General features: G+C 59.4%; 47 protein-coding genes, 1 tRNA gene, 2 rRNA genes and 4 pseudogenes. 16 read left to right on the forward strand and 38 right to left on the reverse strand.

The features are described from left to right. Positions 1-133: 133 nt before the first annotated feature. Both AAEZ03_RS16350 and AAEZ03_RS16355 read right to left on the reverse strand, forming a co-directional pair. Entirely contained in the window at positions 134-691 is a 558-nt protein-coding gene (locus AAEZ03_RS16350; RefSeq protein ID WP_048390485.1) for a mechanosensitive ion channel family protein, read from the reverse strand. Then, complete coding sequence (locus tag AAEZ03_RS16355; protein ID WP_048366904.1) at positions 691-2,601, reverse strand: ATP-binding cassette domain-containing protein; 1,911 nt, start codon at positions 2,599-2,601, stop codon at positions 691-693. The genes AAEZ03_RS16350 and AAEZ03_RS16355 overlap by 1 nt, the downstream gene beginning before the upstream one ends. A gap of 50 nt (positions 2,602-2,651) precedes the next feature. On the opposite strand from AAEZ03_RS16355, the gene AAEZ03_RS16360 reads away from it, so the two are divergent. Next, positions 2,652-3,116 (forward strand): TIGR02444 family protein, encoded by a 465-nt coding sequence (locus AAEZ03_RS16360; RefSeq protein WP_153391407.1) that lies wholly within the window; start codon positions 2,652-2,654, stop codon positions 3,114-3,116. Here AAEZ03_RS16360 and AAEZ03_RS16365 read toward each other — a convergent pair. Beyond that, positions 3,113-4,114: an AlgP family protein gene (locus tag AAEZ03_RS16365; RefSeq protein ID WP_350580013.1), complete on the reverse strand. Its 1,002-nt coding sequence runs from the start codon at positions 4,112-4,114 to the stop codon at positions 3,113-3,115. The two genes, AAEZ03_RS16360 and AAEZ03_RS16365, sit on opposite strands and share 4 nt — an antisense overlap. Positions 4,115-4,450: 336 nt before the next feature. Here AAEZ03_RS16365 and AAEZ03_RS16370 point away from each other — a divergent pair, with 336 nt between their 5' ends. Continuing rightward, positions 4,451-5,026 (forward strand): FKBP-type peptidyl-prolyl cis-trans isomerase, encoded by a 576-nt coding sequence (locus AAEZ03_RS16370; protein WP_502947930.1) that lies wholly within the window; start codon positions 4,451-4,453, stop codon positions 5,024-5,026. Positions 5,027-5,115: 89 nt separating this feature from the next. Here AAEZ03_RS16370 and rsd read toward each other — a convergent pair whose 3' ends face one another. The 8 genes and pseudogenes from rsd to AAEZ03_RS16410 form a co-directional block, all read right to left on the reverse strand. Further along, entirely contained in the window at positions 5,116-5,586 is a 471-nt protein-coding gene (gene rsd, locus AAEZ03_RS16375) for a sigma D regulator (RefSeq protein WP_123750962.1), read from the reverse strand. Between the two features lie 177 nt (positions 5,587-5,763). Beyond that, entirely contained in the window at positions 5,764-6,303 is a 540-nt protein-coding gene (locus AAEZ03_RS16380) for a disulfide bond formation protein B (RefSeq protein ID WP_278939335.1), read from the reverse strand. A 226-nt stretch (positions 6,304-6,529) separates the two neighbouring features. After that, positions 6,530-7,756, reverse strand: coding sequence for a heme biosynthesis protein HemY (locus AAEZ03_RS16385; protein ID WP_350580020.1), 1,227 nt, complete (start codon positions 7,754-7,756; stop codon positions 6,530-6,532). Next, on the reverse strand, positions 7,753-8,880 hold the full coding sequence (locus AAEZ03_RS16390; protein WP_048390500.1) for a uroporphyrinogen-III C-methyltransferase: 1,128 nt from the start codon (positions 8,878-8,880) through the stop codon (positions 7,753-7,755). Before AAEZ03_RS16390 ends, AAEZ03_RS16385 begins: the two co-directional genes overlap by 4 nt. Positions 8,881-8,896: 16 nt before the next feature. Further along, positions 8,897-9,664, reverse strand: a complete 768-nt coding sequence (locus tag AAEZ03_RS16395) for a uroporphyrinogen-III synthase (RefSeq protein WP_350580023.1) — start codon at positions 9,662-9,664, stop codon at positions 8,897-8,899. Then, positions 9,661-10,602 carry a hydroxymethylbilane synthase gene (gene hemC, locus AAEZ03_RS16400; protein ID WP_048390501.1) on the reverse strand — a complete coding sequence of 314 codons (942 nt, stop codon included), beginning with the start codon at positions 10,600-10,602 and terminating at the stop codon, positions 9,661-9,663. The genes AAEZ03_RS16395 and hemC overlap by 4 nt, the downstream gene beginning before the upstream one ends. Before the next feature lie 238 nt (positions 10,603-10,840). Beyond that, the gene (locus AAEZ03_RS16405) at positions 10,841-11,587 is read right to left on the reverse strand and encodes a LytR/AlgR family response regulator transcription factor (RefSeq protein ID WP_123750957.1); all 747 of its coding nucleotides are present in this window, start codon (positions 11,585-11,587) and stop codon (positions 10,841-10,843) included. Then, a pseudogene (locus AAEZ03_RS16410) lies at positions 11,584-11,706 on the reverse strand (sensor histidine kinase); the annotation flags it as partial. The pseudogene AAEZ03_RS16410 and the gene AAEZ03_RS16405, both read right to left, overlap by 4 nt. A 265-nt stretch (positions 11,707-11,971) precedes the next feature. On the opposite strand from AAEZ03_RS16410, the gene argH reads away from it, so the two are divergent. Beyond that, positions 11,972-13,366, forward strand: a complete 1,395-nt coding sequence (gene argH / locus AAEZ03_RS16415; protein WP_048366915.1) for an argininosuccinate lyase — start codon at positions 11,972-11,974, stop codon at positions 13,364-13,366. 80 nt (positions 13,367-13,446) lie between these two features. Here argH and AAEZ03_RS16420 read toward each other — a convergent pair whose 3' ends face one another. After that, the gene (locus tag AAEZ03_RS16420; RefSeq protein WP_048366916.1) at positions 13,447-14,106 is read right to left on the reverse strand and encodes a glutathione S-transferase family protein; all 660 of its coding nucleotides are present in this window, start codon (positions 14,104-14,106) and stop codon (positions 13,447-13,449) included. Positions 14,107-14,231: 125 nt separating this feature from the next. On the opposite strand from AAEZ03_RS16420, the gene AAEZ03_RS16425 reads away from it, so the two are divergent. Beyond that, complete coding sequence (locus AAEZ03_RS16425) at positions 14,232-14,516, forward strand: hypothetical protein (protein WP_048366917.1); 285 nt, start codon at positions 14,232-14,234, stop codon at positions 14,514-14,516. Between the two features lie 8 nt (positions 14,517-14,524). On the opposite strand, the gene dibA is transcribed toward AAEZ03_RS16425, so the two are convergent. After that, complete coding sequence (dibA, locus tag AAEZ03_RS16430) at positions 14,525-16,447, reverse strand: phosphodiesterase DibA (RefSeq protein ID WP_350580029.1); 1,923 nt, start codon at positions 16,445-16,447, stop codon at positions 14,525-14,527. A 149-nt stretch (positions 16,448-16,596) separates the two neighbouring features. On the opposite strand from dibA, the gene desA reads away from it, so the two are divergent. After that, on the forward strand, positions 16,597-17,781 hold the full coding sequence (gene desA, locus AAEZ03_RS16435; protein ID WP_350580075.1) for a delta-9 fatty acid desaturase DesA: 1,185 nt from the start codon (positions 16,597-16,599) through the stop codon (positions 17,779-17,781). Between the two features lie 128 nt (positions 17,782-17,909). On the opposite strand, the gene AAEZ03_RS16440 is transcribed toward desA, so the two are convergent. The 3 genes from AAEZ03_RS16440 to gabD all read right to left on the reverse strand — a co-directional run bounded on the left by AAEZ03_RS16440 (position 17,910) and on the right by gabD (position 22,182). After that, on the reverse strand, positions 17,910-19,136 hold the full coding sequence (locus AAEZ03_RS16440; RefSeq protein WP_350580032.1) for an HDOD domain-containing protein: 1,227 nt from the start codon (positions 19,134-19,136) through the stop codon (positions 17,910-17,912). A gap of 143 nt (positions 19,137-19,279) precedes the next feature. Further along, on the reverse strand, positions 19,280-20,563 hold the full coding sequence (gene gabT / locus AAEZ03_RS16445) for a 4-aminobutyrate--2-oxoglutarate transaminase (RefSeq protein ID WP_048366921.1): 1,284 nt from the start codon (positions 20,561-20,563) through the stop codon (positions 19,280-19,282). A gap of 176 nt (positions 20,564-20,739) precedes the next feature. Beyond that, positions 20,740-22,182: an NADP-dependent succinate-semialdehyde dehydrogenase gene (gene gabD / locus AAEZ03_RS16450; RefSeq protein ID WP_048366922.1), complete on the reverse strand. Its 1,443-nt coding sequence runs from the start codon at positions 22,180-22,182 to the stop codon at positions 20,740-20,742. Positions 22,183-22,530: 348 nt separating this feature from the next. Here gabD and AAEZ03_RS16455 point away from each other — a divergent pair. Next, positions 22,531-22,607: transfer RNA gene (locus AAEZ03_RS16455), tRNA-Arg, on the forward strand. Positions 22,608-22,900: 293 nt separating this feature from the next. Next, positions 22,901-23,374: a helix-turn-helix domain-containing protein gene (locus tag AAEZ03_RS16460; protein ID WP_350580036.1), complete on the forward strand. Its 474-nt coding sequence runs from the start codon at positions 22,901-22,903 to the stop codon at positions 23,372-23,374. 85 nt (positions 23,375-23,459) lie between these two features. On the opposite strand, the gene AAEZ03_RS16465 is transcribed toward AAEZ03_RS16460, so the two are convergent. Both AAEZ03_RS16465 and AAEZ03_RS16470 read right to left on the reverse strand, forming a co-directional pair. After that, complete coding sequence (locus AAEZ03_RS16465) at positions 23,460-24,485, reverse strand: 5'-nucleotidase (RefSeq protein ID WP_278939864.1); 1,026 nt, start codon at positions 24,483-24,485, stop codon at positions 23,460-23,462. Positions 24,486-24,631: 146 nt separating this feature from the next. Further along, complete coding sequence (locus AAEZ03_RS16470; protein ID WP_048390979.1) at positions 24,632-24,895, reverse strand: DUF3077 domain-containing protein; 264 nt, start codon at positions 24,893-24,895, stop codon at positions 24,632-24,634. A 440-nt stretch (positions 24,896-25,335) separates the two neighbouring features. Here AAEZ03_RS16470 and AAEZ03_RS16475 point away from each other — a divergent pair. Continuing rightward, positions 25,336-26,550 (forward strand): annotated as a pseudogene (locus AAEZ03_RS16475) (colicin E3/pyocin S6 family cytotoxin). Next, positions 26,547-26,777, forward strand: a complete 231-nt coding sequence (locus tag AAEZ03_RS16480) for a DUF7683 domain-containing protein (protein ID WP_350580040.1) — start codon at positions 26,547-26,549, stop codon at positions 26,775-26,777. Before AAEZ03_RS16475 ends, AAEZ03_RS16480 begins: the two are co-directional and overlap by 4 nt. A gap of 81 nt (positions 26,778-26,858) precedes the next feature. Here the strand turns inward: AAEZ03_RS16480 and AAEZ03_RS16485 are convergent, their stop codons facing one another. Then, the gene (locus AAEZ03_RS16485) at positions 26,859-27,122 is read right to left on the reverse strand and encodes a DUF3077 domain-containing protein (RefSeq protein ID WP_048390979.1); all 264 of its coding nucleotides are present in this window, start codon (positions 27,120-27,122) and stop codon (positions 26,859-26,861) included. A gap of 437 nt (positions 27,123-27,559) precedes the next feature. On the opposite strand from AAEZ03_RS16485, the pseudogene AAEZ03_RS16490 reads away from it, so the two are divergent. Continuing rightward, positions 27,560-27,691 (forward strand): annotated as a pseudogene (locus AAEZ03_RS16490) (colicin E3/pyocin S6 family cytotoxin); the annotation flags it as partial. Continuing rightward, positions 27,688-27,912, forward strand: a complete 225-nt coding sequence (locus AAEZ03_RS16495) for a DUF7683 domain-containing protein (protein ID WP_350580043.1) — start codon at positions 27,688-27,690, stop codon at positions 27,910-27,912. The pseudogene AAEZ03_RS16490 and the gene AAEZ03_RS16495, both read left to right, overlap by 4 nt. Positions 27,913-27,995: 83 nt before the next feature. On the opposite strand, the gene AAEZ03_RS16500 is transcribed toward AAEZ03_RS16495, so the two are convergent. From AAEZ03_RS16500 to AAEZ03_RS16520, 5 genes are all read right to left on the reverse strand, one after another. Then, positions 27,996-28,967 (reverse strand): 5-oxoprolinase subunit C family protein, encoded by a 972-nt coding sequence (locus AAEZ03_RS16500; protein ID WP_123750946.1) that lies wholly within the window; start codon positions 28,965-28,967, stop codon positions 27,996-27,998. Next, positions 28,964-29,836 carry a 5-oxoprolinase subunit B family protein gene (locus tag AAEZ03_RS16505; RefSeq protein WP_350580046.1) on the reverse strand — a complete coding sequence of 291 codons (873 nt, stop codon included), beginning with the start codon at positions 29,834-29,836 and terminating at the stop codon, positions 28,964-28,966. Before AAEZ03_RS16505 ends, AAEZ03_RS16500 begins: the two co-directional genes overlap by 4 nt. Further along, entirely contained in the window at positions 29,833-31,206 is a 1,374-nt protein-coding gene (locus AAEZ03_RS16510) for an acetyl-CoA carboxylase biotin carboxylase subunit (RefSeq protein WP_350580078.1), read from the reverse strand. The genes AAEZ03_RS16505 and AAEZ03_RS16510 overlap by 4 nt, the downstream gene beginning before the upstream one ends. Before the next feature lie 10 nt (positions 31,207-31,216). Beyond that, a complete protein-coding gene (locus AAEZ03_RS16515) occupies positions 31,217-31,462 on the reverse strand; it encodes an acetyl-CoA carboxylase (RefSeq protein WP_048366929.1) in 246 nt (81 codons plus the stop codon). Between the two features lie 88 nt (positions 31,463-31,550). Then, positions 31,551-32,309, reverse strand: a complete 759-nt coding sequence (locus tag AAEZ03_RS16520; RefSeq protein WP_350580049.1) for a 5-oxoprolinase subunit PxpA — start codon at positions 32,307-32,309, stop codon at positions 31,551-31,553. A gap of 124 nt (positions 32,310-32,433) precedes the next feature. Between AAEZ03_RS16520 and AAEZ03_RS16525 the strand changes: the two genes are divergently transcribed. Then, positions 32,434-33,351, forward strand: a complete 918-nt coding sequence (locus AAEZ03_RS16525) for a LysR family transcriptional regulator (RefSeq protein WP_262126075.1) — start codon at positions 32,434-32,436, stop codon at positions 33,349-33,351. A 76-nt stretch (positions 33,352-33,427) separates the two neighbouring features. Here the strand turns inward: AAEZ03_RS16525 and AAEZ03_RS16530 are convergent, their stop codons facing one another. From AAEZ03_RS16530 to AAEZ03_RS16540, 3 genes are all read right to left on the reverse strand, one after another. Beyond that, positions 33,428-36,124 (reverse strand): TonB-dependent receptor, encoded by a 2,697-nt coding sequence (locus AAEZ03_RS16530; protein ID WP_262126074.1) that lies wholly within the window; start codon positions 36,122-36,124, stop codon positions 33,428-33,430. 100 nt (positions 36,125-36,224) lie between these two features. Next, positions 36,225-37,220: a FecR family protein gene (locus AAEZ03_RS16535; RefSeq protein ID WP_350580080.1), complete on the reverse strand. Its 996-nt coding sequence runs from the start codon at positions 37,218-37,220 to the stop codon at positions 36,225-36,227. A 90-nt stretch (positions 37,221-37,310) separates the two neighbouring features. Beyond that, on the reverse strand, positions 37,311-37,817 hold the full coding sequence (locus AAEZ03_RS16540; protein WP_153333731.1) for an RNA polymerase sigma factor: 507 nt from the start codon (positions 37,815-37,817) through the stop codon (positions 37,311-37,313). Between the two features lie 203 nt (positions 37,818-38,020). Between AAEZ03_RS16540 and AAEZ03_RS16545 the strand changes: the two genes are divergently transcribed. The 3 genes from AAEZ03_RS16545 to AAEZ03_RS16555 all read left to right on the forward strand — a co-directional run bounded on the left by AAEZ03_RS16545 (position 38,021) and on the right by AAEZ03_RS16555 (position 42,074). After that, positions 38,021-38,569, forward strand: coding sequence for an RNA polymerase sigma factor (locus AAEZ03_RS16545; protein WP_350580054.1), 549 nt, complete (start codon positions 38,021-38,023; stop codon positions 38,567-38,569). 10 nt (positions 38,570-38,579) lie between these two features. Continuing rightward, positions 38,580-39,506: a FecR family protein gene (locus AAEZ03_RS16550; protein WP_123750941.1), complete on the forward strand. Its 927-nt coding sequence runs from the start codon at positions 38,580-38,582 to the stop codon at positions 39,504-39,506. Positions 39,507-39,620: 114 nt separating this feature from the next. Further along, a complete protein-coding gene (locus tag AAEZ03_RS16555; RefSeq protein WP_350580057.1) occupies positions 39,621-42,074 on the forward strand; it encodes a TonB-dependent receptor in 2,454 nt (817 codons plus the stop codon). A gap of 56 nt (positions 42,075-42,130) precedes the next feature. On the opposite strand, the gene AAEZ03_RS16560 is transcribed toward AAEZ03_RS16555, so the two are convergent. From AAEZ03_RS16560 to AAEZ03_RS16590, 7 genes are all read right to left on the reverse strand, one after another. Beyond that, positions 42,131-43,612, reverse strand: a complete 1,482-nt coding sequence (locus tag AAEZ03_RS16560) for a YdgA family protein (RefSeq protein ID WP_350580060.1) — start codon at positions 43,610-43,612, stop codon at positions 42,131-42,133. A 308-nt stretch (positions 43,613-43,920) separates the two neighbouring features. Next, entirely contained in the window at positions 43,921-45,366 is a 1,446-nt protein-coding gene (locus AAEZ03_RS16565; protein ID WP_350580063.1) for an efflux transporter outer membrane subunit, read from the reverse strand. Then, complete coding sequence (locus AAEZ03_RS16570; protein WP_048390953.1) at positions 45,363-46,265, reverse strand: efflux RND transporter periplasmic adaptor subunit; 903 nt, start codon at positions 46,263-46,265, stop codon at positions 45,363-45,365. The genes AAEZ03_RS16565 and AAEZ03_RS16570 overlap by 4 nt, the downstream gene beginning before the upstream one ends. Then, positions 46,262-46,471: a DUF1656 domain-containing protein gene (locus AAEZ03_RS16575; protein WP_048366939.1), complete on the reverse strand. Its 210-nt coding sequence runs from the start codon at positions 46,469-46,471 to the stop codon at positions 46,262-46,264. Before AAEZ03_RS16575 ends, AAEZ03_RS16570 begins: the two co-directional genes overlap by 4 nt. After that, the gene (locus tag AAEZ03_RS16580) at positions 46,468-48,558 is read right to left on the reverse strand and encodes an FUSC family protein (RefSeq protein WP_153326104.1); all 2,091 of its coding nucleotides are present in this window, start codon (positions 48,556-48,558) and stop codon (positions 46,468-46,470) included. The genes AAEZ03_RS16575 and AAEZ03_RS16580 overlap by 4 nt, the downstream gene beginning before the upstream one ends. Further along, the gene (locus tag AAEZ03_RS16585; RefSeq protein WP_048366941.1) at positions 48,555-48,986 is read right to left on the reverse strand and encodes a MarR family winged helix-turn-helix transcriptional regulator; all 432 of its coding nucleotides are present in this window, start codon (positions 48,984-48,986) and stop codon (positions 48,555-48,557) included. Before AAEZ03_RS16585 ends, AAEZ03_RS16580 begins: the two co-directional genes overlap by 4 nt. Positions 48,987-49,086: 100 nt before the next feature. Further along, positions 49,087-50,709 carry a glycosyltransferase family 39 protein gene (locus AAEZ03_RS16590; RefSeq protein ID WP_350580069.1) on the reverse strand — a complete coding sequence of 541 codons (1,623 nt, stop codon included), beginning with the start codon at positions 50,707-50,709 and terminating at the stop codon, positions 49,087-49,089. Between the two features lie 287 nt (positions 50,710-50,996). Here AAEZ03_RS16590 and AAEZ03_RS16595 point away from each other — a divergent pair, with 287 nt between their 5' ends. Then, positions 50,997-51,695, forward strand: coding sequence for a GntR family transcriptional regulator (locus tag AAEZ03_RS16595; RefSeq protein WP_350580071.1), 699 nt, complete (start codon positions 50,997-50,999; stop codon positions 51,693-51,695). 47 nt (positions 51,696-51,742) lie between these two features. Here AAEZ03_RS16595 and AAEZ03_RS29270 read toward each other — a convergent pair whose 3' ends face one another. From AAEZ03_RS29270 to rrf (AAEZ03_RS16610), 4 genes and pseudogenes are all read right to left on the reverse strand, one after another. Continuing rightward, the gene (locus AAEZ03_RS29270; RefSeq protein ID WP_463923898.1) at positions 51,743-52,528 is read right to left on the reverse strand and encodes a methyl-accepting chemotaxis protein; all 786 of its coding nucleotides are present in this window, start codon (positions 52,526-52,528) and stop codon (positions 51,743-51,745) included. A gap of 69 nt (positions 52,529-52,597) precedes the next feature. After that, a pseudogene (locus AAEZ03_RS29275) lies at positions 52,598-53,623 on the reverse strand (HAMP domain-containing protein); the annotation flags it as partial. Between the two features lie 271 nt (positions 53,624-53,894). Then, positions 53,895-54,010: ribosomal RNA gene (gene rrf, locus AAEZ03_RS16605) — 5S ribosomal RNA — on the reverse strand. 106 nt (positions 54,011-54,116) lie between these two features. Then, positions 54,117-54,232 (reverse strand): 5S ribosomal RNA (gene rrf, locus AAEZ03_RS16610). Positions 54,233-54,260 lie beyond the last annotated feature (28 nt).

A 54,260-nucleotide genomic window follows, 5' to 3' on the forward strand; every position in this document is an offset into this window, starting at 1 on the left:
TTAAGCTAATGCGCGGGCTGAAAATTAACCAGATGTTTTTGCGGATATTACGTGTAGGAGCGAGCTTGTCTCGCGATCTTTTTTAAGATCAAAAGATCGCGAGGCAAGCTCGCTCCTACAGAGGGAAGGGTGTTTACAGATCGCCTTCGCGCCAGCGGCGCACGGAGCGCTGGAAGAACAGGCTGTTGGGGACTTGCACCATGCTGCTGCCACTGCCGGCTTCGGCAGGCTCAACCAGGGTGGTGTACAGCAGGTTGATGGCCACGACGCGTCCTTTGACCCCCGGCTTGTCGAGGGTGTCTAGCAACTCCACCACGTCGCCAATGCGAAACGGCCCCACGGTGAAGATCAACACCGCGCACAGCAAGTTGGACAACACGCTCCACATGGCGAAGAAGGCAATCGCCGCCACCGCCACAAAGCCTGACAGCGCGGTCCACAACACCGTGGCCGAAACGCCCAGCCGCTCGAGGACGAAGATCACCGCGCTGCCCATGATGAACCAGCGCAACCCGCCTCGCAGCGGCAACAGCAACTGCGACGGCAAAGGGTAACGCTCGCCCAGACGGGTCAGAAAACGCGCAACCACGCGTTGCAGGAAGTACCCCGCCAGCAGGATCAGCAAGATCTGCACGCCGATCCATAGGGGCGCGATCAACTCGGCCGGTACGGGTAAGTTGAGCGACTCCATCAGGACAGGGCTTCCAGTTCGGCTTGCAAGGTCTCAAGCACTTCCAGGGCTTCCATCCAGCGTTCTTCGAGCTGGCCTTCGAGCACTTTGAGCTTGGCCTGATCGGCCAGCAACTCACGCAGTTCGTCTTTGCGCGCGGCCTCGTAGACGCCGCTGTCACCGAGGCTGGTCTCGATCCGGGCGAGCTTTTCAGTGACTTTGCCCAACTCGCTTTCGAGCTTGTCGGCTTCACGCTTGTGCGGTGCCAGTTGCTGGCGCAACGCAGCCGCCGCCTGACGTTGAGCCTTTTTATCGGTCTTGTCCGGGTTGATTACGGTGTTGCTCACCGGCGCATTGCGCAGGCGGTAATCAGCCAGCCAACGGGCGTAGTCGTCGAGGTCGCCGTCGAACTCCTGGACTTTGCCATCGGCCACCAGCAAGAACTCGTCGGTGGTGCTTTTGAGCAAGTGACGATCGTGAGACACCACCAGCACCGCACCACTGAACTCTTGCAAGGCCATGGTCAGGGCCAGGCGCATTTCCAGATCAAGGTGGTTGGTCGGTTCGTCGAGCAGCAACAGGTTCGGGCGTTCCCACGCGATCAGCGCGAGGGCCAGACGGGCTTTTTCACCGCCCGAGAAGTTCAACACCGGCTCGTCGATGCGCGCCCCGCGGAAGTCGAACCCGCCGAGGAAATCACGCAACACTTGCTCACGCTCGGTTGGCGCCAGACGCTGCAAGTGCAGCAACGGGCTGGCCTTGGAGTCCAGTGAGTCGAGTTGATGCTGGGCAAAGTAACCGACCGACAGGTTTTCGCCACGGGCCAGACGCCCCGCCAGCGGAACCAGCTCACCCGCCAGGTTTTTGATCAGGGTCGACTTACCGGCACCGTTCGGGCCGAGCAAACCGATGCGGGCACCCGGCACCAGTTGCAGCTTGACCTTCTCAAGGATGGTTTTGTCGCCGTACCCCAGGCGCGCGTCCGACAAGTCGAGCAACGGGCTGGAGAGTTTGACCGCTTCACGGAACACGAAGTTGAACGGTGAGTCGACGTGGGCCGCGCTCAGTTCTTCCATGCGCTCAAGGGCCTTGATCCGGCTCTGCGCCTGACGGGCCTTGGTGGCCTGGGCCTTGAAACGGGCAATGTAGCTTTCCATGTGCGCACGTTGCGCCTGCTGCTTCTCGTAGGCCTGCTGTTGCTGGGCCAGACGCTCGGCGCGGGCACGTTCAAAGGCGCTGTAACCCCCGCGATAGAGGGTGATTTTGCGCTGTTCGACGTGTGCAATGTTATCGACCACGGCGTCGAGGAAATCCCGGTCGTGGGAGATCAACAACATAGTGCCGGGGTAGCTTTTGAGGAAGTCTTCGAGCCACAGAATGGCGTCGAGGTCCAAGTGGTTGGTCGGTTCGTCGAGCAACAACAGGTCGGACGGGCACATCAGGGCCTGGGCCAGGTTAAGGCGCATCCGCCAGCCGCCGGAGAAGTCGGCGACCGGGCGGTCCATTTGTTCGTTGGTAAACCCCAGCCCGGCGAGCATTTTGCGCGCCCTGGCATCGGCGGTGTAACCGTCGGCGCTGTCCAGTTCGGCATGCCAGCGCGCCTGCGCGGCACCGTCCTGGGCGGCCTCAGCCTGGGCAAGATTGGCTTGCACCTCGCGCAAGCGCTGGTCGCCATCGAGCACGTAGTCGATCGCAATGCGATCGAGGGTGTCGATTTCTTGCCGCATGTGGGCAATCCGCCAGTCGGCCGGTAGCAGACAATCCCCGGAATCAGGCGTCAACTCACCCAGCAGCAAGGCGAACAAAGTGGATTTACCGGCGCCATTGGCGCCGACCAAACCGGCTTTGTGGCCGGCGTGCAGGGTCAGCTCGGCGTCTTCTAGCAGACGCTGAGGGCCACGCTGTAAAGTCAGGTTCTGAAGTCGGATCATAATGGCCGCGGAGTCTACCAGCTTCCCTCTCAACTGGCGCGAATTGCACTATGCAGACCGATCTGTGGAATTACTGTTTGAAGGTCTATGCCCTGCCCGGCATTGAACACGCCTGTTTAAGCCTGCAACGTCAGGGCCTGGATGTGTGCCTGCTGCTGTGCGCAGCCTGGCTGGAACACCGGCGTATCGCCTGTGATGAGGCGCGTTTTGAGTGCTTGCGGGCCTGCGCCGAGCCTTGGCAACGCGACGTCGTGCAGCCCTTGCGCCAATTACGCACGCAATGGCGCGAAGCGGCCACGCACGATGACGAATTGTCTGCGTTACGCGGGCTGATCAAAGGCTTGGAGCTGGAGGCAGAACGGACGTTATTACGACGTCTGGAGACGGCAACCCTGGGCTGGTTACCTGCGCAATCGCAAGACGACTGCGACTGGCTGCAAAGACTGGTCAGCGGGGTTGAACACCCTGATCACGGCGCGCTGCAAACGCTGCGCGCCGCAATCAACCACGCTTAAGAAGCGCTGGTAGGGGTTGTCGCCGGCGTTGCGGGTGTCGCCGCAGCGGGTGCAGCGGCCGGTGTTGGCGCTGCGGTTGCGGTGGCTGCGGTGGTTGCAGGCGCAGTCGCAGGTTTTGCCGCAGGCTTGGCGGCTGGCTTGGCGGCAGCTGGCTTTCTCACGGCTGGCTTGGCAGCGGGTTTGGCCGCAGGTTTAACCGCTGGCTTGGCAGGTGCCTTGGCCGCTGTGGAAGCCGGTTTGGCCGCTGCAGCTTTAGCCGCTGGTTTAGCAGCAGCAGGTTTTGCTGCGGGCTTGGCCGCCGGGGTTCTGGCCGCTGGCTTGGCGGCTGCGGATGCAGGGGCTTTGGCAGCAGCAGGTTTAGCGGCGACTGGCTTGGCGGCAGGTTTTGCAGCAGCGGTACGGGTTGTCGCCGGCTTGGCGGCTGGCGCTTTAGCAGCGGCCGGTTTGGCGGCAGGGGCTTTGGCGGCGGGTTTTGCCGCAGCGGTTTTAGCCGCAGGCTTGGCCGCTGCTGGCGCTTTAGCAGCAGGTTTAGCAGGCGCCTTGGCGGCAACCGGTGCTTTGGCCGCAGGCTTTTTAGCGCTGGCACCAGGTTTGGCGGTGCGAGCCGTCAGGGCCTTGCCAACGGCCTCTTTAACCCGGCCAATGCCTTGGGCCAACTTGAGGCTTTCTTGAGCATCACGCTTGAGCTGCTGGATATAAGCGCGCGTTTCGGTTTGACGGTCTTTGAGTGAGTCCAGCAGTTGCTCAAGTTCTTTCACGGAAGACTTGGCTTTGGCTTGTGCCTTGGACTTGCCAGCGTGAGCGGCTTCTTGCAGTTTTTCACGCGCCTTGTGCAGTTTTTCCTGAGCTTTGCCACGTTGTTTTTCAAGCTTGGCGAGCAACTTCTCAGCATCAGCCAGCGCTTGGGAACAGGCGCTTTCCAAATGCTCAAGCAGGCTGCCTGAGAGTTGTTGGAGCAAGTGCAACGGCGTATTAACAGACTTCTTGTTGGCCGACATGGTTTACCTCCTGGCTGAAGTGAGTGCGGCTCATACTAGACCTCTGTAAGAACCGCCGCTAGATCATGTTGACACTAACCATAGCAGCGGGTTGCATAGCGCCGGAAAACTTGTGCCAGATCACTTTTTAGCGGCCTGTTCAGATAAATTTTTTGGCCACTTCTGCGTTTATTTAAGCCCCCGATATTTCCCCCAAACAATCGTGCTCGCACAGGCATAATCGCTGGCACTGAAGACCGGAGACTGCCCATGTCGCGTGCCCTTTTATTGACCTTGTTGTGCGTTGCCTGTTCGGCCCATGCGGCCCCGGCGCAAAGCCCGCAAGCCGCGCACGACCTGGCCTACAGCTTGGGCGCTAGCCTTGGCGAGCGTTTGCGCGAAGACGTGCCGCAGCTACAGATCCAGGCCTTGATCGACGGCTTGCGCAGCGCTTATGAAGGCAAGCCGTTAGCACTGAGTGATGAACGAATCGAGCAGATATTGACGGCGCACCAGGCGCAAATCGATGCCGAGCCTGCGCAACCGCAGAGCGAAGTGGCACTGAATGCCGAGCGTGAATTTTTATTAAAAGAAAAACAAAAAGCAGGCGTCCGCGAGTTGGGCAACGGCATTTTGGCGACTGAACTCAAGGCAGGCGCAGGGGCAAAACCTGATGCTCAGGGTTCGGTGTACGTGAACTATGTGGGGCGTTTGCCGGACGGTACGGTTTTCGATCAGAGCACGCAGCCACAGTGGTTGCGCCTGGACAGCGTGATCAATGGGTGGCGCTTGGCGCTGGCGCAGATGCCAACCGGTTCGACATGGCGGCTGGTAATACCGTCCAATCAGGCGTACGGGGCTGAAGGCGCAGGGGATTTGATCGCACCTTACACACCGCTGGTGTTTGAAATCAAATTGCTGAAGGTGCAATAAGACAACTATCTGTAGGAGCGAGCTTGCTCGCGATCTTTTGACCTTATAAAGATCGCGAGCAAGCTCGCTCCTACACAATGTTGTGGGTTTTAGGCTTGGGCAGCTTCTTTCTGTTTGTGCGCGCTGTGCAGCACTTCGATCAAGCAGTCTTCAAGCTCAAAACGCTCATCGAGCAAGGCGCCGAGTGTTTTGAATTCGCTGGCGAGTTTATCGCAATCCGGGCGATGCGCTTTGCCGTCGCAGTGGTCGTTAAAGGCCAATGCTGCTTCGGTAATAACGTTGATTCGGGGGTAGATGGTCTCTGCCAAAGCAAGCCCGCGTTCATCATTGAACGCTTTCGCTTCCTCGTTGAGCTGCTCATAAATTTCGAAGTGGCCTGCAGAAACGTAATCAACCAGCAGTTGGCAGAACTCTTTTTGAGGCCCGCGCTTGGGGTTGCGCTGCTGATCAATGACAGCCGCATACGCGCTCACAAGCTTACTGCGCTCATGCAACCAGCGGTCTACCAACTGGTGAACACCGTTGAAGCGTTCCTGAGCACTCTTACATCTTTCGAGCATGATGATCTCTCTTCCCTAGTGGGCCCATGCCACCCGACTGAGCCGGGCCTGTGTGGACCAAAACCTGTGCAGATACACCGGCAATGGGCGACATAACTCCAACAATGCGTGCGGGCCAGATTATGCCCGCCAAGCAACTGCTTCAAGGTACGCACGAGAGAAAGTTCATACAAGCGTTTAATACGAAGTGCTACTTCTGGTCGCAGGACCGGGCTTTTTACGCGGTAAGAAATAGCGCACCCACTGGAACAGACTCAGCGCCGCCAAACCTGCAAACGCCAGCATGCTCAGCTCGGGGATGCTCAGGTCAAAGAGTGTCCACTGGATATGCGCGCAGGCTTCGGTCCCGCGGTAGACCGACGTAAACAGATCGCCCAGTGACAGGTTGTTCCACAGGTGCGCCAAATCTGGCTGACAAATCATCAACTGCTGCGCCGGTAATCGCTGATAAAGCACTTGGCAGGTGGCACTGGCCAAACCCGCCAAAGCCAGCAGCATGGCCACCATTGAGTAAGCCAGTACGCCGACAGCACGCGGCGCATGGACAAAGGCGATCAGGTTGACCGCACAAAAAGCCAGTAACAGATAGCGTTGCACCAGGCAGAGCAAACAGGGGCTCAGCCCGGGCCCGTACTCCAGATACAGAGAGGCGCCCAGCACCGCAGCACTGGCAACCAACGCCAAAAGGAATATGAAACGTGAGCAGGCCAACAACATGGCTTTTCCGTAACAAAATAGACAGGCGGGTACGGTAGAGGAAAGCCAATAGCCCTTTCAAGGCCAGCCAATACGGATACTTCCGTAAGCTTGTAGGGAATCACCAACAACTGCTGAAAGGCTTTAGTGCAGATAGCGTACGAAATTTCTTGTCGCGCCTAAAAAGCGGTTCCCCCCTGTGATAACGGCCGATGACAGTTTCCACAGGGGGTGTTTACAAAACGCTCTATTGCGGTAAAGGCAGCGCCAGCAAACGTTCATCCAGCAAGTTCAGGCCTTCCTGAAACAACTGATTGCTGCGCGCCGTGTCACCCAATTGGGCAAGGAGCCGTGCAAGCTCTGCGCAGGTTTCTGGGTTGCGCTCAAGCTTGAGGCTGCTTTCGAAGTAGTCCCGCGCCTTGCCCCACAGGCTGTTCTGCAAGCACAGGCGGCCCAGGGTCAGCAGCAAGCTGGCGTCCGCCGGGTGCGCCTTGAGCCAGCCTTCTGCGGTCTGCAATTGCTTGACCGGGTCGCTGCCCCGCAGCAAGCCATACAGGCGCACCAAGTGGCTGTCGTACGTGCGCTTGAGCGCACCGCGCACCACTTCTTCGGCCTCTGACTGTGCCCCCAGGCGGCGCAATTGCTCGGCATAAGCCAGTACCAGGGCGGGCTCCTGACGCTGCGCCGAGGTCAGTTGCTGCCAGGCCAGGGTCAACGATTGCAGCCCTGCCTCGCCCCCCGTGTCGCGTTGCGCCGCCAGGCCAAGGTTTTGCCCCCAGGCGCGGCGTTCAAGCTCAGCCAGTTCCTGGGCAGGCAAGACTTTGTCTTTACGCAGCTCGGGCAGCAGGCGGATCAGCGCTGACCAGTCGCCGCGCTGCTGGTGCAGGCGCTGAAGTTGACGCAGCACCTGCACGTTATGCGGATGGCGTTCGTGCATGGCTTGCAAGGTGTTGAGGGCGCCTTCGGTGTCGGCGCGATCAACTTGCAGTTGCGCATGGTTGAGGGCAATCGCCAGTTCGGCTTGGGGCTGACGCTCAAGGGCACGCTCAAGCAGGCTGTCGCTTTCTTCGTAACGGCCCTGCTCGTTGGCCGCACGCGCGGCACCGAGGTAGAACAGCAACGGTTGGCGCTCGGCTTCTGCGGCGCGGGTCAGGTGTTTTTGCGCGCTGGCCCAGCGGCCCTCGGCCAAGTCCATCTGGCCTTGTTCGATCGCCAGTTGAATGCGACGGCTGCGGTTACGCCGTGACCACGGGTTGACCAGGCCAGTCGAGACGCTGAACAGCTCAACCAACAGCTTGATGCCCCAGATCACCAGCCACAGGATCACCAGCACAGCCAGAGACGCCCACAAGCTGGATTCGTAGCGGAAGTTTTTGTAAGCCACCAGCACGTAGCCTGCGTCCTCGGAGATTGCCAGACCGACGCACGCAGCGGCCGCAATCAACAAGAACACAATCACATACAGACGCTTCATGGGCGGGCCTCCTCGGCCGGTTTGGCAGCCGCACGACCCGGTTCGTCAGCCTCAACATGCCGACGCTCAAGGTAGGCCTGCATCGCACTCAGGGTGCCCGCCAGGTCCGGCGTCTTGACCGTGACCGGCTGCTTGCTCAGCTCAACCACTTGCTCCAGCATTTTTTTGCTTTGCGCATTGTCCTGGTTGAAGTTGCCTTTGAGCACCTCTTGCGCCTGCGCCAAGGCCTGGGTGTAGACCGAGGCCTGACCGTTAAGCGCAGCCCACTGCGCTTGCTCCAGCGCCAGGCTCAAGGCCAGACGGACTTGGGTCAGGCTTTGCCCTGCCAGCAACGGCCGCACGTTTTTGTCGGCATTGAAGTCGATACGGATGTAATGGGAGATTTCATCCCACCATTGCTCCCAACGGCTTGCCCCGTCGCCATCGGCGGTCAGGCCCAGCAGTGAATCACCCGAGTCCTTGAACTCGGGCGCCAGCGCGGTGAGTTGTGACACTTGATCACGCAAGGCTGCCAACTGCAGGAACACACCCGTGCGGTCTGGCTGTTCGACGCTGCGCAAGGCAGCGAGGCTCTTGGCCAGTTGCTCGCGGGCAGCGAACGAACCCGGATCATTCTGCTCGCGCAAAATGTCATCGGCGCCCTGCACCAGCGCCTGGGCGCTGCTGATGTCTTGCAGCGCTGACAAGCGCAGGCTGGCCAGACGCAACAAGTGCTCGGCCTCGGCTAGGCGCCAGTCTTTGCGGCTCGCCCCCAGCACGGTCTCAAGGCGTTGATTCAAGCGTTGCTGATCGCCTTGCAGTTGCACCACCAACTGACGCTGGTTATCCAGGTCGTTGGCCGAAGGCAACTGGTTGAGCCGCGTCAGCAGTTGCTGCTCGCTTTGTTTGATCGACAGCGTTTGTGCGCCCAGCGCCTGCACTTCTGCCAGCTGCTCGGCAGTGCTGGCTTCCAGATGGCGCATCTGCCACACCGCCCAACCGCCGACCGCGATGCCGGCAGCGCCGAGCAAAAGCGCGAAGGCGGCCAGACCATTGCCCCGGCGCTCAGGCTTGATGACAGGTTTTTCAACCGGCGCTTCTGGCGCGGGCTGCACGTGTTCTTTTGGCAAGACTGTTTCGCTCACGTATCCATCCTTTGCGTTAGAAAGCAGGTACGGGATGTGCCCGTAGCGCCGCCAGCAAAGCCGCAGCGCTCGCGCCACGGCAATCCACAACGTTTTTTGCCCCGGCATCGCGCGCAATCTGCGCAACGCGAGGGCTTGGAACAAACAATGTCATACCGCTCAGTTGGGGCCAGGCATCACCTGCCAACTGCTGCAAATGTTCAAATCCCTGTCCACTGCTGACCACCAGCGCGTTCAGGCGTTCCGCTTTTATGCGTTGAAGCAGTGTGTGAGCCGGGTAAGACGGCAGCGTTCGGCGATACAGTTCAAGGTAATCGACCTGCGCGCCCAGCTGGCGCAGACGCTCGGCGAGCATTTCGCGCCCGCCCTCGCCGCGCACGATCAGCACCTTGGGCTCGCTGCACGTCACCGCTTGGGTAAACGCGGGCAACGCCAGCAAGGCCTCGCTGTCATCTGCGGATAAAGGGTAGCTAACATCCAGGCCATGCTCGGCGAGAATCTGCGCAGTGGCAGCACCCACACTGAACCACGGCTGCTCAGGCGCTTGCGGCCAATACTGGCTGACCCACTGCACGCCCAGGCGCGCAGCGGGCTTGCTGACCACAATGACTGCGCAATAACGGTCCAGGTGGGCGACCATCTCGCGCTGGCTTTGAGTCAATGCCAGCGGCTCGATGGCCAGTAGCGGCAAGCGGCTGCTGAACACACCGACAGTGGCCAGCTCGTTCGCGAGTGCAGCCGACTCCTCAGCGGGTCGGGTCAGCAGCAGGCGCCAGCCTGTCACTCGTGACCCGCCTCGCCGTAGACTGCTTTAAGGATCTCACCGGCGCCTTGGGCCAGCAGGTCTTCAGCGACCTGCACACCCAACGCTGTCGCGTCACTGTGCGGAGCACGTGCTTCGGCGCTCAGCAATGTGCCACCGGCGGGCTCACCGACCAGGCCGCGCAGCCAGATCTGCTCGCCTTCCAGCACCGCATAGCAGGCGATGGGTACTTGGCAGCCGCCATTGAGGTGTTTGTTGAGCGCGCGTTCTGCGGTCACACGCACTGCCGTGTCGGCATGGTGCAGCGGCGCCAGCAACGCGTGAATTTCGTGGTCAGCGCTGCGGCATTCAATGCCCACGGCGCCCTGGCCACCGGCTGGCAGGCTGTCTTCGACACTGATCGCCGAGGTGATGCGGTCTTCAAAGCCCAAGCGGATCAGGCCCGCAGCAGCGAGGATGATGGCGTCGTATTCACCAGCGTCGAGCTTGGCCAGACGCGTGTTGACGTTGCCGCGTAGAAAGCGGATTTCGAGGTCTGGCCGACGGGTCAGCAACTGAGCCTGACGGCGCAGGCTCGACGTGCCGACCACACTGCCGGCCGGCAAGGCTTCGAGGCTGGCAAAGGTATTGGAGACAAAAGCGTCGCGCGGGTCTTCGCGCTCGCAAATGCAGAACAGACCGAGGCCTTCAGGGAAGTCCATCGGCACGTCCTTCATGGAGTGCACGGCGATGTCAGCTTCGTTTTCGAGCAGGGCGGTTTCCAGCTCTTTGACGAACAAACCCTTGCCGCCGATTTTCGACAGCGGCGAGTCCAGCAGCTTGTCGCCACGGCTGACCATCGGCACCAGCGTCACCACAAGACCTGGGTGAGCCTGCTCTAAACGGGCTTTGACGTATTCGGCCTGCCACAGAGCCAGGGCGCTTTTACGGGTAGCGATGCGGATTTCGCGAGAGGACATGGATCAATCCGTACTGAAAAGATACGGCTGATAATAACAGCTCAGCCAAAACAGCTTTGACTTGTATCAGAAAGTACGTGGCCGATTAAGCCAGGAGCAGGCCATCCGTTATAGGAGGGCGAATAAATACCGCGTGGGAGCGGGCTTGCTCGCGATGGCATCGACCCTATGATTCAGGCATACCGCGCCGCCTGAATCGCGAGCAAGCCCGCTCCCACCACAATGACCATTTGCCGTGTCAGAGCTGCTGCATCATTTTGCGCACGCCCGCCACGTGGCGGCGGCTCACAATCAGCGCATCGCCATTAAGCCCCTTGAGGAACAGCTGAAAGTGCCCCAGCGGGGTACGTTGCAGGCGTTCGATACGGTCACGCGCTACCAGCGCGTTACGGTGGATGCGCACAAAGCGTTCACCGAATTCGTCTTCAAGGGCTTTGAGCGGCTCATCGAGCAACACTTCGCCGCCCTCGTGACGCAAGGTCACGTATTTATGGTCAGCGATGAAATAAATCACTTTGTCGATAGGGATGAGTTCAATGCCTTTTCGGGTTCTGGCACTGATGTGGCTGCGCGGCCCGCTGCCCGTTTGCGCGGCAGGCCGAGTCAGGGCCGCCAGTTGCACACGGTTAGGCCGGTGCGCGTCTTTTAAGGCCGCAGTAAGGGCCTCGGCGCTGACCGGCTTGAGCACGTAGCTCACACCGCTGTCTTGCAGGGCCTGAATGGAGAACTCGTCAGGCGCAACGCAAAACACCACGGCGGGTGGCAATTCGCGCTCGCATAATTTGGCAGCGACCTGCAAACCGTCGAGGCCCGGCATCTGGATGTCGAGAAGAACGACATCGGGCTTCAGGCTTTCGATCAGGCTCAGAGCCTCTTCGCCATGAGTAGCGGCGGGCTCCAGCGGCGTATAACCCCCAACAGCATTGAGCAAACGGCTCAAGTGCTCTCGGGCCAAGGTTTCGTCATCAACGATCAGGACATTCATATAGCGCTGTATTCCTGCGTGAGTCTCGCACAAGGATAGCGTAGACAGGTGAAGTGACGGCTGTCACAGCGATCCACGCTAAGACTAGCGTGAAGGCCAAAAAGTGCCGCAAGTCGCACAGCAAAATTCACCTGTGTCTGTTGCTCGATTTAATACCGGATGCGTCCAACAAGCTACAAAGACCTGCAAAGACTGCTCCATACGACCAACTGTAGACGGTTGCCAAGACGAATGGGGCCAATCTATACAATTCGTTTCGGTATTTTGTTTATACCTCAAATCCGTTAAAACCTGCCGACCTGCGTCAACGCCTTGAATGGCAACCCTGTTATGATCCGCAGTAACTTTTTATGTACTCCCCCTCAGCCGATTACGAGCGAATCCATGAGCACCGACAAGACCAATCAGTCCTGGGGCGGCCGCTTCAGTGAACCCGTCGACGCCTTCGTTGCGCGCTTCACTGCCTCGGTCACTTTCGACCAGCGCCTTTATCGCCACGACATCATGGGCTCCGTGGCCCACGCCACCATGCTGGCCAAGGTCGGTGTGCTGACCGATGCAGAGCGCGACAGCATCATCGACGGTTTGAAAACCATCCAGAGCGAAATCGAGGCCGGCACTTTTGACTGGCGCGTCGACCTGGAAGACGTGCACATGAACATCGAAGCGCGCCTGACAGACCGCATCGGCGTGACCGGTAAAAAGCTGCACACCGGGCGCAGCCGTAATGACCAGGTCGCCACCGATATTCGCCTGTGGCTGCGTGATGAAATCGACCTCATCTTGGCTGAAATCACACGCCTGCAAAAAGGCCTGCTGGAGCAAGCCGAGCGCGAAGCCGAGACCATCATGCCGGGCTTTACGCACCTGCAAACCGCTCAGCCGGTGACCTTCGGGCATCACATGCTGGCCTGGTTCGAGATGCTCAGCCGCGACTACGAGCGCCTGGTCGACTGCCGCAAACGCACCAACCGCATGCCGCTGGGCAGCGCCGCACTGGCGGGCACCACCTACCCGATCGACCGTGAGCTGACCGCGCAACTGCTGGGCTTTGACGCCGTGGGCGGCAACTCGCTGGACAACGTCTCGGATCGCGATTTCGCCATCGAATTCTGCGCCGCCGCGAGCATTGCGATGATGCACCTGTCGCGCTTCTCCGAAGAGCTGGTGCTGTGGACCAGCGCGCAGTTCCAGTTCATTGATCTGCCTGACCGCTTCTGCACCGGCAGCTCGATCATGCCGCAAAAGAAAAACCCCGACGTGCCAGAGCTGGTACGTGGCAAAAGCGGTCGCGTGTTCGGTGCCCTGATGGGCCTGCTGACCCTGATGAAAGGCCAGCCATTGGCCTACAACAAGGACAACCAGGAAGACAAAGAGCCGCTGTTCGATGCCGCCGATACCCTGCGTGACTCGTTGCGTGCGTTTGCCGACATGATCCCGGCGATCAAGCCCAAGCACGCGATCATGCGTGAAGCGGCGCTGCGCGGTTTCTCGACAGCAACTGACCTGGCTGACTACCTGGTGCGCCGTGGCCTGCCGTTCCGTGACTGCCACGAAATCGTTGGCCATGCCGTGAAATACGGCGTGGAAACCGGCAAAGACCTGGCCGAAATGAGCCTGGAAGAACTGCGCCAGTTCAGCGATCAGATTGATGACGACGTGTTTGCCGTGTTGACCCTGGAAGGTTCGGTCAATGCCCGTAATCACATCGGCGGCACAGCGCCCGCCCAGGTGAAAGCGGCAGTGGTTCGCGGCAAGGCCTTGCTGGCCAGCCGTTAAACACAGCGCTTGTAGGAGCGAGCTTGTCTCGCGATCTTTTTAAGGTCAAAAGATCGCGAGGCAAGCTCGCTCCTACAGATTTACTTCTTGCTGCTAATCCACGCCAAAAACTGCGGCATGGCTGCGTCTTTGTCTGCCGCGATGCGTTTAACGTGCGGGTTTTGCTCAAGGTGCTCCAGCAGCGCCTTGGCGCCTGGCAGTTCGGCCAGCAGGTCCAGGCCGAAGACTTTCTTGCCCACGCCACAGGCCAGGGTGACGCTGTACAGGAAGTAAATGTCTGCCACGCTCAGGGTGTCGCCCGCAACATAGGGTGCAAATGTTGCGTGACGCGACAGCGACGCAATGCCGTGCAGCAACTCAGCCTTGGCTTTGGTCTTGATCGCCTCAGGGACTTGCGTGCCGAAGAACGCTTCGGCGTAGCACGCACGGGCGGGCAACTCGATGTACAACTCGATTTCTTTGGCGATGGCCAGCACGTGGGCGCGCTCAAAGGGATCGGTCGGCAGCAGTTTGGGGCCCGGCTGGGTCTGTTCGATGTAGTCGAGGATCACGCTGGTTTCGTTGACGTAGCCCTGCTCGACGCCCAATACCGGCACTTTGCCGCAAGGGCTGACTACCAGCGCCTCTGGGGTTTTGCCAGCAAAAAACGCGACCTCTTCAAACGGCAGGCCCTTTTCCAGCAGCGCCAGCTTGACCATGTTGTAGTAGTTACTGACAGCGAATCCATAAAGCTTGAGCATCACAAAGCCTCCAGGCCATGTTGGGGTTGGCAGCAGCTGTTATAGAGCTTCGCCGCTAAGCTGACCAGCAGCATCATTGCGCTGAATACCGCTAAACTGCCGGCCTTACCTTAAGGAGCCTGCCCATGAGCGAGCCAACTGATATCGACAACGACGAAGAAGAATTCGCCGAATCCACCCTGACCCAGGCGATTGAAAACCAGATCGAAAGCGACAACCCGCCCGCAGCCAAGGCCACTTTCAATAAGCTGACCCTGGTCGGTTACGAGCGCGAAGAGATTTTGAACTTGATGGCCCACGTACTGGCCATCGAGATCGACGCGATGCTCGACGAGGATCGCGCCTTCAACACCGAGTGGTACGAGACAGCCCTTCGCGCACTGCCTGAGCTGCCACCCGAGAAAGCCTGAGGCAGCGCTCAGGTGCGAATGGCGGGCGCCCGCTGCCAATCCAGTTCGCTGGCAGGCACCGGGCGGCCAAACCAGTAGCCCTGGCCCAGATCGCACTTGAAGTCGAGCAGGAACTGCGCCTGCTCGATGTGCTCGATGCCTTCGGCGTGCACCTGTAAGCCCATGCTTTGGGACAGGGCAATGACCGCGCGCACAATCGCCACGTCGTCATTGTCTTCCGGCAAGCCTGCGACAAAACCCTGATCAATTTTGAGTTTTTGCACAGGCAATTGCTTGAGGCGCAGCAGCGATGAAAAGCCGGTGCCAAAGTCATCAATGGCCAGGCGCAACCCCAGCGCCCGCAGACGGTGCATCTGCTCCAGCGCCCCTTGTGAATCTTCCATCACCGCGCTTTCAGTGACTTCCAGCTCCAGCAAGGCCGGGTCCAGGCCGCTGTCGGTCAACACGGTGGACACCAGCGTGTAGAGCTCCGGACGGGCAAACAGGCGGCTGGAGATATTCACCGCCACGAACGACAAATGCACACCTGCCGATTGCCACTGGCACATCTGCCAACAGGCTTGTTCCAGCACCCAGGCGTCAATTTCGGCTATCAGGCCGGTGCGTTCAGCGATAGGGATAAACTCCCCCGGAGGCACCAGCCCCCGCAGCGGGTGCTCCCAGCGCACCAAGGCTTCCACCCCGATCAGGCGGCTGGTTTTCAGGTCATGCACCGGCTGGTAATACACCCGCAACTCTTGCTGCTCGAGCGCCCGGCGCAAGTCGCTGGCCACCTCGATCCGGTTAAGGGCGTGCACGGTCAGTTCTTCGGTGTACAGCGCGTAGCCTTCGCGGCCCGCACTTTTGGCCTTGAACAGCGCCGAGTCGGCATTGCGCAGCAGTTGCTCGGCGTTCAGCGCATCGCCGGGGAACACACTGATGCCCACGCTGGCGCTCACAAACAGTTGATGGCTGGTGACCTCAAACGCTGCTTTCATGGCCTCCAGCACTTGCTGCGCCAGCACCTCGGCGCGGCTCGCATTTGAGCAATTTTCGATCAGCACGGCGAACTCGTCGCCGCCCAGCCGGGCCACCGTATAGCCTTTGCCGAACACGCGCTGTAAACGCCCGCTGACCGCCTTGAGCAACAGGTCGCCGACGTTATGCCCAAGGCTGTCGTTAATAATTTTGAAATGATCAAGGTCGATCATCAGCAGCGCGCAGCCTGTCTTGTGGCGCTGCGCAGAGGTCAAGGCCTGCTCGGTACGGTCGGTGAATAGCAAACGATTGGGCAGGTCAGTGAGCGGGTCATGGTGGACCAGCCGCGCCAGGTCCGTCTGGGATTTTTTAATAGCCGAAATGTCGGTGAACACCGCGACATAGTGGGTGAGCTGGCCTTTTTCGTCAGTGATGGCCCGCACGGTTTGCCACTGCGGGTAGATTTCACCGTTTTTGCGCCGGTTCCAGATCTCGCCGTGCCAGTCGCCGGTTTCTTGCAAGGACTTGAAAACACCCTGGTAAAACTCAAGGTCATGGTGACCGGACTTGAACATGTTGGGCCGTTTACCCAGCACTTCTTCGACCGTATATCCGGTGATTTCAACCAGCGCCCGATTCACATGCACAATTGCACCCGTACGGTCAGTGACCAGCACCCCTTCACGGGTGCAGTCAAACACCGCTGCCGCTTGGCGCAGACGCTCGCGATCCTCGCGTTGGCGCTTCAAGCTGGCGCTCCCGCCGAGATAACCCAACAGTTGGGAGCGGGCAACAAAGATCAGAACGGCGCTGACAAACACCCACACATAGCCATTGATGAGCTGCCAGTGCGCCAACTGCGCCGAGTCGTCCAAAAAACTGCTCAATAAATGATCAGTTATTTGCAGCCAGGCTACCGATAACAACCCGTAAAGCAGGGCTGCACGCAGGGCATTGCGAGAAGAAACCGACATGAGAAAGTTATAACGCCTACAAAAAAATGGGAATTATAGAGTAAGAAACATCCAGCCACTCTTATCTCAAAGGGCGACTGGTTTTAAATGGCTGCATGGTGATAATGCGTGTTGCAATTTATTTCATCTTCCCGAGGGCCAAACAGCCTATGTGGTACAACGGTTTTCTTGACTTGTCAGCCTGGCAACTGGTTGCAGTCACCCTGTTGATGACCCACGTGACCATTATCGGTGTCACGGTTTATCTTCACCGCTACTCAGCTCACCGCTCACTTGAACTCAACGGTGGCCTGAAACACTTCTTCCGCTTCTGGCTGTGGCTGACCACCGCGCAGAACACCCGCGAGTGGACGGCCATCCACCGCAAACACCACGCCAAATGTGAAACCGCCGATGACCCGCACAGCCCGGTCGTCAAAGGGTTATCGACCGTTTTGCGAAAAGGTGCAGAGCTGTATCGCGAAGAAGCACAGAATCCTGAAACGCTACGCATTTACGGCAAAAACTGCCCTGAAGACTGGATCGAGCGCAATCTTTATTCGCGTTACAAGCTGCTGGGCGTAGCCCTGATGCTGGTGATTGATTTGCTGCTGTTCGGCGCCATCGGTCTGACCATCTGGGCCGTGCAGATGATGTGGATCCCGGTGTGGGCCGCGGGCGTGGTCAACGGTTTGGGCCATGCGGTCGGTTATCGCAACTTTGAGTGCCGCGATGCTGCGACCAATCTGGTGCCGTGGGGCATCCTCATTGGTGGCGAAGAGCTGCACAACAACCATCACACCTATCCCAACTCGGCCAAGCTGTCGGTCAAGAAGTGGGAGTTCGACCTGGGGTGGGCGTGGATCAAAGTGTTCAGCTTTTTGCGTCTTGCCAAGGTTCAGCGGGTTGCGCCTATTGCCCACCGGGTCGAAGGCAAAGGCAACCTGGATATGGACACCGCGATGGCGATCCTCAACAACCGGTTCCAGATCATGGCGCAGTACCGCAAGCTGGTGATCGCACCGCTGGTGCAGCAAGAGCTGGCCAAGGTCGATCACTCGGTTCGCCACCAGTTCCGCCGGGCCAAGCGCCTGCTGTCGCGTGAAACCAGCCTGCTGGAAGAGCGCCATCACCAGCGTATCGAAACCCTGCTGGAGCACAGCCAATCGCTCAAAGTGATCTATGAAAAGCGTCTGGCGCTGCAACAGATCTGGATCAAGACCAGCACCAATGGTCACGACATGCTGGCGGCGATCAAGGAGTGGGTCCATGAGGCGGAAGCCAGCGGGATTCATTCGTTGCGTGAATTTGCCAAACAGCTGAAAACCTACTCGCTGCGCCCTGCGGCGGTTTAAGAGCGACTAACGCTGTAGTCGCTGACGAAGCATGAGGCTGCGATGGGTTGCGAAGCGACCCAAAACAGCGGTCCTGCGGCCCGCCTCGCAGCCTTCGTGCCTCGTCAGCGCCTACAGAGTTGCAAGGGTTAGACGGTGCTTTGCACCTTGCTCATCAGGCGCGACAGTTCTGCCGTGCCTACCCGCAGCAAACGCGCAGTCTTGCTGCCGGCCAGCGCATCCCGACCTTCTTCTGATTCCAGCACCGCCAACTGCCCGGCCAGGTTCATGACCAGCGCCTCACGCGAGTACACCCCGCCTCCCAGGTGATACACCGCCGCGATCAACTCGCGCAGTTCCAGCGGCAAACGCCAGCGTGTGCGCAACGCTGAGCCGTAGGCGGCCCCGAACTCGGCCAGGGACTCGTCAATCACCTGCGTGTCCAGCTCGCCCCCCGCCTGCTGCCATTCCTGCAAACAGCGCAGCACCGCCAGATCACCCAGGCGGTACAGCAAACCCGCGCAGTAGCAGCGCTGCTGATCGAGGCTGAGCATGCCTGCCAAGGTCCGACCGTACTCTGCCGCGCGCAACGACACCGCCCACTGGTGCTCGGCGTAATCGGCCAGACGCGGGTCGTTCAGTTGCGCGCTGTGCTTGAGCGTCAGCCCTTGCACCAGGTTCATGCTTTGCGCCGGGCCCAGCCGCTGCAAGGCGTGGGTCAGCGTCTGAGCGGGCCGCGCAAGGTGCTGCGCAGCGCTATTGGCCGCGGCAATCAGCACGGCGGTAATTTGCGGGTCTTTGCACACTTCATCTTCGAGCGCCGCCAGGTTGAGGCCGTCAGGGCTGAGGCTGCGCTTGACCGCTGCCCGCGCATCGATCCATAGCGGCGCGCCATCCGAGGACGCCCGGCGCTGTGTCAGAAAACGTTTAAGGGTCATGCCGGGCGCCAGTGACGGCACGTCACACAGCACCTCTTGCCCCGCGCTCAGTAACAGCCCCTGCAGACGCTTGGTCAGACCGCTCAGGTCCAGTGGTTTAGTCAGGTAGGCGGTGGGCGCCAACGGCAAGGCTTCGCGTACGCTGGCGCTGTCATTGCGGCTGCTGACTAAAATAAACGGCAAGGCCGGGCTGCGACGACGTTGGCGCACACTGCGCAACACATCCAGCCCGCTGACACCGGGCAGGTCCCGGTCTGAAATCACCAGGTCATAACTTTTTTGGCTCAGCAGCAAGAGTGCCTGCTGCCCTTCACCGCACACATCCAACTGCGCGTCACACCGAACACTCAGCACCACTTGCTTGAGTAGATCCCGGGACCACGGATCGGCCTCGGCAATCAATACGCTCGGTACAACGGATAAATCTACAACGGCCATTCAATCTGCTCCCAGCGCAATGCCTGCACCTTAGACAAAGGCAACGCGTGGATACAGAAAAATCACATGTCTGAATCGCTTAAACCAAAAAAAACCGCCGAAGCGGTTTTTTTTGTCTATCGAGTCACACCTTCACGGCGGGCTTACGCCAGCTCAGCGAAGCACTCTTCGATAATGGCCAGGCCTTTGTCCAGCAGTTCGTCTGGAGCGGTCAACGGCACCAGAACACGCAGAACGTTGCCGTACGGGCCGCACGACAGCAGGATCAGACCTTTCTCACGCGCTTTAGCGACGACTTGAGCCACGGCTGCTGCGTTTGGCTTGTGTGCGTCGCCGCCTTCGAACAGCTCGACCGCGATCATGGCGCCCAGCGCACGAACGTCGCCGATCACCGGGTACTTGGCCTGGATAGCCTTGAGGCCAGACACCAGATGCTCGCCCACTGCCTTGGAGCGGTCCAGCAGGTGCTCTTCTTCAAACACCTCCAGCACCGCCAGTGCCGCCGCACATGCGATCGGGCTACCGGCGTAGGTGCCGCCCAGGCCGCCTGGAGCGATAGCGTCCATCAGCTCGGCCTTGCCGCACACGCCCGCCAGCGGGAAGCCGCCAGCGATGGATTTAGCGAAGGTGGTCAGGTCAGCCGCAACACCCATTTGTTCCATGGCGAAGAAGGTGCCGGTACGACCCGCGCCTGTTTGTACTTCGTCAGCGATCAGCAGGATGCCGTGCTTGTCGCACAGTTCACGCAGGCGAGCCATGAACGCTTTCGGCGCCACGTAGAAACCACCTTCGCCCTGAACTGGCTCGATGATGATGGCAGCGATGTCTTTAGGCTCGGCATCGTTTTTGAAGATGCGTTCGATGCTGGCGATGGAGTCGTCAACGCTGATGCCATGCAGCTCGCACGGGTACAGAGCGCGGAAGATACCGCCTGGCATCAGGCCCATGCCGGCCGAGTAAGGCACGACTTTACCGGTCAGGCCCAGGGTCATCATGGTACGGCCGTGGTAAGCGCCGGTGAACGCGATCACGCCAGCACGGCCAGTGGCTGCGCGGGCAACCTTGATGGCGTTTTCAACGGCTTCCGAACCGGTGGTCACCAGCAGGGTCTTCTTGTCGAAGTTGCCTGGGACCTTGGCGTTGATTTTTTCGCACAGCTCTACGTACGGCTCGTAAGCCAGTACCTGGAAGCAAGTGTGGGTCAGCTTGGTCAGTTGCTCTTGCACGGCGGCAATGATTTTCGGGTGCAGGTGACCGGTGTTCAGTACCGCGATACCGCCCGCGAAGTCGATGAACTCACGACCTTCAACGTCGGTTACGGTCGCGTTTTTTGCCGACTCGGCAAAAATCGGGTGGATCTGGCCAACGCCGCGAGGGACAGCGGCTTCACGGCGTTTCATCAAAGATGCGTTGGTCTTGTTGCTCATGGTGTTCCTCATTCGCCGTTTATCTAACGGCGTGGTTCAAGGCTGACGCGCCTGGGTAGCACCGATGCCAGCATGCGATGATCGACTGGCATGGCGCGCCCGGCCACAAAAATTAACAGTTTGAAACACAGAGGGAGCATCGCTCTCGTGCCCCTTCTGCTGAACCACCCGCCGAGTTAAATACTCAGGCAGAGATATTTGATTTCCAGGTAGTCTTCGATGCCGTACTTGGAGCCTTCACGGCCCAGGCCCGACGCCTTGATGCCGCCAAAAGGCGCGACTTCGTTGGAAATGAGACCGGTGTTAACGCCGACCATGCCGTATTCCAGTGCTTCTGCAACACGGAAAACGCGGCTCATGTCACGCGCATAGAAGTACGACGCCAGACCGAACTCGGTGTCGTTGGCCATCTCGATCACTTCGGCTTCGTCTTTAAAACGGAACAGCGGTGCCAGCGGGCCGAAGGTTTCTTCTTTGGCCACGGCAGCGTTTTTCGGCACGTTGACCAGAATGGTCGGCTCGAAGAAGCTGCCTTCCAGGCTGTTGCCGCCTGCCAGCAGGGTTGCGCCTTTGCTCAGTGCATCCGCGATGTGTTCTTTGACTTTGGCCACTGCCTTGTCATCGATCAGCGGGCCGGTGGTGGTGCCTTCTTCCAGACCGTTACCGATTTTGAGCTTGGCCACAGCCGCTTTGAGTTTTTCAGCGAACGCGTCGTACACGCCATCCTGAATGTACAGGCGGTTGGCACACACGCAGGTCTGGCCGTTGTTGCGGTACTTGGAGATGATCGCGCCTTCGACGGCCTTATCCAGGTCAGCGTCGTCAAACACGATGAACGGCGCGTTGCCGCCCAGTTCCAGAGATACTTTTTTGATGTCCTTGGCGCATTCGGCCATCAGTTGACGACCGATTTCGGTCGAACCGGTGAAGGACAGCTTGCGCACGATCGGGTTGCTGGTCAGCTCGCCGCCGATGTCGCCAGCGCTGCCTGTCACAACGCTCAACACGCCTTTTGGAATGCCGGCACGGTGCGCCAGCTCAACCAGTGCCAACGCGGAGAACGGGGTTTGCGAAGCGGGCTTGATCACCATGGTGCAACCTGCGGCCAGTGCCGGGCCTGCTTTACGGGTGATCATGGCGGCCGGGAAGTTCCACGGCGTAATGGCAGCGGTCACACCGATCGGTTGTTTGATCACGATCAGGCGTTTGTCAGGCTGGTGGCCTGGAATCACGTCGCCATAGACGCGCTTGGCTTCTTCAGCGAACCACTCGATGAACGAAGCGGCGTAAGCGATTTCACCCTTGGCTTCGGCCAGTGGCTTGCCTTGCTCCAGGGTCATCAAACGGCCCAGGTCGTCCTGGTTTTCAATCAACAGCTCAAACCAGCGACGCAGTTTGCCTGCACGCTCTTTAGCGGTCAGTGCACGCCAGGCTGGCAACGCCTTGTCTGCGGCTTCAATCGCACGACGGGTTTCAGCCGCGCCCATTTTTGGCACGGAACCGATGATTTCGCCCGTGGCCGGGTTGTTAACCTTGATCGTCTGACCACCGTCCGCATCGACCCAAGCGCCATCGATATAGGCTTGTTGGCGGAACAGTTGTGCGTCTTTGAGCTGCATGTTGGCTTTCCTTAACAGCACCGCACAGAGGCGGGGCGAATTATTGATAGAAGAAAGGCGCCATAGAAGGCTGCCGTCAGGAAGTCATTCACTGCCAAAGTACTTAAAGGCCGCACAAAGAATAAGCCGTGCGATTCAGCACTCAGACAAGAGCGTTTGAAATCTCAAACGAATCCTAGGGTCAACAGGGGTAAAGGACAATAGGCTGTTCGAAAAAAAGAACAAACGGCCCGATTTCACCCTTTTCTCACCTAGTCCTCATTAATACCCCATAACGCACAAAGAAACACCCGACGAATCAGCGGCATGGACGGGCGACACGCAGATGAGTATCATGGCGCCCGCGTTGCACCAGTAGCTCAGCTGGATAGAGTACTGCCCTCCGAAGGCAGGGGTCGTGGGTTCGAATCCCGCCTGGTGCGCCATATAGCAATCTAGACCTGTCTCAGACAGTCTACGAATCCCTTCAAGAAGCCCGCCCTGTGCGGGCTTTCTTGTTTCTGCCTGTCGCAAAATCCAGGCGTAGAAAACAAGCCCTCCTGTCACTCACCAACGTATCTCAGACCTGAGAGCACACGAATAACCCTTTCCAAACGGCCAGCGCAGCCGGGTCGCCGTTTCGTTTATTGCGTTTTTCGTTTATTTCGAATATACAGTTTTTATTGGCTGCTTATCGGCAGCCATAAAAGCAGCTCAATGAACACTTTTGGAGATAGCCATGACCACCGTCGACCTCACACGCACCCTTCTCCCTGATGAGAAGGAAATTGCTGCGGCCGCGGCGTCTAGCCGTCAGTTAGCCGCCTTCCTCACCTCAAAACTTGAAACACAACGTATTGAGTTAGTTGACGAATCGCAGCAGCGCGAAGTCGTAGAATTGCCCACATTCGCCCTTCGCTTGCTGGGTGAAATTTTAAGCGAACTCGCACTGGGTAACGCCGTGAAGGTCGTGCCGATTCATGCAGAACTGACAACCCAAGAAGGCGCAGACATGCTCAACGTTTCACGTCCTCACTTGGTAAAACTGCTGGATAACGGCGTATTGCCCCACACCAAAACCGGAAGGCATCGCAGAATCAAGTTCACAGATCTGATGGCCTACAAAGAACAGCGCGACCGTACCAGCCGTGATGCCATGGATGAACTGGCCGCCCAAGCCCAAGCCCAAGCGTTAGGGATGGGGTACGAATGAGGCATGCCATGCTTGGATATCTACGCATAGTTAGTGCTTGCTAGAAAACCTGCGTAGAAGCCGCTGCAGGCTGCGATCTTTTGAGCTACGGCTCAGCCGACTCATCCCCCGAATCGGCCACTTCCAACACATCCCCTTCCTTGTCAGCCGGAGCCGGTAGCTCCAGTACGTTTGTGCGTGTCAGGTACGGTACTTTGCCGGAAGGCACCAGGGTGGCGGCGGCTTCCAGGTGGATGTCTTGATCGTCGAAGAAGATGTGCGGGTTGAAGGCTGTGAGTACTTTGGCTTTGCCGACGCCGCCGAGGAAGAAAGCTTCGTCGACGTAGACGCCCCAGGCGCGCAGGGTGTTGATGACGCGCATTTCTGAGGGGGAATTGCGCGCAGTCACGATGGCGATTCGGATGGGGGAGTCTTTGCTGCCGGTGGGCAGGCGTTCTTGCAGGCTGGCCAGTTTTTTTAACAGGCTGGCGTAGGGCCCTTCTTCCATGGGGGTGTGTTGCAGCGCATCTTCTTGCGCCTGGAAGGCGACCAAACCTTTGGTTTTGTAGACCAGTTCGCTGGCGTCGGAGAACAGGACGGCGTCGCCGTCGAAGGCGATGCGCACTTGGCCTTCGGGGATTTGCGGGGCGTTGGCCGGGGGTGCGGTGAGGATCGCTGCGGCGCATTGTCTGGAATCGATGACCTTTTGGGCATCTTCGACGTTGGTGGTCAAAAACAGGTCCACATCGAAGGCGTCGATGTAATCAGCCACTGACTCGCCGCCGGTGAAGGCCGAACGGGTGATTGCCAATTGGTCATGACGAATGGTTTTGAGCACGCGGATGCCGGTGTCCGGGCTATTGCGGGACATGACCACTACTTCGACCAGCGGCGCTTGGTCGTCGCTTTTGCGATGCCGGTTCAGGTCCAGCAGGGCTTTGACCAGGTAGTACCCCGTGCCGGGCTTCAGCAGTTCGTTTTCACGCTCTTGCATGTAGCGGCGGTAGTTGGGGATCGCGCTCTCAGGGTCGGTTTCGAGGCCTTCCTTGAACATTTGGTCAGATTCGCTCATGTCGAACAGCGCGGTAGCGGAAATTCCGACGACCAAGGTGTTGCTCAAATCAAATGCCATGGGGACTTCCTTTATGCCGCTGCGCGCTTGCTGAGGCTGCGAGGATAGTCGATTTAGTGCTGTTCATCTGTAGGCGTGAGCCTCGCGATCTTTGGGAAGATCAAAAGATCGCGAGCAAGCTCGCTCCTACAGATTGGTGGGGTGGGTTAGAGGTCGTGCAGGCACAGGTCGTCGATGACGGCTTTGCCCATGTCGCACAGGTAGTGCGAGGCCCAGGCATGGCGTTCGCCGTCGTGTTCCAAGGCAGCATCAAGGGCCAGCTTTTTGGCGCAGAACAGTAAGGCCGACACCTGTTCCAGCGCTTGGCGCAACGGGATATCCGGGTTTACACGAAACAGCTGATGGTCGTCTGCGCCGCAAGGGCCGAAGGTAACGACACCAAGGGTTTTGATCGGGGAAGAGGTGGTCATTGATCTTGCTCCTAAAGTAATTAAGAGCTGTCATTTTTGTTTCCAGGCAAAAGGTGACAGCCATACGCGGGCTGGAAAACCGGGACAATAGGAACCCGGCAGGCCTGAAGACCTCCCGCGCATAGCCGCCATAACGCATACAAACGCCAGCAATCGAAGTTAGATGGGCGTTAAGGCGATTATTGTTACCCGGGTTTCCAGGCCCGACCACTGTTTATTTCAGTGACGGTGCACAGTACCCCTGCCCTCAACGCCAAGAAGCCATCCATTGCTGCACTTCACGTAGGAGGGTGCGCTTTTCTGTGCCCGCCTCTCAAACTGCACGCTGTAAAAATCCTTCAGGCCCAAGTCTGTCTGCCTACAAATAGTGCCGATCAAGCTGATTTCGGCTGCATTTTGATGCCGATACCGTGCGCCGCTCTCCTACTGGAAGGCGTCCTATGAGCAGCAAGCAAGGTGTGACGCAAACACTAAGGCGGGTGGGTGGCGATGGCGGCCAAGGCGCTTCGTATTTTGATGACATGACCCCGGCCGAACTCAAAGAGCGTGACGCCGGGATCAAGGCCTACGAGGCCATTCAGGCCCGGCAAGAGGCCTACATGGCGCGCCGCCAAACTGAAGCGGCCGCTCAGCAAAGCCAACAGAAACCTGAGCGGCGGGGCTGTGTGTTCGCCAAGTGCAGCAAGCTGCCCGATGCCGTTATCAACTACACAGACCCGGCAGGTTTCGTGCCGGTTGATAGCCTGAGTGACTACGGCAATTTTGCGATTTTGGGTGGGGCCCAGACCGACAGTTCCGGGTTAGTGCCACTGGCCTTAATCAGTGGCGCGGTACCGGCGGGGATCGGTGGTCTGGCCTTGAGCGGCACCGCCACTGGAACGACAGCCACTGGAGGCGTTGCCGCCGTTGGTGGAACGATGATTGCCAGCACGTTGTTGGGCGTGCTCGCCTTTTTATGGCCGTCTTCACTGGCTGACAGCGCCCTGTACACCGAAGACCAACTGCGCTCACTCAAGCAAGCCCGCACCCGTATGCGCTTGCAGGTTGAGCAACAGGCAGATGGATCGCTCAAGGGCTAGGGCTTTTACACCGGCTCAACACCCGAATGGGAAATGATCGACGTCATCCAGTTCACCCCGCGTGGTTCGCAGCAGGTGGCGGACTTTGGTGGCGGCGTAGAGTTGATCTGGACGCCCGCGATAAATCCTCAGGACACGCTCGGGATTCCACCGCTGAAAGGCGCGCCGCACACTCCGCAGATATGGATCTACCCGCCGACAAAAGCCGCTGACGCGCTGATCGTTAATCCGATTTATCCACCGGACTACAAAGACTTCATTTTGGTGTTCCCGGCTGACTCGGGTGTGGCGCCACTTTATGTTGTGTTGAATGTGCCGGGGCATGGGTATCACCCAGCGCCCAATGCTTTGCCCGCTTATCCAGATGCCAAAGTTGCGAAGCGTAAGACATCAGTTAGAGGCGGAGGAGCAAAACGCAAACGCTGGACGATTGATTCAGGAAAAATCCTTGAGTGGGATCTGCAGCATGGCGCTGTAGAAATGTACGACAAACGAGGTCGACACCTTGGCGAGTTTGATCCGAAGACTGGAGAGCAAACTAAAAGTGCTGATACCAACAGGAGAATTGAGCCATGAAATATGTAATCGAAGCCTTCGATAAAACGACTGAATTACTGGTTTTTGAATTTGTTATCCCTGCGATACATGACGAACAGGTGAAAGCCATTATGGAGTGGACAACTGAACAGCAAGGTTGGGAAGGCTACGACCTCAGAGCAGACCAATTAGTAGCGCTAGGAAAGCTCGTGAACGAAAACTTCGATACATCGGCTTATGATTTTCAGCTCACTGTGAATGTATAACTTCCAATTGGTTTGCCTCGCGATCTTTTTAAAGATCAAAAGATCGCGAGCAAGCTCGCTCCTACAGATTGGTGGGGTGGGTTAGAGGTCGTGCAGGCACAGGTCGTCGATGACGGCTTTGCCCATGTCGCACAGGTAGTGCGAAGCCCAGGCATGGCGTTCGCCGTCGTGTTCCAAGGCAGCATCAAGGGCCAGCTTTTTGGCGCAGAACAGTAAGGCCGACACCTGTTCCAGCGCTTGGCGCAACGGGATATCCGGGTTTACACGAAACAACTGATGGTCGTCTGCGCCGCAAGGGCCGAAGGTCACGACGCCAAGGGTTTTGATCGGGGAAGAGGTGGTCATTTTTGAAGCTCCTATGGGATTCAGAGCTACCACCATTGGTTCTCAGGCTAAAGGTGGCAGCCGTACGCGGGCTGAGAATCGGGAGCATAGGAACCCCGGCAGGCACAAAGGCCTCCCGCGCACAGCCGCCATAACACAGCAAACTGGCACACAAAAAACGCCATCTATCATTGGGATGGGCGGCGTTAAGGTCGCTATTCTTCCTCGGATTCTCAAGCCCGACCACTGTTTATTTCAGTGACGGCACACAGTACGCCTGCCTTTAAAACCAAGAAGCCATCCATTGCCGCACTTCACGTAGGAGCGGGCGCTTTTCTGTGCCCGCCTCTCAAACTGCGCGCTGTAAAAATCCTTCAGGCCTAAGTCTGCCTGCCTACAGACAATGCCGATCAAGCTGATTTCTGCCGAATTTTGATGCCGATACCGTGCGCCGCTCCATTTTTGAGTGGGATTTCCAGCATGGAGCGGTTGAAAAATACAATAAGCGCGGAAAACATTTAGGCGAGTTCAATCATTTAACGGGAACTCAGAATAAGCCAGCCGACCCAACCAGGACCATTGAGCCATGAAGCACGTACTTATGGGTGTGGCAAGAAATGAAGACTTTGCATCCTTTGATAGAGAGCTGGAATTATCGCTGCCTGAACTCACGTTGATAATGGGCTGGAGTGAAGATGATGATTGTCTCTATGACTATCTTCTGACTGAGAAACAAATCTCAGAGCTTCAGAAATACTGCTCTTTTGAGCTTCCGAGCAATCTTGATCTGTACCTGACGTGCAACAGTTAAAACACTGTGTAGGAGCGAGCTTGCTCGCGATCTTTTGAAGGTCAAAAGATCGCAGCCTTCGGCAGCTCCTACGCGGTGAGGGGTTAGGTGAATAGTTTGCTCAGGCAGGTGAGTTTTTTCTTGTAAGAACGCCGGGCTTCGAGGGCTTGGTCGAGGGTGACGCTGACGAAGCGGGCCTTTTGGTTGGGTTGCATTTGGCCGATCAAGTCGAGGTCGGCGCTGATGACGGTGCCGATCATGGCGTAGCCGCCACCCGAGACGGCGTCGCGGTGCAAAACGATGGGTTCGAGCCCGGCAGGGACCTGGATCGAGCCAATCGGGTAGCAGCTGTCGACGATGTTGGACGGGTCGGAACCGGCGCCAAACGGTTGCTCGCGCGGCTGGAAGCTCAAGGCGCTGCCGCCCTTGAAGCGGTAGCCAATGCGATCGGCCTCGGAGCCGACGGTCCAGGGTTCGGCGAAGAAGCTTTGCGCGGCGGCTTCGCTGAGGCGCTCGTAGTACAGGCCCGGGACGACCCGCAGGGTGATTTCGCCACCGATGGCCTGGCGCAAGGCCATGGGCAAGCTGGCACCCGCGCGGCCTTTGCCGCTGGCAATGCCCACGGGCAGTTCGTCGCCCGCCACCAACCGCCGACCGTTGAAGCCGCCCAACCCGCCAAGGGCATAGGTGGAGCGGCTGCCGAGCACGATGGGTACGTCGATGCCACCCGCCACCGCCAGGTACATGCGGGCGCCCGCTTTCGGAAAGTCAAAGCGCAGCACTTGCCCGGCCTTCACCGAGAACGCGGTGTCGGGGTGCATTTCTACACCGTCGAGGCGGGGGGTCATGTGGGCGCCGCTGACCGCGACCAGCGCGTCTTGCTGGAACTCGAGTTCCGGCCCCAGCAGCGTGCATTCCAGCGCAGCAGCACCGGCCGGGTTGCCCACTAATTGGTTGGCGGCGCTCAAGGCGTATTGGTCGAGCGCGCCGGATGGCGGGATGCCCAAGTGGTAGTAGCCTTCGCGGCCCAAGTCTTGAACCGAGGTGGCGAGTCCGGGTTTGAGTACTTTGATCATGCCAGCACCTGCGACAAAGACTGTGGATAGCCAACCGGGTCGGCCAGAAACGCGTCCAGCGAGAAATCCACCGGCCGGATCCGCAAATCGAAACGCCCGGCGTCGACCTCGGCCACGGCGTGGTCGTAGTCTTCGCGGCTCATCGGTTTGAATTGCACGATGTCACCAGGGCGGAAGAACACCATGTGCTCCTTGAGGTAGGCAAGGTTCTGCTGCGGGTCGTAAATAGGCGCCGGGGTAACGCCAAACATTTGGTAGCCGCCCGCGCCGCGTACCGAGTAAATGCAGCCAAAACAACCGCCGTGACCGAGGGTCAATTTGGGCGTGTCGGTGCGCGGCCGCAGGTATTTGGGCACCTGCAATTGCCGCTCGCGCTCCACCATCTGGAACATGAACGGCAACCCGGCAACAAAGCCGACCATCGAGACAAACCATGGCGCGCCACTGTGGGCTTCGATGAAGGCCTCGACATCGGCCAGGCCATTGATGCGGGCGGCGTATTCCAGGTCCGTGGCGCTCGGGTCTTGGTGGCGATCGCGAAAACGCATCAGGGTTTCGTGGGTCCACGGGTCGTTGTAGAGCACCGGAATTTCGATGATGCGGGTGTGCAACGAGCGCTCGGCGACGGCCCCCGCTTCGGCGCTTTTTACGGCGTCGAGCAGCGTTTGAGGGGCGATGCGGTCCGGGTCAAAACGGATCTGGAATGAGGCGTTGGCCAGGCACACATCAAGCACGCCATCGAGGGCCATGTGCTCCACGGCGCGGGTAACGGCCATGCCTTTGAAGAAGGCTTCGAGGGACATGCTGTCGCTGACTTCGGCAAACAAATGCTCGTCCGCGCCGAAGCTGTAGCGGATTGGGGTATTCATGCGTCACCTCCACCAGAGTGCTCGACCAACCAGGTTTCCAAGGTGCCGGTGTTGAAGTCCGCGCTGTGCAACCACGGCTGTTTCAACAACTGGCCATGCAGCGACAAGGTGCTGGCCATGCCGGTCAATTGAGTCTGCTCTACCGCGTTTGATGCCCGGGCCAAGGCTTGCGAACGGTCAGCGCCGTGCACAATCAGTTTGGCCAGCAACGAGTCGTAGTATGGCGGCACGCGGTAGCCTTGATACAGGTGCGTGTCGACACGAACGCCCTCGCCCTGCGGCCAGACCAACGCCTCGACCACGCCGGGGCTGGGGAAGAAATTGCGCGCCGGGTCTTCGGCATTCAGGCGCATTTGCACGGCGGCGCCATTGAGGCGGATGTCGCTTTGCTGCAAGCCCAACGGCTCGCCAGCGGCAATGCGCAACATGGCCTGGACCAGGTCGATGCCGGTGATCAATTCACTGACCGGGTGTTCGACCTGAATCCGCGTGTTCATCTCGATAAAGAAGAACTCGCCTGTCTCATCGTCGTACAGGTATTCCAGCGTGCCAGCGCCCTTGTAGCCCAGCGACTCGGCCAAGCGTACGGCGCTGTCGCAGAGGGTTTCGCGCTGTTGCTGAGTGAGGACCGGTGATGGCGCTTCTTCGAAGACTTTTTGCCGACGGCGCTGCAACGAGCACTCGCGCTCAAACAGATGCACGGCGCGCTGACCGTCGCCCAGCACCTGGACTTCGATGTGCCGCGCCTTGCCGATAAAGCGCTCCAAATACACCGCGCCGTTGCCGAACGCGGTCTGCGCTTCACGCTGGGCGCGCGGGAATTCTTCGCTCAGTTGCTGGGCGCTTTGTGCCAGGCGAATCCCGCGCCCGCCACCACCGGCCGATGCTTTGATCAGCAAGGGATAGCCCACGGACTCAGCGGCCTTGAGCGCGGACTCAACGTCGAACAGCTCATCCGCAGAGCCCGGCACCACGGGCACGCCAGCGGCCTGCGCGGTGCGGCGGGCCTCGGCTTTGTCACCCATGCGGCGGATGGTATCGGGGCTCGGGCCGACAAAAATCGCCCCGGCGGCGAGCACGGCTTCGGCGAAGTCGGCGTTCTCGGACAAGAAGCCATAACCCGGATGCACCGCGTTGGCGCCGGTGGCTTTCAGCGCGCCGATCAAGGCCTCGATGTTCAGGTAGCTTTTATCGGCGCGGGCCGGGCCGAGGATGTGGACTTCATCGGCCATGCGCGCGGCTTGGGAGTCGACGTCGGCTTCGCTGCACGCGGCTACGGTGGGAATCCCCAACACCTGGGCGGCGCGAATAATCCGCACGGCGATCTCGCCACGGTTGGCGATCAGTAATTTATGAATGCCTTGGGTCATGGTCACGCCCTTACTCGTGGTCGAGCGTTGCAATGACCTGGCCCGGCTCGATCGGGTCGCCGTCTTCAACCAGGAAGGCGCTGACCCGACCGGCTGCCCCGGCGGTCAATTCAGAAAACTGCTTCATGACTTCAATCAAGCCAATGACCGTGTCGGCAGTGACCTGCGCGCCCACTTCAACAAAGTTGTCCGAGTCCGGTGAAGCTTTGCGGTAGAACGTGCCCGGCAATGGGGTGATGACGGTGTGTTCGGCCATGTCTGTTCCTCTTGGAATAGTTGTAGAAAGGCAGGCAAAAAATAAATCGATGCGTAAACCCTGGTTTCTGGCGCCAGGTGTTCAGGGATTAACGCGGAGCGCGCACCTTGAGCCCGGCACCGTCCAGCGCACCGCGCACCGCTTGGGCCAAAGCGAGCGCGCCCGGCGTGTCGCTGTGCAAGCAGATGGAGTCGAACTCGATGGCCAGGTCTTCGCCTTCGACGGTGCGCACCACGCCCTCCTGACAGGCACGCAACGCACGCTCGGCAACGTGGGCCGGGTCGTAAGCACGCACATTGCGGGTAAACACGATGGAGCCGCTGAGGTCGTATTCGCGGTCGGCATAGAACTCGCGAACCACCGGCTGGCCCAGCGCTTGCGCGATGCCGCAGATCACCGAACCCGGCATGCAAAACAGCAGTAGCTCCGGCTCCAGACGTTGCAGGTTCTCGACCAGCAAGCGCGCCGCTTCTTCATCGCGGGCCAGGTGCATGTAGAGCGCGCCGTGGGGCTTGATGTGTTGCAGCGCAACGCCTTGAACACGCGCCAGCTCACGCAGGGCGCCGAGTTGGTAGAGGATGTCGTCGACCAGTTCCTGGGCCGGGGCATTGATGTGGCGACGGCCAAAACCGACCAGGTCGCGAAAGCCCGGGTGCGCGCCAATGGCCACGCCCAGACGCTTGGCTTGCTCGATGGTGCGGCGCATGGTGCTCGGGTCACCGGCATGAAAACCGGTGGCGATATTGGCCGAGCTGATGAAGGCCATCAGTTCGGTGTCGACGCCATCGCCGATGGTCCACGGGCCGAAGCCCTCGCCCATGTCGGAGTTGAAATCTACGGTGTGCATGGGTGCTGCTCCTGGTGCTGATGACTGCATGCAAACTACGTTAGAGTGCTGCCAACCCCGTGGAAAGATCTATTAATAGATAGGATGCCTTCTGAAAAACAGATAGATGTCCTATGGAGTGCCCATGTCACTGACCCTGCGCCAAGTCCGCTATTTCGTCGCCACCGCCGAGATTGGGCAAATCTCCCAGGCGGCGATTTATTTGAATATTTCCCAGTCGGCGGTGACCACAGCGATCAAGGAGCTGGAAAGCACTGTCGGCACGTTGCTATTCCAGCGCTCGGTTCAGGGCATGACCTTGACCGAGGCCGGGCGGCATTTTCTGAACCGGGCCTACGTGATTTTGCGCAGCGTGGATGACGCTTTGAACAGCCCGCTGCCGGACATCCGCGCCAGCGGCGTGTTGCGCTTGGCGGCGAGCTACACGGTGATTGGTTATTTTTTGCCGCACCATTTGCAGCGCCTTGAACACTGGCACCCGGACGTCACCATCGAAGTCCATGAACAAGAGCGCACGGCGATCGAGCAAGGGTTGCTGGAAGGCCGTTTCGACATGGCGGTGGTGCTGACGGCGAACCTGACGCACCCGGACATAATCTCCGAAACACTCTTCAACTCTGAGCGCCGGTTGTGGCTGCCCAGCCATCACCCGCTGTGCGAGCGTTCGGCTGTGAGCTTGGCCGACGTCGCCAAAGAGCCCTACATTTTGCTCACCGTGGATGAAGCAGAACAAAGTGCGATGCGCTATTGGGAGCAGAGCCACCAACAACCCAACGTGCGGGTGCGCACCAGTTCTGTTGAAGCGGTGCGCAGCATGGTTGCCAATGGCAGCGGCGTGGCGATCCTGTCGGACCTGGTGCACCGGCCATGGTCACTGGAAGGCAAACGCATTGAAACCGTGACCGTCACCGACGCCGTGACGCCCATGAGCGTGGGGTTGGCGTGGCATCGCGAGCGCGACTTGAGCCCGGCGATGCAGGCGTTTCGTACGTACTTCCACGACGCCTTTTTGGCCCCGCAGCAGATATCGGCGCGGCGCTGAAGCGGTGCAGGAGCGAGCTTTTTTACGATCAAAAGATCGCGAGGCGAGCTCGCTCCTGCAGGGGGAGGGGTGAAGATTAGAACTGGTATTCGACGCTGCCTTGCAGGGTTCGCCCACGGCCCAGGGTGAAGGCCAGTACGTCGCCCAGCGGGACGAGGTAGGCGCGGTCGGTGACGTTTTCCATGGCCACACGCAGGTTCAACTGGTCGTTGACCCGGTAGCTGCCGTACAGGTCGTAGACGGTGTAGGGCTTCCAGTCTGCCGGGTAGACGCCGCCCTGGGAGACGGTCACTTCCGGCCCGCCGGCGATGGAGTAGCCCCCGCTGTAGCGGGCGCGGGCCCCGATATCCAGTTTGCGCTCGAAGAAGCGCGCGCCCAGGGTGAGGGTGCCGCGGTCCATCGGCATGTGCTCGGCGGAACCGAGGATGGCGCCGCAATGCGAGGAGCCGTTGGCGATGTCATCAGGGACCATGGCGTCTACTGGCTGACGGCTGCCGGGTTTTTTGACGATTTTGGTGACGCCGCCCAGCCAGGCGGTTTTGCTGCAGTAGTCGTTGGTGCCGATCATGTGCGTGTAGTTGAACTGGCCATAGGCGCGGCCCGCGTCGTAGTCCAACTGGTACTCAATGCCCTTGAAGCGGGTTTCTTTGAGGTTGTTGACGTAGGCACTGTTGCCCAGGCTGGCCATGCCATAACCCGGCTTTTGCAAGGCCATGTTCATGAAGATGAAGTCGTCGACCCGGGTGTCAAAGTACGACACTTTGGCGCCTATGCGGTCGCCGTCCAGGAACAGGCTGTCTTTGAAGACGTTGACGCCCACTTCCCAAGTGGTCGAGGTCTCTGGCTTGAGGAACGGGTTGGGGTAGGTGAATTCTGCGCCCCCGCCATGGGGCCGCCCGCTGATCAGGGTTTCGGTCACGGCCGGTGGGCGCCAGCCCTTGCCGTAAGTGGCGAACAGTTGCATCCAGTCCAGGCCCGGTTTGACCGACAGGCCGAAGGTGGGCGAGAAGCGGCCTTGCTCTTCGTCTACGTCGTAGTGCACCGACTCACCGATCTGTTTGGTGGTCCCAATCACGAATGTGCGGGTTTCAAGGCCGGTCTTGCCGCGCAGCCGGTAACGGTCGTAGCGCAAGCCCGCGTTCACGTTGAACCAGTCGTCGTAGTCGTAATCCAGACGCGTGAACAGGCTGGCCACGCCACGATCGCCCTTGGGTGTCATGTTTTCTGAGTCCGGGGTATCGAGCACGGCGCCTTCAGCCACGGTTTGGGTCGAGTTGGGCCGCACTTTGTCGTAGAAGAACTCCAGCCCGTAGTTGGCTTTGATGATCGAGCGTTCACCCAGTGCAAACAGCGAGGTGTTCTGCGCTTGCAGGCCGTAGGTGTCGGTCTGGTAGGTGACCTTGTAGGCAGGGCTGATACCGCGCGCCAGGGTGCTCTGCTGGTTGCGGTTGTCGACGTGGTAGACCTTGGCCTTGAAGTCGATCAGCGGGTTGTCCGGCGTGTAGCTGTAGTCCAGCGCCAGGTTCTGCGCCCTGACGCTGTTGCTGCCGAGTTTGTCCCAGAGGTCGGCCTTCTCGACGTTCATCATGTTGGCGTCGGTGTAGTTGACGTTGGTCACCAGGTAGCTGAGTTGCAAGCGCTGGTCTTGTGGCAGGTTGAGGCCGAGTTTGATCAGGCGTGAGCGCATCACCGAGCCTGAGTATTCCACCGGGGAGTTTTTGAGCCGGGTGGCGTTTTCCGGGTGGGCGGCAGAGCCTGTGCGCAGCTCGCCGATGGAGCCTTTGGTGCCGGGGTCATAGTCGCCCAGATGGCGCTCGCTCGCGGCCACCAGCATGTCCCAGACTTCGCCGCCGATGGCAAAGGCCGAGCTGCCGATAAAGTGGGTGCCATTGCCCAGCCCGCCCAGGCCTGTGGTAGCGCGGATACGGCCGCCGATTTCTTTGCCATCGGTGAGCAGGTCTGACGCTTCGAGGGTGCGGAAGTTGGCAATACCGCCAATCACGCCCGCGCCGCCCATGGTGGAGGTGGCGCCCTTTTCAATCACGACCTGGGAGAGCAAATCGGGGTCAACATACAGCGTGCCGTTGCGTTGCTGGTGGCCGCTTTGTTGATAGTTCTGGCGCATGCCGTCGACCGACATGTTGACCCGGCCATAGTCCTGAATGCCGCGAATGTTGACGGACAAACCGGGGTCTTGCTGACTGACCGCCGAGTACACGCCGGTGGTTTCTTCGAGCATGTCGGCGGCATGGCGCGGCGGGTTGCGGTCCAGTTGTTCGCGGCTGACCACGTTGACCGAACGCGGCGCCTGGTAGACCCAGTCCCCAGGGTGCGCGGCGTTGACTTGGGTGGCCGACAAGCTCAGCACATTGCCTTCGTGCACCGGCAATTGGAACAACTGCACGGACGGGCGTTTGCTGCCTTGGGCCTGATTGTGTTCGAAGCGGATGCCGCTGCCGTCGAGCAACTGGCTCAGGGCCGCGGCGATGCTGTAGTTACCCTGCACGGCGTGGCCCGTGCGGCCTTGCAGCTGTGCGTCGCCGACCAGCAGATCGATCCCGGCTTGAGCGGCCAAGGCGTAGATGGCGGTGTCCAGTGGCTGAGCGGGCACGTTGAACGGACGAACGCTGTCGAGCGTGGCCACCTTGCCCGGCGCCCCCGTTGCCGTGCTTTGCTGAGCGGCCACCTGGCCTGTCGATACCGCGCCAAGCAGCATGATGGCCATGCCTATAGCCCGTCCCAGACGACTGGGGATCGGTCGTTCTACGTTCATCCTTAACCACTCCTTGAATGCTAATGAATTGCATCTGCATTAGCATTGACGGATGGTCGCACACCCTAGGTAAAAATAATTTCCAGCCCGTGGTCGGGGCTTAATACAGCACGGTCACGCCGGCCAGTTGGGCGACTTGGAGCTGGCGTTCGGCCGCCAGGGTACGGATGGCGGCATCGAGGTTGTCGAGGTGGAACAAGCCGCTGACCGGGGTGTGCGCCTGCTCGCTGGCGACCAGCTTGAGCACGCCGGGGCGAAAGTCCGAGAAGCGTTGCAGCACCTGATCGAGGGGCACATTGCGAAAGATCAGCACGCCCTGCGCCCAGTCGGCGCGCTGTGTCGGGTCGTCGTTGAGGGCGACGATGCCCTGGCCGCGTTGATAGCGGGCGGCCTGGCCTTCACTCAGCGTCAGCTCGCTCTGGGGCTGTTGCAGACTGACGTTGACGCTGTGTTGCAGCACGCCGACCCAGGCGTTGTCGCTGTCTTGTCGTTGCACCAGAAAGCGCGTGCCCACTGCTTGGGTTCGGCCGCCGGAGGCTTCGACGACGAACGCACGCTTTTCTTCGCCCTGACGCGGCGCCGGGCTGAACAATGCCTCGCCCTGGATCAGCCGCACGCGGCGCTCATGGCCGTCGTAGTTGACGTCCAGGGCGCTGCGCGAGCCGAGCAGCACTTGGCTGCCATCTTCGAGGGTCAAGGTGCGAACTTCGCCAGTGCCGGTGTTGTAATCGGCCATCAATGGGGCCAGGGTGTCGCGGCTGTTTGCGGCCAGCATCACCACCAGCAGCACGCCAGCAACGCCCGCCCAGCGCACAGGCATCCGCGGCTCCCACGTGAACAAACCGCGCAGAAAACGCCGTACACGGGTGGCCCGCGCCACGGGGACGGGGGTGGCAAACAGCGGGTTGGCGCGCAGGGTTTCGGCCATCTCCCAGAGCATTTCAGCGTCGGCCAGAGCATCGGCATGGGCCGGGTCGGCGTCCAGCCAACGCTCCAGCGCGTCCATTTGTTGCGCATCCAGCCGCTCCATGCGTTGGCGTACGGCCCAGTCAGCGGCCTGCTGGCGGATTCGCTCAGCAGTGGCGTCAGGCGTCATCACAGGATGTTCTCTTTTTTGGGCGTATAGGGAATATGACGGGCAAGGCGGCCATATCCGGTAAATAAACACGCATACGGTGCAGGGTTTTCATCCGCGATGCTCCATTTTTTGCGCGACGAAGCTGACGGCCATGGCCAGATGCTTCTGCACGGAGCTGGTGGAAATCGCCAAATGCTCGGCAGCCTGTTGATAACTCATGCCTTCGAACCGACACAGCTGGAACACCTGACGCGTGCGCAGGGGCAGCGCGGCCATCGCCTGCAACAGGCGTTGCATGTCTTGCTGGGCCTGGGCGCGCATGTCCGGGCCGGGCATCGGGTCGACGACGTCGTGCAGGGTTTCCAGGGGGACGCTGTCGGTGCGGGTCTGTTGATGGCTGCGCCGATGGTCAATGACCAGACGGCTGGCCATGGTAAACAGGAACGCCATGGGTTCTTGCAGGCGCTCTTCACTCTCGCGCATGGCCAGGCGGGCAAAACACTCTTGGGTGAGGTCGTCCGCCAGTTCGGGCTGCCGTGTTTTTAATAGCAGAAAGCGCCGCAGACGCGGCGCGCACTCGGCATACCATCGCTCCAGTTCGGTTTCAGAGGCCATGGTGCCTGCGCTGCTCGATTTAAATGAGGTTGATATTCTTTATCATTTGCGCAGTTGGAGGCAAGAGGCTATTACGGGTAAGGGAGCTCTTAGGGGCAAAAGCCAGATCAAGAGATCGCGAGGCGAGCTCGCTCCTACAGGGGGGCCGGTGGGTTGGGCGTTGCGTTGGCGGGCGCAATCGTGAATGATACGGCTTCTCATTTATGACCCTTTCTCGTCTGGGCTTTCCGTTCATGCCTTCGCCCTCCCCTTCAACGTTGCTGGCCAGCTTTCAGGAGCATTACGACGATCTGTTGTCGTTCCTGACGCGGCGCCTGCGTGATCGGCATCGGGCGGCGGATGTCGCACAGGAAACCTGGATCAAGCTGGCGAAGATCGACCCTGATACGGTCACGGTGCTGAATGATCGGCACTTTATTTTCAAGGTGGCGGGCAATCTGGCCATTGATGCGCTGCGGGTTGATCAGCGCCAGACCCGCAACCTGAGCGCCGAGCCGCCGTCCATCGACATCGCCGACCCGGGGTTGCCGCCAGAAGGTTTATTGCTGGCCAAAGAGCGTATCGGCATTTTGGATGAAGCCCTGCAACAGCTCTCGCCCAATGCCCGCAAAGCGTTGTTGCTGAGCCGTATCGATGGCATGACCCAAGCGCAGATCGCGGCAGAACTGGGCGTGTCGCCGAGTATGGTGGCAAAATACATCGGCCAGGCGTTGCGCCATTGCCGTGACTGGCTCAAACACAATCATGCCTGAGCCCGCCGCAATGCCTTCAACGCCCTCCTCTGACGACCTCGACGATCAAGCCATTGAGTGGCAAACGCTGCTGCATTCTGGCGACGCCAGCGCTCGTCAGCGCCTGGACTACCAACGCTGGCAGCACCTCAGCCCCGCCCACCAGACCGCCGCCCGCGAGGCCGAAGCGCTGTGGGCCGATATCGGCCTGACCGCCACTGCCGAGCAACACCGCACGCGCCCGCGTCGCCGCGCGTTTCGCTGGGCCAGCGGGCTGGCAGCGGGGCTGGTCATGGCCGTGTTGGGCTACGGCGGCCTGGAGTACGTGCCGCGTTGGTCTGACACCCATCACACCGGGGTCGGTCAGCGCCAGCAATGGCTGTTGAGCGACGGCACGCGGGTGACGCTGAACAGCGCCACGGCGTTGTCCGTGGATTTCACCGCCAGCCAGCGCACCATCACGCTGCGCAAAGGTGAAGCGCTGTTTGAACTGGCGAACGATCCGGCCCGGCCCTTTGTAGTTGAGGCCGGTCAGGACCGGGTGCAGGCCAAGGAGGCGACGTTCAGTGTGCGCCGTGACGCCGATCAGACCCGCGTGCTGGTGGCCAACGGCGCGGCGCAGGTTGAACATCAGGCCCAGACTCTGGAGCTGCGCCCCAATCAGCAAGCGCTGTATCACGCTGGCCAGCCCGTTGCCGAGCGCCAGCAGGTGGATGCCAATGCGCTGACGGCGTGGCATCGCGGCAAACTGATTTTCAACCGCAAGCCGTTGCAGGAAGTGCTCAGCGAGCTGGAGCGTTACCAGTACGGGCGCATTGTGCTGCCGGACACTGACTTGGGCGCGATGCAGATCAGCGGGGTGTTTGACCTCAATGATCCGCACAATCTGCTGCACACCCTTGAGCAGCGTTACGGGCTCAACATCACCTATTTGCCGTTTGTGGCGTGGGTGCACTGAAAATAATTTCACGCGGGCACTGCAAGATCCTGTCGGGCATATCGTCGTACTAAGACCAAGAGCGAATCCGTTCTCATTAGCGATATAAAAACCCAGACAAGGATTAACACCGCAATGGTCCAGCCCATCAAACAGCCGCGCGGCGCACGCCCCACCGAACAACGACTGCGTCAAACGCTGATGGCCACCACGTTGCTGGCAAGCCTGGCGGGCACGTTCCACGCCACCGCGCACGCGGCACCGGCAACAGCGCCCAACGCCTCGGTGAGCACCCGCCAGGTCAACGTTGCCGTCCCGGCCCAAGACCTCGACCAGGCGCTGACGCAGTTTGCGGATCAGGCTGACTTGCACCTGTTGTTCACCTCTGCCGAAGTGGCCGGGCTGCACAGCCCTGCGCTGGACGGCCAGATGAGCATTGAACAGGCGCTGCAAACCCTGTTGGCAGGCAGCGGCCTGAACTGGCAGTTCAGCGACGCGCGCACGGTGATTGTGCGCAAGCCGGACACGGCGGCAAAAGGGCTGCAACTCAAGGCGCTGGAAGTCAGTGTGGGCGCGCGCACCAGCACCGCCATCAGTGAAATTCCCGGTACGGTTTGGGTGGTGGATCAGGTGCAACTGCAAGAGCAACTGGACACCGGCGTCACCCTCAAAGAAGCCATTGGCAAGTTGGTGCCCGGCATGGATCTGGCCCCCGAAGGCCGCAGCAATTACGGCCAGAACATGCGCGGGCGCAACGTTTTGGTGATGATCGACGGTGTTAGCCAGAACAGCTCGCGCGGCCTGTCGCGGCAGTTCGACAGCATCTCGCCGTTTAACGTGGAGCGGGTTGAAGTGTTGTCGGGCGCCAGCGCGTTATACGGCGGCGCCGCCACGGGCGGGATCATCAATATCGTGACCAAAAAAGGCGCGCCCGGCCCGGCCCAGTTTGAAACCGAAGTGTCGGGCACCAGCGGCTTCAACAAGAGCGATGACCTGTCGAGCCGCATCTCGCAATCGGTGAGCGGCGGGACCGATCGGGTGTACGGCCGCCTGGGGATTTCCGGCGAGCAGAACAAAGCGTTTTACGACGGTAAAGGCGACCAGATCTTTATCGACAACACCCAGACGGACTTGCAGTACAACCGCACGCTGGACCTGATGGGCAGCCTGGCGATCAAGCTCGATGACGTGCAAGACCTCGACCTGCTGGCGCAGTATTACGACTCGGGCAACAACGGCAACACCGGGCTTTACTTCCCCAACCTGCACGACAAGGCACCGTCCAATCTGGAAGATGCCGAGATCCGCAGCGGCTACCACACCGACCTTGAGCCACGCTCCAAGCGCCTGCTGTTTAACGCCAACTATCACCACAGTGACCTGCTGGGCCAGGACTTCTACTTGCAGGGCTCATACCGCAAGGAAGACAACAATTTCTTCCCGTTCCCGTATTACAACGCGGGCAAACCCCAAGGCGTCAACGGCGTTTACTTCGCCGCGTCGCAACAGAATTTTGAAGTCACCAGCCTCAAGGCGCTGTTCGCCAAACAATGGGACAGCGTGAAGCTGACCTATGGCGTGGACCTGGACCGTGAGCGCTTTAACGCCACGCAAAGCGTGTTCAATTCGGCCATTTCTTCCGAGAGCGGCGGGCTGGATCTGGACACCCAAAGCAAAGCCCCGCGTTACCCGAGCTACCGCGTCGACGGCCACTCGGTGTATGCCCAGGCGGACTGGAAACTCACCGACGCCCTGACGTTGTCCGGTGGTGCACGCCGCCAGCAAATGGATGTGGACGTGGGGGTGTTCAAAGGCATCCCGGGTGGCAGCAACGATTACGCGGTCAACCTGTTCAACCTGGGCGCCATTTATGACTTCAAGAACGGCCACCAGACCTGGATCAACTACAGCGAAGGTTTTGACCTGCCGGACCCGGCCAAGTACTACGGCAAGGCGGGCCTGAGCGTTAAAGACAACCCGCTGGCCGGGATCAAGAGCCGTCAGGTCGAAACCGGCTGGCGTTTTGCCGATGTGGACTGGGACGCGCAGGCAGCGGTGTATTACATCTGGTCTGACAAAGTCATCACCACCGACAGCGCGACGCTGACCATTGATGTGGTGGATAAAAAGAGCCGCGACTTTGGTTTCGAAGGTGCGCTGACCCGTCACTTCAACAACGGCTGGGATGCGGGCGGCACGTTGCACTTGGTGCGTTCCGAAGAGGAAGACGCCGATGGCGACTGGATGAAGCGCGATGCCCGTTACGCGTCGTTGTCCAAATCAACGGCGTTCGTGGGCTGGCATGGGGACGGTCGTAATGTTCGCTTGCAGGGCAACCACGCCTTCACGCTCAAGGACGATTCTGATCACAAAATCAGCGGTTACACCACGTTCGATTTGATGGGCAGCCAAGAGACAGCATTCGGCACCTTTAGCGCCGGTATCCAGAACCTGCTGGACAAGGAATACAGCACGGTCTGGGGCCAGCGTGCCGCGTTGTTCTACTCACCGACTTACGGCCCGGAGTACCTGTATGACTACCAAGGGCGGGGTCGGACGTACACCTTGACCTGGTCGATGGCGTACTGAGTGCAAACAGGCTGCGAAAGGGCCAAGCCCTTCGCAGCCTGTGGCAGCGACTGCGTTTACTGAGGCGCTACACCGCCAAAGCGGGTGCCCATGAGGGTGACGAAGTCTTCGAGGCTCATTTTCTCCCCGTTGAAATTCACCACACCGGCGGCATAGTTGAGCGACGCCAGGATGTTGTTGCCCTCAACGTTCGCCAGCCCGGTTTGCACCGCCATGACGCCCGCCAGTTCGCTGGTCATGTTGGCGACCTGAGCGATTTGTTTCGGGTCGGTCTGCCCGGCCAATTGCGCCTGAACGCTCGCCAAGTCAGCAATCATCGGCTTGGACAGCTGCAGTTTGGCATCCAGCGAGGTCAGCATTTGCTTCACCACATCGAGCGGCGGTAGCTCGAACGAAGCGGGCTGCGCCAGACTGGTCGCGATGCTCAGTTGGCTCTCGCCATTGGTGGTTTTGATGTTGAGTTTTTCCAGCGCCAGATTCGGCTTGGCCGCCAGCAGCGTGCTGACATCGGCTTGCACTTGGGTGTCTTCGGCCGGAGTCAGTTGCACCTTGGGCAGGGTGCCGTCGGCTTGTGGCTGGAACTTGGTCTGGTAGATCTGCAACAGCGACTGCATCGCTGGAATGTCCAGGTTGCTGGCAGACATGACCATTTCTGCGCTGCCCACGGGCTTGTCGTTGAACGTGACGTCACCCAGGCTGTAGGTCAGGCGCCCGGACATCAGGCGGTCTTTGGCCGAGGCGGAACCGGTGTATTCAAAGTTTTTGACCTTGAGCACAGACTGGGCCGCGCCGGAGGTCAGTTGCGCCTCGCTCAGTTCCAGCACGTTCTGACCGAGGTAGAAACCGTAGGTGCTTTTGTTCAGGTCGCTGGCCAGGGTCAGCCCGCTCAGCTCGATCGATACCGGTGGGGTATCGGAAGGCGTGGCCAGGAGCTTGAGGTAGTCCATGTAGCCTTTGGCTTTGAGGTGCTGGGCGCCTTCATCGGTTTGGGCGCTGAGGTTCAGGCCCGAGAAACTGATGCGGGTTTTATCGTCCAGCGTGAGGTCGAAGGGCAGCAACTCCAGTTGCCCGTCCACCGAACGACCGTAGCCCAAGGTGACCTGGCCGATAAGAGGCGCCTGGTCCTTGGTGGCTGCAAACCATTTTTCGGTGAAGGGGGTTTTCTCAAGGGCGTAGTTGCTGACCGCCATGACCGGAGCCCACTTGAAGGTCTTGATGCGCGACCACGGCAAGGGGCCGTGCTCGATGTGATCGACAAACAACAGCTCAACCGGCTGCGGGTCAGAACCTTCGGCATCATCCTGAAGGGTCAGGCGATAGTGCGCGGTGCTGCTGTAGAGGTGGGTCTCAATGGACACCAGTTCGATGCTGCCGTGGGTCGCGGAGCCGGCCAGTTGAGCGGCCATTTCTTTGTTGGCTTCTGCGATCGAGGTTTTGAGTTCGCCTTCGATTTTGGTGCCGGTGTACCAGGCGCCAGCCGTGTTCAAAACCCCTGCGATTACAACAATGCCGACCAGTACGCCTAATGGTTTGTTCATCAAGTTGACCCGTTCAATGTCCGTTGTGTTGAAGATATGCGGTCTTTACTGAGCCCTTCATGGGCCAAAAAGTGGCAGCAGGTTATCACTCGCGGCGAGCCGACGCTGCGTTTCGCCCGCACCGATCAAGCGCACAGCGTAGACGCTATTGCCTAAAGCTTGCGAGCGTAGCGCCTGAAATAAGCGGCCCCGAGGACAATCGTGCGGGCTTGGCCGATGACTGCGCAGAATTCTCCTACGCAATTAAAAGCACCATCCTAAAGCCAACATGATAATCCTCAGCCGCTCTCCACTGCGTGACAGTGTTGTCAGGGTTTAGCCGCGGCCGGGGCTTGGGCACGGCTGCTTTCCCAGCCGCCACCCAGGGCCAGGAACAGATCGATCTGGCTCATCGCGACTTGCGTGTTGGCCGCCGCTAACTGAGCCCGCACATCGGTGTAGGTGCGCGTGGCTTGCAGGTCTGCGAGGAACGATTCACGCCCGGCGGCAAAGAACTGATGGGTTTGGTCGGCCGCTGTTTTGGCTGAGGCATCCGCTTCGGCCAAGGCATCGCGGCGTTGCAGTGCAGCGGTGTATTGCACAAGGCTGGTCTGGGTTTCGCGAACCGCGTTCAGCACCACGCCATCAAAGCTTGCCAAGGCGCCTTGGGTGGCGGCTTCGGCTTCGCGGATTCGCGCCCGTGAGCCATTGGTGGGGATGGTCCAGCTCAGCAGCGGGCCAAAGCCCCAGCGGTTGGTGGGCGCGGTGCCGAGGTTGTCGACGATCCCGACCGTGCCGATGGAGGCACCGATACTGATGTCCGGGTACAAAGAGCCGGTGGCTACGCCAATTTCGGCGGTGGCGGCGGCCAAGTGGCGTTCGGCCTGACGCACGTCCGGGCGACGCTTGAGCAGCGCGGCACCGTCACCCACAGGGAGTAATTGCGCGATGTGCGGCAGCTCATCACAGGTGGCGAGATGGGCAGGCAATTGGTCCAGCGGTTTGGCCAGCAGCATCGATAAACGGAACAGCCCGGCCTGGCGTTGGGCCTCATAACGTGGCAGTTCAGCGCGTAACGATTTGACTTGGGTTTCAGAGCGCGTGACCTGGGTTTCATCACCGCGCCCGGCATCGCGCAGGCGCTGGGTGAGCGCGGTGGTTTGCGCTTGCAGTTTTAACGACTCTTTGGCGATGCCCAGTTCTTCGTTGGCGGCGCAGACCTGCACATAAGCACGCACCACGTCAGCGACCACGGTGATGCGCGCGGTGTCGGCGGCAGCTTGGGTGGCATCGGCGTTGGCCTGTGCCGCCTCAATGCCGCGCTTTAGCGTGCCCCACAAATCGAACTGGTACGAGGTGCTGATGCCCAGGTCACCGACGTTGGCCACCGGGACTTTATCCGCCAGCAAAAAGGCTTCGCCCGACTCTTGCAGACGTTGGGCGCCGGCTTTGACCGAACCACTCCAGCCACCTGCCGACTCGGCCTGTTCAACCTGGGCACGCGCCCGCGCAAGGTTCGCCGCCGCTACGCGCAGGTTGGTATTGGAGGCCATGGCCTGACGCACCAATTCATTCAGCGTCGGGTCCTGGTAAAGCTTCCACCAATCCGTGGGCACCGGTGCCGAGACGACGTTGTCGCCCTCGCCCGCCAACCTGCCTTGCAGGTCTGGACGCTGCTGGGCCGCGTCTTTGGGCAGGTGATAATCCGGCCCGACCATCTGGCAGCCGGCCAGCAGCAACCCCAGCCCTACGGCTGCCAGGCGAACCGCTTTCATTGCGCCTTCTCCTGTGCCGGCTTGGCTTTGGGTGAGTCCGGGATGATGGAAACGGTCGCCGTGCGGCCCGCGATCATGCGGAAATCTTCAGGGACATCATCAAACACGATGCGCACCGGAATCCGTTGCGCCAGCCGTACCCAGCTGAAGGCCGGGTTCACGTTGGGCAACAGGTTCTGGCCGCTGGTGCGGTCTCGGTCTTCGATACCGGCCACGATGCTCTCCACATGGCCACGCAAACGGGCGTCGTCACCGATCACGCGGATATCAACGCTTTGGCCCACGTGAATGCCATCGAGTTTGGTTTCTTCGAAATAGCCGTCGATGTGGAAGGAGCTGCTGTCGACAATCGACAACACGGGCCGCCCGGCGGTCACGAATTCGTTGACCCGAGGGGCGCGGTCGTTGACGTAACCATCAACCGGGCTGCGCACCACGGTGCGGTCGAGGTTGAGTTGGGCGCTGTCGACGGCCACTTCGGCCTCGGTGAGCGCGGCTTGGGCGCGCATTTCTCGCGACTGGCTTTCTTCCAGTTGCTCACGCGCAACGAGGTTGCCCAACCCCCGGTTGCGGCGGTTTTCACGCTGGGCCTGGGCCAGGGTTTCTTTACGGTCAGCCACGGTCGCCTGCGCCTGGCGCAGGGCCAGTTTGAAGCGGTCCTGGTCGATGACGAACAACACTTGGTCGCGTGTCACGGGCTGGTTGTCGCGCACATCGACTTGCTTGATGAGGCCCGACACGTCAGGGGAGATTTGCACCACGTCTGCGCGGATGTGGCCATCGCGCGTCCAGGGAGCAAACATGTAGTACATGGTCATGCGCCAGACCACGACGCAGGCAAACGCCACCACCAACAAGGTGAGAACAACGCGGCCCAAGGTCAATAAAGGTTTTTTCATGTCATCAAATATCGACTAAACGAATCCACAACGCCGAGTAGCAGAGCGTAGAGACCGACGTTGAACAAAGCCCGGTGCCAGACCAGGCGGTAAAAGTGCAGACGCGTAAGAACCGCGTGAACCGCTAAAAACAGCAGGTAGGTGATGCCCATCAATACCAGGAGCGTAGGCAGGAAAACCCCGCTGATATCGATATCTCCGATCATAGCGGCGCTCCATCAATGCCTTGCACGTGTGGGTGCTGCAGGTCGTCGTTATCCACAATGAACTCCACACCCGGCAGCAGGGCCAGACGCAAGCCGCTGAGGGCATGCAGCAGGTGAACCCGTGCATCGCTTTCGTCTTGCAGGGCATTGGCGTTGAGCGCGCGCCGGGTTCGATCCATGGTCATTTGCAGACCGCTGGGGATAGGTAAACGCTCACCGGCCATCAGGCAGGTGCGGAAATAATCCCCCACGTCGCTGACCACTTGGCGCAACAGCAATTGCGGCCCACCGGTAACGCGCGGGGCGTAGGCCAGCAGGTCGAGGAGGTTCAGCGCCACGCGCAGTTCACGCAGCGCAATGCCGGTGTCTTGCCCGGTCATGGCCAGACGCGGCAGGTGCTGCATCAAGCGGTCGAGCATTTGCGCGCCCATTTGCCGGTGCTCGGCCAAGGTTGCGGGTTTGGTCAACCGCACAATGTCGCGCCAACTGAACCGGGTCAGCCGTTTAGCCGCCAGCTCCGCGCCGAAGGGGCGCGCAATCAAGGTCCAGATGAAGGCAAACAGCAGCCCGATGGGGCCAGCCAGGTTGGCGTTCATGAAGACCTGAAAGTCAGCGTCGTAGGCACCCTGAATGCTGATGAAGGATGCGGTGTTGACGATGGTCAGCAAGGTGCCGAGGTAAAAGCGCGGCTGGACGGTCAGGGTGCCGACGCAAATAAACGGCACGGCAAACGCGAGCACCAGCATGGGGAAGTCATGCAGGTTGGGCAGGATGACGAACAGGTACAGGCTGGCGAACAGCACTGAGAGCGAGGTCCAGAAAAAGAACCGGTAAATCTGCGGGGCCGGGTCGTCCATGGCCGCGAAAAAGCTGCAGGCGACGGCCGCCAAAATGACTGCGCTGGCGCCGTCTGTCCAACCGAGCAGAATCCACAGCACGCAGGCGACGACGATCGCCGTGACGGTGGATAACGCGGAATAGAGCATGAGGCCGCGGTCCAGAAACGGTGTCAGCCGACCCAGCCGCCAGTGCCGGTAAACCGCTCGCCAGACGGTTTGATCACCGGTGGAAATGGCCAGTTGCAGGCTGCGGCAGTCTTGCCACAAGTCGATCCACTCCCCCAAGCGGTAGAGCACGTTGGAGAGCAATAGCTGGCGGCGGTCATCCAGGGCTTCGGCGCTGGGTTGCAGGTGTTGCAGCTCGTTGCGCAGCGCTTGCCATTGTTCGACGGGGGCGCCTTCGCTGGTGGTTTCAAGCCAGGTGCGCGCGTGTTGCAACACCGGCGTGACTTTATCGACCAGCTCCGGGGTTCGGCGCTCGAGGGCGTAAAGGGCGTCGTCGAGGGCATCCACCACGGGCAGCAGGTGGATCATGCGCCCGCGCAGTTCTTTGGTGTTGCGCACCGTTTGCGGGTGCGCGCCTTCGTGGGGCAACTGACCGATCATCAGTTCCAGGGTGTTGAAGGTCGAGACCATTGAGGCGCGCAGGCCACTGGCTTTGCCGGGGTCGACCTCGCGGGACAAAAAGTACTGACTGTAATTGGCGGCATCGGTGAACCACTTGGCCGATGAGTCGATGAACACCGGTGTGAGGCGTCGAGGCCAGAACATGCTGCCCACCACGGCCGCACAAACGATGCCGAGCATGATCTCTTCGGTACGCGAGACGGCGATGTCAAAGACGTTGAGCGGGTTATCCACAATCGGCAAGGCGATCATCGGCATGGTGTAACCCGCCAGCATGAAGACGTAGCTGTTGGCGGTGCGCAGGTGCAATGACAAGAACAGCAGGATGCCCGTCCACAGCGCAATCACCAGCACCAGCAGAAACGGTGTCTGGACAAACAGCGGGACAAAGAACACCGCCGCCGAAGCCCCCAGCAGCGTACCAATGGCGCGGTAGATCGCCTTGGAGCTGGTGGGGCCGACAAAGGGGCTGGAGACGATGTAAACCGTGGCCATCGCCCAGTAAGGACGGGGCATTTCCATGAGCAGGGCGATGTACAGCGCGATCATGGAGGCGGCAAACGTCCGTACGCCGTAGAACCAGTCACGGGCGGGCGGCATGCTGCTGAAAAAGCCGTTCAAGACGCCGCTCCGTCAGGCAGTTGGCCTGCGGCTTCAAAGGCTTTGATGACTCTCAAGGCAGCTTCTTGATCAGCGACTGAAATGTCGGCCAATGCGGCACGCCGCAGTTGTACCAACTGGGCTTCAATGGACTGCACCAAGGTACGACCGACGGGCGTAAGGCTCAGGGTTTTGGCGCGGCGATCGCTGGCGTCTTCGTTGCGCACAACGTAACCGGCCTTGCACATCTGATCGAGCAGACGCACCAGCGACGGGCTTTCCATGCCCGCCGCCTGGGCCACGGTCACTTGCCGCACGCCCTCGCCCAAGCGGCCGATTATCAGCAGCGGCATGGCGCAGGCTTCGGAGATGCCGAAGTTGACCAGCGTAGTCTGGCAGACGCGACGCCAATGACGGGTCGCAACCACCATACCGGTGCTGATGCTCATTTGGAGTTGATCTAGAGAGTCAGGCAAGAGACATCACATAATGTTAGTTTGCTAACTATTAATACTGCTCGGCCAGATGATCACAGTCAAGTGTTACGAATTAATTCTGCTGACCTGTTGTCTGTTTTGTGAGCAGATCAGCGCCGCAATCAGCCGCGCCGCAGCTCAAATATAGTCGAACCTGGGTGTCATCGATGGTCAGATCCTGGGTTTTGTGCCACCCGGACGGAATAGGCGCGAAGTCGTCCGGCTGCACGCTGCTGCTGATCAGCCAGATGCGCCCTGAGGTGGCGGGCAGGTCGGCCAGATGATCGACGTAGATCTTGGCGCCGTCCTCGTTCACCAGCGTCCCGAAACCATAGGCCGTCGGCCGCCCGGACACACCGTCTGGCGTGGGCGGTGTGTAGAGCATGGGTTGGGCTGGGGTTTTGTTGTAGTAAACGTAACTGAAGTACCAGAACAGATCGCTGACGATGATTCGGTCACCTGGCAGGAACTGCTGATTCACGTGCTCAACCAGTTGGTCAAAGTGGTCGGCGTCGCTGCTGAAGTTGCTGCGCAAGCCCACACTTTCGACGCCCATGAACAGCACAAGCACTGCAATCGCTATAACGCGTTTGTGCGCAAGCAGGCGGTCGACCGCGATGGCGACGAGCAATGGCAAGCCCAGCGCGGCAAAACTCACGTAGCGCTCGATGAACATGGGCGAGATAAACGACAGGGCGTAAATCGCCAGGATCGGCAGCAAGGTGTAGATCGCAATGAGCGCGTGAAATTTATAAGGGGATGCATCGCGCACGGCGATCCAGATCACGCTTGCAAATAGCGCGAGGGGGGCCAGCCAAAATACCGGCCAAGGCAGGGTATCGCCTTCGTCTTGTGTCAGAAGCTGCCAGACCATGGCCGGTAAAGAGCGCGCATCGACAGGCGGCTCCCAGCCCACATCGCCACCGGCTTTTAGCTCGTGCATGTGTTGCAGCAGATCCACCAGGCCCGGCAGCCAAGGCAGGAACAAGATGACAATGCCGGCGTTGGCCAGCCACCAGGTCGGTCGCTTGATCAAGTTGCCCGCTGCACTGTAACGAGTGCTCAGTAACAGCAGATACAGCCAGTGCGCCATGACGCAAAAAGCAGTGAAGTAGTGGGTGTAGAAGGCCGCCGTCATCAGCGCCGCGTAGACGACCAGATAGCGCGTTTTATCGGGGTTTTTGACCCAATAAACCAAGGCAATGGTTGCACCGATCAGCCACATGCCCAGCAGCGAATACATGCGCACTTCCTGGCTGTAGCGCACGGCTGTCGGCAGCAACGCCAACAGGACGCCTGCCAGCAACGCGGCCCTTTGGGTCGCGACCAGTCGCACCAGCCACATCCCGAGAAACACCGTGACGATTCCGGGTAAAACGCTCAGGGCACGGATTGAGGCCAGGCTGTCACCGAACACGCCCATCCAGCCATGCAGAAGCATGAAATACAACGGTGGGTGAACATCATGTGCGGCATGAAACCAGATGCCGCTGAGCGAGTAGTTGCTCAGCATCAAGCTGGAGCCTTCGTCACACCAGATGGACGAGCTGGTTGAGCCGTAAAATCGTACGGCCGTGGCCACCAGCAAAATGCACCACAGCCACGGCTGCAGAAACAGTCGAGTCAGTGCGTTGCGGGACGGTTCAGGGCGTTGAAACAGTTGCTCGTCGACATCGCTATTACTGAGTACGCCCATGTTTCACCTGATGTGCATTAAGACTACGACTGGAGCCGTATTAACTGTCGCGATTGTAGGGCACAAACCACAGGAAAAGGGGAACCGTCCACTCGGAACAGCGCAAGAAAAAACAGTGGGATCCCCTGTAATCTCTTGGCTTGTCGCCGCATTAAACTAGGGCGCGTACGATAGGCAACTCGTTACACAAGTCTATTCGTTACAAGGTTTGACAGGGATCGAGTCACTGCCTAACGTAATTTGGATCCAAATCAGCGTGCTCAACTTCCGCAGCGGGTAGCGTCTACGTGGCCGTTAAAAAGAATCCATTAAGCAGTATTGAAGTACACGGGGCCATTCCAGCGCATCTGGCGCGATCAGTGATTGAAGAGTCTCTGCGCAACGCTATTCTCGATGGGCGTTTGCCCTGCGGGACGGCCATTCGTCAGCAGGCCCTGGCCGCCTTGTTTGGTGTGAGCCGCATGCCGGTTCGTGAAGCCCTGCGCCAACTTGAAGCCCAAGGGTTGCTGCAGGTCGTCCAATACAAAGGCGCGGTGGTTGCGCCTTTGATTCAGGATGATTCGCTGGAAACCTACGCGCTGCGGTTTTTACTGGAAGCGCAGGCTTTGCGCTTGTCATTGCCGCTGCTCGACGAAGAGGATTTTAAGGCCGCGTCGGCTTGCATTGAAGCGCTTGAGGTCGAAACGGATTTCGGAAAAATCGGCACGCTCAATCGGCTTTTTCACCAAGCGCTTTACGCTAAAGCCCCTAATAAGAAGCTGTTGGCACTGATCGAAACGGGGCTTGTGGAAGAGGAGCGTTTTTTGCGCTTTAACCTTGAGCAGATGGGCTTGGGCAGTTTGCCTCAGGACGATCATCGGGCGCTGCTGCGGCATGCCCGGGCTAGGGATGTGGAGGCGTGTGTCAATGAACTGGAGCAGCATCTGCAGCGCGGGGTCAATGCGATTATTCGCTATCTCCAGGACCAGAAATCGAAACAGCCCTGACACATTGAATGCCAGGGCTGTGGATAACTTATTGAGGGCGGTGGGGCTCAGATTTTGAAGCTGTCGACCAGTTGCTTGAGGCGGCTGGCTTGCTGCGAGAGCGCATCGCAATCTTTGAGGGTTTCGTTAAGGTTCGCCACACCTTGCTGATTGAGCAGGTTGATGTGGGTGATATCCAGGTTGAGGCTTTCGACCACAGAGGTTTGCTCTTCCGTGGCGGCGGCAACCGACTGGTTCATCCCGTCAATTTCTTCGATACGCTGAGTCACGCTGATCAAACGGGCACCGGCCTGGTTGGCCACTTCCACGCTGTCTTCGCTGGAAATCTGGCTGGCATTCATGGTGCTTACCGCCTCGCGAGAGCCGATTTGCAGTGAGGTGATCATTTTATGGATCTCTTCTGCCGACTCCTGAGTGCGATGAGCGAGGTTGCGCACCTCATCCGCCACGACGGCAAACCCACGACCCGCCTCCCCCGCACGCGCAGCCTCAATGGCTGCGTTGAGGGCAAGCAAGTTGGTTTGTTGGGAGATCCCTTTAATGACATCAAGTATGTGACCAATGTTGTCGGTGCTGGCATTGAGGGTTTCGATCTGCGCGCAGGACACGCTGATCTTTTGTGAGAGTTCGGTCATGGCCTCGATGGTCTGCTCGACCACTTTGCGGCCATCATCCGCCTGCTCACTCGCACCGCTGGCATGCTGCGAGGCATCGGCGGCATTGCGTGCGATCTCCTGGGTTGCAGCGCCCAGTTCATTGATGGCAGCGGCGACGCTGTTGGTGCGTGCGCTTTGCTCATCTGAACCGACGATGGAGGCGTTGGACGAGCTCATCACACGCTCGGACAAATCATGGACTTGGCGAGTGACCGAGGACACTTCGGAGATGGACGCATGAATACGCTCAACGAATTGGTTGAAGGAGCCGGCCAGTTCGCCAAACTCGTCTTTGTGTTCAATCGCCAGACGCCGCGTCAGATCACCTTCACCTTGCGCGATGTCTTGCATGGCGCGGCCCATGGTGGTCAGCGGACGCATCAGTACACGAATCAGCAGACTCAACAGGAGTGCAATCACTGCCACAGCAATCACCGTTGCGATGAGTGCCGAAGTCCGGAATTTGGTGAGCGACGCGTAGGCTTTATCTTTATCCAGTGACTGACCGATGTACCAGTCTGCAGAAGGCAAACCGGTGACCGGGGTAAACGAGATGATCCGCTCTTGGCCATTGAGCATCACGTCTTGAATGCCTTTCTCAATCTTCAGAGAACTGCTGGGATAGATGTCCCGCAGGTTCTTCATCACTTGGTCTTTTTCGGGGCTGACGATGACCTGGCCATCACCACTTACCAAGAAGGCGTAGCCCAGGCCGCCGGAATCTACGGAGTTGATGATGTTGACCAGGCTGTCCAGACTTAAATCGCCACCGACAACGCCCAACAATTCACCGTTCTTTTTGACCGGCATGGCGATGGTGACGATTAGACCGCCTACAGCTGCCATGTAGGGCGGCGTAAGCATTGTTTTGTCTGCCAGGACGCCTTGCTTGTACCAAGGCCGTTCACGCGGGTCATAGCCGTCTGGCATCTTGGCGTCAGGGCGCTGAGTAAATACGCCATTGGCCTGACCGATATAAGTGAACTGGAAGTTTGACGTCAGTGCAGGCTGATCGATGAGCCCGGCGAGGTCGGCTTGATCGCCTTGGTGGGCGATGTTTTGGGCAAGGCTCTCTAATACCAGGATGCGACCGCTCAACCAGTTCTGAATGCTGCTCGCGGTCAGGTTGCCGGCTTGCGCCACTGAGGAGTCGATATCTTGCCTGATGGTGTTGCGCTGCAGATAGTCGTTGTACAAGGCAAACAACGCAAACGCTAAAACGACGACGCCTGAAGCGGCCAGAAGAATTTTATGACTGAACTTGAGATTCATAGCATGGGACTTCTTATGCCGAAAGGATGGATGTCGGTTGAAGCATGCTTGGGGGATCAGGCAGCCGATCAGGCCCAACCGACTTGCTCAACAGGCTGTCGGCATCAGCGGCTGAAAAATTAGCGGTTTGTTGAAGCTATTTGTGTGATCCGACGAACGTGCCGTCGTGGATGTGGGAATGGTCTGAGGAATTATTAGGCCGTTTGGGAATTTGCGTCGCGCAAAAACAAAACCCCTGTCTGCGTTAGCAGACAGGGGTTTCGGAATTCAATCTTGACGATGACCTACTCTCACATGGGGAAACCCCACACTACCATCGGCGATGCATCGTTTCACTTCTGAGTTCGGGATGGGATCAGGTGGTTCCAATGCTCTATGGTCGTCAAGAAATTCTGTGACAGATCCGTTAGTACTAACGTGCCTGCGAAAACTTGGTACTTCTATAAAAACAAAATCCCCGTCTGCGTGAGCAGACAGGGATTTTGGAATTTAATCTTGACGATGACCTACTCTCACATGGGGAAACCCCACACTACCATCGGCGATGCATCGTTTCACTACTGAGTTCGGGATGGGATCAGGTGGTTCCAATGCTCTATGGTCGTCAAGAAATTCGGTAGCCAGGTCGTTACGTGCG

Source organism: Pseudomonas sp. HY2-MNA-CIBAN-0224 (assembly GCF_040310285.1).
In the GTDB taxonomy this organism is placed as follows: Bacteria; Pseudomonadota; Gammaproteobacteria; order Pseudomonadales; family Pseudomonadaceae; genus Aquipseudomonas; species Aquipseudomonas helleri.

Bases quoted from the DNA above. Each gene is read 5' to 3' on its own strand.
- AAEZ03_RS16350 (WP_048390485.1), bottom strand. From the start codon at position 691: ATGGAGTCGCTCAACTTACCCGTACCGGCCGAGTTGATCGCGCCCCTA.
- AAEZ03_RS16355 (WP_048366904.1), bottom strand. From the start codon at position 2,601: ATGATCCGACTTCAGAACCTGACTTTACAGCGTGGCCCTCAGCGTCTG.
- AAEZ03_RS16360 (WP_153391407.1), top strand. From the start codon at position 2,652: ATGCAGACCGATCTGTGGAATTACTGTTTGAAGGTCTATGCCCTGCCC.
- AAEZ03_RS16365 (WP_350580013.1), bottom strand. From the start codon at position 4,114: ATGTCGGCCAACAAGAAGTCTGTTAATACGCCGTTGCACTTGCTCCAA.
- rsd (WP_123750962.1), bottom strand. From the start codon at position 5,586: ATGCTCGAAAGATGTAAGAGTGCTCAGGAACGCTTCAACGGTGTTCAC.
- AAEZ03_RS16380 (WP_278939335.1), bottom strand. From the start codon at position 6,303: ATGTTGTTGGCCTGCTCACGTTTCATATTCCTTTTGGCGTTGGTTGCC.
- AAEZ03_RS16385 (WP_350580020.1), bottom strand. From the start codon at position 7,756: ATGAAGCGTCTGTATGTGATTGTGTTCTTGTTGATTGCGGCCGCTGCG.
- hemC (WP_048390501.1), bottom strand. From the start codon at position 10,602: ATGTCCTCTCGCGAAATCCGCATCGCTACCCGTAAAAGCGCCCTGGCT.
- AAEZ03_RS16405 (WP_123750957.1), bottom strand. From the start codon at position 11,587: ATGAATGTCCTGATCGTTGATGACGAAACCTTGGCCCGAGAGCACTTG.
- argH (WP_048366915.1), top strand. From the start codon at position 11,972: ATGAGCACCGACAAGACCAATCAGTCCTGGGGCGGCCGCTTCAGTGAA.
- AAEZ03_RS16420 (WP_048366916.1), bottom strand. From the start codon at position 14,106: ATGCTCAAGCTTTATGGATTCGCTGTCAGTAACTACTACAACATGGTC.
- AAEZ03_RS16425 (WP_048366917.1), top strand. From the start codon at position 14,232: ATGAGCGAGCCAACTGATATCGACAACGACGAAGAAGAATTCGCCGAA.
- dibA (WP_350580029.1), bottom strand. From the start codon at position 16,447: ATGTCGGTTTCTTCTCGCAATGCCCTGCGTGCAGCCCTGCTTTACGGG.
- desA (WP_350580075.1), top strand. From the start codon at position 16,597: ATGTGGTACAACGGTTTTCTTGACTTGTCAGCCTGGCAACTGGTTGCA.
- AAEZ03_RS16440 (WP_350580032.1), bottom strand. From the start codon at position 19,136: ATGGCCGTTGTAGATTTATCCGTTGTACCGAGCGTATTGATTGCCGAG.
- gabT (WP_048366921.1), bottom strand. From the start codon at position 20,563: ATGAGCAACAAGACCAACGCATCTTTGATGAAACGCCGTGAAGCCGCT.
- gabD (WP_048366922.1), bottom strand. From the start codon at position 22,182: ATGCAGCTCAAAGACGCACAACTGTTCCGCCAACAAGCCTATATCGAT.
- AAEZ03_RS16460 (WP_350580036.1), top strand. From the start codon at position 22,901: ATGACCACCGTCGACCTCACACGCACCCTTCTCCCTGATGAGAAGGAA.
- AAEZ03_RS16465 (WP_278939864.1), bottom strand. From the start codon at position 24,485: ATGGCATTTGATTTGAGCAACACCTTGGTCGTCGGAATTTCCGCTACC.
- AAEZ03_RS16470 (WP_048390979.1), bottom strand. From the start codon at position 24,895: ATGACCACCTCTTCCCCGATCAAAACCCTTGGTGTCGTTACCTTCGGC.
- AAEZ03_RS16480 (WP_350580040.1), top strand. From the start codon at position 26,547: ATGAAATATGTAATCGAAGCCTTCGATAAAACGACTGAATTACTGGTT.
- AAEZ03_RS16485 (WP_048390979.1), bottom strand. From the start codon at position 27,122: ATGACCACCTCTTCCCCGATCAAAACCCTTGGCGTCGTGACCTTCGGC.
- AAEZ03_RS16495 (WP_350580043.1), top strand. From the start codon at position 27,688: ATGAAGCACGTACTTATGGGTGTGGCAAGAAATGAAGACTTTGCATCC.
- AAEZ03_RS16500 (WP_123750946.1), bottom strand. From the start codon at position 28,967: ATGATCAAAGTACTCAAACCCGGACTCGCCACCTCGGTTCAAGACTTG.
- AAEZ03_RS16505 (WP_350580046.1), bottom strand. From the start codon at position 29,836: ATGAATACCCCAATCCGCTACAGCTTCGGCGCGGACGAGCATTTGTTT.
- AAEZ03_RS16510 (WP_350580078.1), bottom strand. From the start codon at position 31,206: ATGACCCAAGGCATTCATAAATTACTGATCGCCAACCGTGGCGAGATC.
- AAEZ03_RS16515 (WP_048366929.1), bottom strand. From the start codon at position 31,462: ATGGCCGAACACACCGTCATCACCCCATTGCCGGGCACGTTCTACCGC.
- AAEZ03_RS16520 (WP_350580049.1), bottom strand. From the start codon at position 32,309: ATGCACACCGTAGATTTCAACTCCGACATGGGCGAGGGCTTCGGCCCG.
- AAEZ03_RS16525 (WP_262126075.1), top strand. From the start codon at position 32,434: ATGTCACTGACCCTGCGCCAAGTCCGCTATTTCGTCGCCACCGCCGAG.
- AAEZ03_RS16530 (WP_262126074.1), bottom strand. From the start codon at position 36,124: ATGAACGTAGAACGACCGATCCCCAGTCGTCTGGGACGGGCTATAGGC.
- AAEZ03_RS16535 (WP_350580080.1), bottom strand. From the start codon at position 37,220: ATGACGCCTGACGCCACTGCTGAGCGAATCCGCCAGCAGGCCGCTGAC.
- AAEZ03_RS16540 (WP_153333731.1), bottom strand. From the start codon at position 37,817: ATGGCCTCTGAAACCGAACTGGAGCGATGGTATGCCGAGTGCGCGCCG.
- AAEZ03_RS16545 (WP_350580054.1), top strand. From the start codon at position 38,021: ATGACCCTTTCTCGTCTGGGCTTTCCGTTCATGCCTTCGCCCTCCCCT.
- AAEZ03_RS16550 (WP_123750941.1), top strand. From the start codon at position 38,580: ATGCCTTCAACGCCCTCCTCTGACGACCTCGACGATCAAGCCATTGAG.
- AAEZ03_RS16555 (WP_350580057.1), top strand. From the start codon at position 39,621: ATGGTCCAGCCCATCAAACAGCCGCGCGGCGCACGCCCCACCGAACAA.
- AAEZ03_RS16560 (WP_350580060.1), bottom strand. From the start codon at position 43,612: ATGAACAAACCATTAGGCGTACTGGTCGGCATTGTTGTAATCGCAGGG.
- AAEZ03_RS16565 (WP_350580063.1), bottom strand. From the start codon at position 45,366: ATGAAAGCGGTTCGCCTGGCAGCCGTAGGGCTGGGGTTGCTGCTGGCC.
- AAEZ03_RS16570 (WP_048390953.1), bottom strand. From the start codon at position 46,265: ATGAAAAAACCTTTATTGACCTTGGGCCGCGTTGTTCTCACCTTGTTG.
- AAEZ03_RS16575 (WP_048366939.1), bottom strand. From the start codon at position 46,471: ATGATCGGAGATATCGATATCAGCGGGGTTTTCCTGCCTACGCTCCTG.
- AAEZ03_RS16585 (WP_048366941.1), bottom strand. From the start codon at position 48,986: ATGAGCATCAGCACCGGTATGGTGGTTGCGACCCGTCATTGGCGTCGC.
- AAEZ03_RS16590 (WP_350580069.1), bottom strand. From the start codon at position 50,709: ATGGGCGTACTCAGTAATAGCGATGTCGACGAGCAACTGTTTCAACGC.
- AAEZ03_RS29270 (WP_463923898.1), bottom strand. From the start codon at position 52,528: ATGAGCTCGTCCAACGCCTCCATCGTCGGTTCAGATGAGCAAAGCGCA.